The 54025-nt window shown below is 69.4% G+C and carries 67 protein-coding genes and 4 tRNA genes (2 of these 71 running past the window's edge); 65 read left to right on the top strand and 6 right to left on the bottom strand.

Features of this window, described 5'->3' with window-relative positions; genetic code table 11:
• Positions 1 to 779, top strand: the 3' portion of a protein-coding gene (gene htpX, locus AB0H28_RS01920; RefSeq protein WP_358032794.1) for a zinc metalloprotease HtpX. It extends 100 nt beyond the left edge of the window; the window shows 779 of its 879 coding nt (coding positions 101-879); its start codon lies beyond the left edge, outside the window; its stop codon occupies positions 777 to 779.
• 50 nt (positions 780 to 829) lie between these two features.
• On the opposite strand, the gene AB0H28_RS01915 is transcribed toward htpX, so the two are convergent.
• Positions 830 to 2014: a hypothetical protein gene (locus AB0H28_RS01915; RefSeq protein WP_358032791.1), complete on the bottom strand. Its 1185-nt coding sequence runs from the start codon at positions 2012 to 2014 to the stop codon at positions 830 to 832.
• Positions 2015 to 2276: 262 nt separating this feature from the next.
• On the opposite strand from AB0H28_RS01915, the gene AB0H28_RS01910 reads away from it, so the two are divergent.
• Positions 2277 to 3536 (top strand): MFS transporter, encoded by a 1260-nt coding sequence (locus AB0H28_RS01910; RefSeq protein ID WP_358032788.1) that lies wholly within the window; start codon positions 2277 to 2279, stop codon positions 3534 to 3536.
• Positions 3537 to 3559: 23 nt separating this feature from the next.
• On the opposite strand, the gene AB0H28_RS01905 is transcribed toward AB0H28_RS01910, so the two are convergent.
• On the bottom strand, positions 3560 to 4384 hold the full coding sequence (locus AB0H28_RS01905) for a MarR family transcriptional regulator (RefSeq protein WP_358032785.1): 825 nt from the start codon (positions 4382 to 4384) through the stop codon (positions 3560 to 3562).
• A gap of 143 nt (positions 4385 to 4527) precedes the next feature.
• Between AB0H28_RS01905 and AB0H28_RS01900 the strand changes: the two genes are divergently transcribed.
• From AB0H28_RS01900 to AB0H28_RS01890, 3 genes are read left to right on the top strand one after another with little or no spacing between them, the layout of a single operon-like run.
• Positions 4528 to 5190 carry a TMEM175 family protein gene (locus AB0H28_RS01900; RefSeq protein ID WP_358032782.1) on the top strand — a complete coding sequence of 221 codons (663 nt, stop codon included), beginning with the start codon at positions 4528 to 4530 and terminating at the stop codon, positions 5188 to 5190.
• On the top strand, positions 5187 to 5786 hold the full coding sequence (locus AB0H28_RS01895; protein WP_358032779.1) for an NAD(P)-binding domain-containing protein: 600 nt from the start codon (positions 5187 to 5189) through the stop codon (positions 5784 to 5786). Before AB0H28_RS01900 ends, AB0H28_RS01895 begins: the two co-directional genes overlap by 4 nt.
• Positions 5787 to 5805: 19 nt before the next feature.
• The gene (locus AB0H28_RS01890) at positions 5806 to 6576 is read left to right on the top strand and encodes a type 1 glutamine amidotransferase domain-containing protein (RefSeq protein WP_358032777.1); all 771 of its coding nucleotides are present in this window, start codon (positions 5806 to 5808) and stop codon (positions 6574 to 6576) included.
• 190 nt (positions 6577 to 6766) lie between these two features.
• On the opposite strand, the gene AB0H28_RS01885 is transcribed toward AB0H28_RS01890, so the two are convergent.
• On the bottom strand, positions 6767 to 7261 hold the full coding sequence (locus AB0H28_RS01885) for a YajQ family cyclic di-GMP-binding protein (RefSeq protein ID WP_358032774.1): 495 nt from the start codon (positions 7259 to 7261) through the stop codon (positions 6767 to 6769).
• Between the two features lie 147 nt (positions 7262 to 7408).
• On the opposite strand from AB0H28_RS01885, the gene AB0H28_RS01880 reads away from it, so the two are divergent.
• The 3 genes from AB0H28_RS01880 (at position 7409) to AB0H28_RS01870 (ending at position 8391) form a co-directional block, all read left to right on the top strand.
• Positions 7409 to 7492, top strand: a tRNA-Tyr gene (locus AB0H28_RS01880).
• 204 nt (positions 7493 to 7696) lie between these two features.
• Entirely contained in the window at positions 7697 to 8086 is a 390-nt protein-coding gene (locus AB0H28_RS01875; RefSeq protein ID WP_358032772.1) for a type II toxin-antitoxin system RelE/ParE family toxin, read from the top strand.
• Positions 8087 to 8118: 32 nt separating this feature from the next.
• On the top strand, positions 8119 to 8391 hold the full coding sequence (locus AB0H28_RS01870) for a helix-turn-helix transcriptional regulator (RefSeq protein ID WP_358032770.1): 273 nt from the start codon (positions 8119 to 8121) through the stop codon (positions 8389 to 8391).
• Positions 8392 to 8441: 50 nt separating this feature from the next.
• Here AB0H28_RS01870 and AB0H28_RS01865 read toward each other — a convergent pair whose 3' ends face one another.
• Both AB0H28_RS01865 and AB0H28_RS01860 read right to left on the bottom strand, forming a co-directional pair.
• Entirely contained in the window at positions 8442 to 9614 is a 1173-nt protein-coding gene (locus AB0H28_RS01865; protein ID WP_358032767.1) for an Imm21 family immunity protein, read from the bottom strand.
• A gap of 26 nt (positions 9615 to 9640) precedes the next feature.
• Positions 9641 to 10507: a winged helix-turn-helix domain-containing protein gene (locus tag AB0H28_RS01860; protein WP_358032764.1), complete on the bottom strand. Its 867-nt coding sequence runs from the start codon at positions 10505 to 10507 to the stop codon at positions 9641 to 9643.
• Positions 10508 to 10724: 217 nt separating this feature from the next.
• On the opposite strand from AB0H28_RS01860, the gene AB0H28_RS01855 reads away from it, so the two are divergent.
• Positions 10725 to 10904, top strand: a complete 180-nt coding sequence (locus tag AB0H28_RS01855; RefSeq protein WP_358032761.1) for a hypothetical protein — start codon at positions 10725 to 10727, stop codon at positions 10902 to 10904.
• Between the two features lie 93 nt (positions 10905 to 10997).
• Here the strand turns inward: AB0H28_RS01855 and AB0H28_RS01850 are convergent, their stop codons facing one another.
• Complete coding sequence (locus AB0H28_RS01850; RefSeq protein WP_358032759.1) at positions 10998 to 11501, bottom strand: hypothetical protein; 504 nt, start codon at positions 11499 to 11501, stop codon at positions 10998 to 11000.
• A gap of 95 nt (positions 11502 to 11596) precedes the next feature.
• Here AB0H28_RS01850 and AB0H28_RS01845 point away from each other — a divergent pair, with 95 nt between their 5' ends.
• The 56 genes from AB0H28_RS01845 to AB0H28_RS01570 form a co-directional block, all read left to right on the top strand.
• Positions 11597 to 11854, top strand: coding sequence for a hypothetical protein (locus tag AB0H28_RS01845; RefSeq protein ID WP_358032756.1), 258 nt, complete (start codon positions 11597 to 11599; stop codon positions 11852 to 11854).
• A 397-nt stretch (positions 11855 to 12251) separates the two neighbouring features.
• Positions 12252 to 12386, top strand: a complete 135-nt coding sequence (locus AB0H28_RS01840) for a hypothetical protein (protein ID WP_358032753.1) — start codon at positions 12252 to 12254, stop codon at positions 12384 to 12386.
• A 35-nt stretch (positions 12387 to 12421) separates the two neighbouring features.
• Complete coding sequence (locus AB0H28_RS01835) at positions 12422 to 14947, top strand: bifunctional diguanylate cyclase/phosphodiesterase (protein ID WP_358032751.1); 2526 nt, start codon at positions 12422 to 12424, stop codon at positions 14945 to 14947.
• 95 nt (positions 14948 to 15042) lie between these two features.
• Positions 15043 to 15115 (top strand) — tRNA-Thr (locus AB0H28_RS01830).
• A 25-nt stretch (positions 15116 to 15140) separates the two neighbouring features.
• Positions 15141 to 15213: transfer RNA gene (locus tag AB0H28_RS01825), tRNA-Met, on the top strand.
• 131 nt (positions 15214 to 15344) lie between these two features.
• Positions 15345 to 15512, top strand: a complete 168-nt coding sequence (gene rpmG, locus AB0H28_RS01820; protein ID WP_013288652.1) for a 50S ribosomal protein L33 — start codon at positions 15345 to 15347, stop codon at positions 15510 to 15512.
• 120 nt (positions 15513 to 15632) lie between these two features.
• Positions 15633 to 16079 carry a MaoC family dehydratase N-terminal domain-containing protein gene (locus AB0H28_RS01815; protein ID WP_358032749.1) on the top strand — a complete coding sequence of 149 codons (447 nt, stop codon included), beginning with the start codon at positions 15633 to 15635 and terminating at the stop codon, positions 16077 to 16079.
• Between the two features lie 2 nt (positions 16080 to 16081).
• Complete coding sequence (locus AB0H28_RS01810) at positions 16082 to 16474, top strand: MaoC family dehydratase (RefSeq protein ID WP_358032746.1); 393 nt, start codon at positions 16082 to 16084, stop codon at positions 16472 to 16474.
• A gap of 127 nt (positions 16475 to 16601) precedes the next feature.
• Positions 16602 to 16674, top strand: a tRNA-Trp gene (locus tag AB0H28_RS01805).
• 216 nt (positions 16675 to 16890) lie between these two features.
• On the top strand, positions 16891 to 17295 hold the full coding sequence (gene secE, locus AB0H28_RS01800; RefSeq protein WP_091065734.1) for a preprotein translocase subunit SecE: 405 nt from the start codon (positions 16891 to 16893) through the stop codon (positions 17293 to 17295).
• A 35-nt stretch (positions 17296 to 17330) separates the two neighbouring features.
• Positions 17331 to 18053, top strand: coding sequence for a transcription termination/antitermination protein NusG (gene nusG / locus AB0H28_RS01795; RefSeq protein WP_358032744.1), 723 nt, complete (start codon positions 17331 to 17333; stop codon positions 18051 to 18053).
• A gap of 150 nt (positions 18054 to 18203) precedes the next feature.
• Positions 18204 to 18635: a 50S ribosomal protein L11 gene (gene rplK, locus AB0H28_RS01790; RefSeq protein ID WP_091065740.1), complete on the top strand. Its 432-nt coding sequence runs from the start codon at positions 18204 to 18206 to the stop codon at positions 18633 to 18635.
• 83 nt (positions 18636 to 18718) lie between these two features.
• Complete coding sequence (gene rplA / locus AB0H28_RS01785) at positions 18719 to 19435, top strand: 50S ribosomal protein L1 (protein ID WP_358032741.1); 717 nt, start codon at positions 18719 to 18721, stop codon at positions 19433 to 19435.
• Positions 19436 to 19517: 82 nt separating this feature from the next.
• Positions 19518 to 20510, top strand: coding sequence for an ABC transporter ATP-binding protein (locus AB0H28_RS01780; RefSeq protein ID WP_358032738.1), 993 nt, complete (start codon positions 19518 to 19520; stop codon positions 20508 to 20510).
• Positions 20507 to 21196 carry a hypothetical protein gene (locus AB0H28_RS01775; protein ID WP_358032736.1) on the top strand — a complete coding sequence of 230 codons (690 nt, stop codon included), beginning with the start codon at positions 20507 to 20509 and terminating at the stop codon, positions 21194 to 21196. Before AB0H28_RS01780 ends, AB0H28_RS01775 begins: the two co-directional genes overlap by 4 nt.
• A gap of 316 nt (positions 21197 to 21512) precedes the next feature.
• On the top strand, positions 21513 to 22061 hold the full coding sequence (gene rplJ / locus AB0H28_RS01770; protein ID WP_091065754.1) for a 50S ribosomal protein L10: 549 nt from the start codon (positions 21513 to 21515) through the stop codon (positions 22059 to 22061).
• Between the two features lie 54 nt (positions 22062 to 22115).
• Positions 22116 to 22505 (top strand): 50S ribosomal protein L7/L12, encoded by a 390-nt coding sequence (gene rplL / locus AB0H28_RS01765; RefSeq protein WP_358032733.1) that lies wholly within the window; start codon positions 22116 to 22118, stop codon positions 22503 to 22505.
• Between the two features lie 577 nt (positions 22506 to 23082).
• Positions 23083 to 26514: a DNA-directed RNA polymerase subunit beta gene (locus AB0H28_RS01760; protein WP_358032731.1), complete on the top strand. Its 3432-nt coding sequence runs from the start codon at positions 23083 to 23085 to the stop codon at positions 26512 to 26514.
• 80 nt (positions 26515 to 26594) lie between these two features.
• Entirely contained in the window at positions 26595 to 30482 is a 3888-nt protein-coding gene (locus AB0H28_RS01755; protein ID WP_358032728.1) for a DNA-directed RNA polymerase subunit beta', read from the top strand.
• Positions 30483 to 30627: 145 nt separating this feature from the next.
• Positions 30628 to 30999 carry a hypothetical protein gene (locus tag AB0H28_RS01750; protein WP_358032725.1) on the top strand — a complete coding sequence of 124 codons (372 nt, stop codon included), beginning with the start codon at positions 30628 to 30630 and terminating at the stop codon, positions 30997 to 30999.
• Between the two features lie 570 nt (positions 31000 to 31569).
• On the top strand, positions 31570 to 31941 hold the full coding sequence (locus AB0H28_RS01745) for a hypothetical protein (protein WP_358032722.1): 372 nt from the start codon (positions 31570 to 31572) through the stop codon (positions 31939 to 31941).
• Between the two features lie 476 nt (positions 31942 to 32417).
• Entirely contained in the window at positions 32418 to 32792 is a 375-nt protein-coding gene (gene rpsL / locus AB0H28_RS01740) for a 30S ribosomal protein S12 (protein ID WP_007465318.1), read from the top strand.
• 1 nt (position 32793) lies between these two features.
• A complete protein-coding gene (gene rpsG / locus AB0H28_RS01735; RefSeq protein WP_091065767.1) occupies positions 32794 to 33264 on the top strand; it encodes a 30S ribosomal protein S7 in 471 nt (156 codons plus the stop codon).
• Positions 33265 to 33340: 76 nt separating this feature from the next.
• Positions 33341 to 35437 carry an elongation factor G gene (gene fusA / locus AB0H28_RS01730; protein WP_358032720.1) on the top strand — a complete coding sequence of 699 codons (2097 nt, stop codon included), beginning with the start codon at positions 33341 to 33343 and terminating at the stop codon, positions 35435 to 35437.
• A 223-nt stretch (positions 35438 to 35660) separates the two neighbouring features.
• Positions 35661 to 36854 carry an elongation factor Tu gene (gene tuf, locus AB0H28_RS01725; protein WP_091426406.1) on the top strand — a complete coding sequence of 398 codons (1194 nt, stop codon included), beginning with the start codon at positions 35661 to 35663 and terminating at the stop codon, positions 36852 to 36854.
• Between the two features lie 355 nt (positions 36855 to 37209).
• Positions 37210 to 37518 (top strand): 30S ribosomal protein S10, encoded by a 309-nt coding sequence (rpsJ, locus tag AB0H28_RS01720; RefSeq protein WP_007073037.1) that lies wholly within the window; start codon positions 37210 to 37212, stop codon positions 37516 to 37518.
• Between the two features lie 11 nt (positions 37519 to 37529).
• Entirely contained in the window at positions 37530 to 38195 is a 666-nt protein-coding gene (gene rplC, locus AB0H28_RS01715; RefSeq protein WP_358032717.1) for a 50S ribosomal protein L3, read from the top strand.
• A complete protein-coding gene (rplD, locus tag AB0H28_RS01710; protein ID WP_358032714.1) occupies positions 38192 to 38857 on the top strand; it encodes a 50S ribosomal protein L4 in 666 nt (221 codons plus the stop codon). Before rplC ends, rplD begins: the two co-directional genes overlap by 4 nt.
• Positions 38854 to 39156 (top strand): 50S ribosomal protein L23, encoded by a 303-nt coding sequence (gene rplW / locus AB0H28_RS01705; RefSeq protein WP_013288632.1) that lies wholly within the window; start codon positions 38854 to 38856, stop codon positions 39154 to 39156. Before rplD ends, rplW begins: the two co-directional genes overlap by 4 nt.
• Before the next feature lie 12 nt (positions 39157 to 39168).
• On the top strand, positions 39169 to 40008 hold the full coding sequence (gene rplB / locus AB0H28_RS01700; RefSeq protein ID WP_278109425.1) for a 50S ribosomal protein L2: 840 nt from the start codon (positions 39169 to 39171) through the stop codon (positions 40006 to 40008).
• Positions 40009 to 40020: 12 nt separating this feature from the next.
• Complete coding sequence (gene rpsS, locus AB0H28_RS01695; protein ID WP_007073032.1) at positions 40021 to 40302, top strand: 30S ribosomal protein S19; 282 nt, start codon at positions 40021 to 40023, stop codon at positions 40300 to 40302.
• 40 nt (positions 40303 to 40342) lie between these two features.
• Positions 40343 to 40816, top strand: a complete 474-nt coding sequence (gene rplV / locus AB0H28_RS01690; protein ID WP_358032711.1) for a 50S ribosomal protein L22 — start codon at positions 40343 to 40345, stop codon at positions 40814 to 40816.
• Entirely contained in the window at positions 40816 to 41697 is an 882-nt protein-coding gene (rpsC, locus tag AB0H28_RS01685) for a 30S ribosomal protein S3 (protein ID WP_358032708.1), read from the top strand. The genes rplV and rpsC overlap by 1 nt, the downstream gene beginning before the upstream one ends.
• Positions 41698 to 41700: 3 nt before the next feature.
• Positions 41701 to 42126, top strand: a complete 426-nt coding sequence (gene rplP / locus AB0H28_RS01680; RefSeq protein ID WP_007465292.1) for a 50S ribosomal protein L16 — start codon at positions 41701 to 41703, stop codon at positions 42124 to 42126.
• Positions 42126 to 42362, top strand: a complete 237-nt coding sequence (gene rpmC, locus AB0H28_RS01675; RefSeq protein WP_358032705.1) for a 50S ribosomal protein L29 — start codon at positions 42126 to 42128, stop codon at positions 42360 to 42362. Before rplP ends, rpmC begins: the two co-directional genes overlap by 1 nt.
• Positions 42359 to 42637 carry a 30S ribosomal protein S17 gene (gene rpsQ / locus AB0H28_RS01670; RefSeq protein WP_358032702.1) on the top strand — a complete coding sequence of 93 codons (279 nt, stop codon included), beginning with the start codon at positions 42359 to 42361 and terminating at the stop codon, positions 42635 to 42637. Before rpmC ends, rpsQ begins: the two co-directional genes overlap by 4 nt.
• 97 nt (positions 42638 to 42734) lie before the next feature.
• Positions 42735 to 43103: a 50S ribosomal protein L14 gene (rplN, locus tag AB0H28_RS01665; RefSeq protein WP_007465279.1), complete on the top strand. Its 369-nt coding sequence runs from the start codon at positions 42735 to 42737 to the stop codon at positions 43101 to 43103.
• Positions 43100 to 43420, top strand: coding sequence for a 50S ribosomal protein L24 (gene rplX, locus AB0H28_RS01660; protein ID WP_018217055.1), 321 nt, complete (start codon positions 43100 to 43102; stop codon positions 43418 to 43420). The genes rplN and rplX overlap by 4 nt, the downstream gene beginning before the upstream one ends.
• On the top strand, positions 43420 to 43989 hold the full coding sequence (gene rplE, locus AB0H28_RS01655; protein ID WP_091065804.1) for a 50S ribosomal protein L5: 570 nt from the start codon (positions 43420 to 43422) through the stop codon (positions 43987 to 43989). Before rplX ends, rplE begins: the two co-directional genes overlap by 1 nt.
• Position 43990: 1 nt before the next feature.
• Complete coding sequence (locus AB0H28_RS01650) at positions 43991 to 44176, top strand: type Z 30S ribosomal protein S14 (protein ID WP_007073023.1); 186 nt, start codon at positions 43991 to 43993, stop codon at positions 44174 to 44176.
• 98 nt (positions 44177 to 44274) lie between these two features.
• Positions 44275 to 44682 carry a 30S ribosomal protein S8 gene (gene rpsH / locus AB0H28_RS01645; RefSeq protein WP_091594949.1) on the top strand — a complete coding sequence of 136 codons (408 nt, stop codon included), beginning with the start codon at positions 44275 to 44277 and terminating at the stop codon, positions 44680 to 44682.
• Positions 44683 to 44698: 16 nt separating this feature from the next.
• Positions 44699 to 45241 (top strand): 50S ribosomal protein L6, encoded by a 543-nt coding sequence (rplF, locus tag AB0H28_RS01640; RefSeq protein WP_091065811.1) that lies wholly within the window; start codon positions 44699 to 44701, stop codon positions 45239 to 45241.
• Positions 45238 to 45627, top strand: coding sequence for a 50S ribosomal protein L18 (gene rplR / locus AB0H28_RS01635; RefSeq protein ID WP_358032696.1), 390 nt, complete (start codon positions 45238 to 45240; stop codon positions 45625 to 45627). Before rplF ends, rplR begins: the two co-directional genes overlap by 4 nt.
• 33 nt (positions 45628 to 45660) lie before the next feature.
• Positions 45661 to 46275: a 30S ribosomal protein S5 gene (rpsE, locus tag AB0H28_RS01630; RefSeq protein ID WP_013288621.1), complete on the top strand. Its 615-nt coding sequence runs from the start codon at positions 45661 to 45663 to the stop codon at positions 46273 to 46275.
• A complete protein-coding gene (rpmD, locus tag AB0H28_RS01625) occupies positions 46275 to 46457 on the top strand; it encodes a 50S ribosomal protein L30 (RefSeq protein ID WP_091065818.1) in 183 nt (60 codons plus the stop codon). Before rpsE ends, rpmD begins: the two co-directional genes overlap by 1 nt.
• On the top strand, positions 46457 to 46900 hold the full coding sequence (rplO, locus tag AB0H28_RS01620) for a 50S ribosomal protein L15 (protein ID WP_358032694.1): 444 nt from the start codon (positions 46457 to 46459) through the stop codon (positions 46898 to 46900). The genes rpmD and rplO overlap by 1 nt, the downstream gene beginning before the upstream one ends.
• A 234-nt stretch (positions 46901 to 47134) precedes the next feature.
• Positions 47135 to 48460 (top strand): preprotein translocase subunit SecY, encoded by a 1326-nt coding sequence (gene secY, locus AB0H28_RS01615; RefSeq protein WP_358032691.1) that lies wholly within the window; start codon positions 47135 to 47137, stop codon positions 48458 to 48460.
• Positions 48461 to 49114: an adenylate kinase gene (locus tag AB0H28_RS01610; protein WP_358032687.1), complete on the top strand. Its 654-nt coding sequence runs from the start codon at positions 48461 to 48463 to the stop codon at positions 49112 to 49114. It begins immediately after the preceding gene.
• An 88-nt stretch (positions 49115 to 49202) separates the two neighbouring features.
• Entirely contained in the window at positions 49203 to 50054 is an 852-nt protein-coding gene (gene map / locus AB0H28_RS01605) for a type I methionyl aminopeptidase (RefSeq protein WP_358032684.1), read from the top strand.
• A 77-nt stretch (positions 50055 to 50131) separates the two neighbouring features.
• Positions 50132 to 50674 (top strand): DUF1707 domain-containing protein, encoded by a 543-nt coding sequence (locus AB0H28_RS01600; RefSeq protein WP_358032681.1) that lies wholly within the window; start codon positions 50132 to 50134, stop codon positions 50672 to 50674.
• A gap of 239 nt (positions 50675 to 50913) precedes the next feature.
• The gene (infA, locus tag AB0H28_RS01595; RefSeq protein ID WP_007073013.1) at positions 50914 to 51135 is read left to right on the top strand and encodes a translation initiation factor IF-1; all 222 of its coding nucleotides are present in this window, start codon (positions 50914 to 50916) and stop codon (positions 51133 to 51135) included.
• 89 nt (positions 51136 to 51224) lie between these two features.
• Positions 51225 to 51338, top strand: a complete 114-nt coding sequence (gene rpmJ, locus AB0H28_RS01590; RefSeq protein WP_088952025.1) for a 50S ribosomal protein L36 — start codon at positions 51225 to 51227, stop codon at positions 51336 to 51338.
• A gap of 154 nt (positions 51339 to 51492) precedes the next feature.
• Entirely contained in the window at positions 51493 to 51873 is a 381-nt protein-coding gene (rpsM, locus tag AB0H28_RS01585; protein WP_013288614.1) for a 30S ribosomal protein S13, read from the top strand.
• 117 nt (positions 51874 to 51990) lie between these two features.
• Positions 51991 to 52398, top strand: a complete 408-nt coding sequence (gene rpsK / locus AB0H28_RS01580; RefSeq protein ID WP_014440747.1) for a 30S ribosomal protein S11 — start codon at positions 51991 to 51993, stop codon at positions 52396 to 52398.
• Positions 52399 to 52412: 14 nt separating this feature from the next.
• Entirely contained in the window at positions 52413 to 53039 is a 627-nt protein-coding gene (gene rpsD, locus AB0H28_RS01575) for a 30S ribosomal protein S4 (RefSeq protein WP_091065834.1), read from the top strand.
• Between the two features lie 95 nt (positions 53040 to 53134).
• Positions 53135 to 54025, top strand: partial view of a DNA-directed RNA polymerase subunit alpha gene (locus AB0H28_RS01570; protein ID WP_358032677.1) — the 5' portion only. Its footprint extends 132 nt past the window's final position; only the first 891 of its 1023 coding nucleotides appear in the window; the start codon lies at positions 53135 to 53137; its stop codon lies beyond the right edge, outside the window.

Raw genomic sequence — 54025 nt, 5'->3', positions numbered from 1 at the left:
TCGCCGTGGTCGTCTCGTTGCTGATGAACGGCGTCACCTACTTCTTCTCCGACAAGCTCGCGTTGCGCTCGATGAAGGCGCAACCGGTCAGCGAGGCGCAGTTCCCCGAGCTCTACCGCATGGTGCGGGAGCTGTCCACGCAGGCCGGCAAGCCGATGCCCCGCCTCTACGTGAGCCCCACGTCGCAGCCCAACGCGTTCGCCACCGGGCGCAACCCGGAGCACGCGGCGGTGTGCGTCACCCAGGGGATCGTGGAGATCCTCGACTACCGGGAGCTGCGCGGCGTGATCGGGCACGAGCTGTCGCACGTCTACAACCGGGACATCCTGATCTCCAGCGTGGCGGCCGGCCTGGCCGGCATCATCACCATGCTGGCCAACCTGGCCTGGTTCATCCCGCTGGGCTCCGGCGACGACGAGGACGGCCCGAACCCGGCGGTGCTGCTGCTCACCCTGATCCTCGGCCCGATCGCGGCCACCGTGATCCAGTTGGCGATCAGCCGGAGCCGCGAATACCAGGCCGACGCGTCCGGGGCCGAGCTGAGCCGCGACCCGCTCGCCCTGGCCAGCGCGCTCAAGAAGATCCACATGGGGACCCAGGCCCGCCCGCTGGCCCCGCAGGGTCAGCTCGCCAGCACCGCCCACCTGATGATCGACAACCCGTTCAAGCGGGGCGGCGGCATCGCCGCGATGTTCGCCACCCACCCGCCGATGGAGCAGCGGGTGGCCCGGCTGGAGCAGATGGCCCGCAACTCCGGGCCGGTGCAGTTCCAGCGCTGAGCTTCCGTCCGGCCCGCCCGCGTCCGTCCCGGACGCGGGCGGAGCCGTGTTCAGGCCGGCTCGATCAGCCGGTCCGCCCGGGTGGCCAGCACCACGGCGAGCAGCACCAGCCCCGCCGCCAGGTAGGCCGCGGCCGGACCGAACAGGGCGGCGGTGCCGCCGAGGAGGAAGATCCCGACCCCGGAGAACATGATGTTGGAGGCGATCATGGTGGCCTCCACCTGCCCCATCCGTTCCGGGGGCGCCAGTCGCGCGAACGTCGCCTGCGCGCCGATCAGCCATCCCGCGCCCGCGCCGATCAGCGCGTTCGCCGGGGCGAGGGCCCAGACCGGGGCGCCGACCGCCACCAGCAGGCCGGCCAACAGCAGCGCCACCCCGAGCGCGCGGACGGCCATCACCTGGTTGGCGACCCGGGCCAGCCAGCCGCGCCGGCCGACGACGAGCACGAACACTGCGCCGCCGAACGAGGAGGCGGCCAGCAGCACCGGCCGCCAGCTCCCGTCGGCGAGGTCCGGGGCGAGCGTCTCCGGCAGCGCTCCGGACAGCACGGTGGCGAGGGTGAGCAGGGCGACGACGCGCAGCACCGGATGGCCGGCGATGATCCGGATGCCGGCCGTGGCAGGCGGTCGGATACGCCGCCCCTCCTGCCGGCCGACCGGCAGGCCGGCCAGGACCGCCGCCGCGATCAAAAACGACACCAGGTCGATCACGAGCGCCAGCCGGGGCCCGAGCGCCACCGTCATGCTCGCGCCGGCGACCAGGCCGACGACCTGACCGCTCTGGTTGGCGAAGGCGGAGAGCCCGAACAGCGGCAGCCGCAGCGGGGCCGCCACCGCCTCGGCGGCGACCGCCACGTGCACGCTCGAATAGGCGGCTCGGACCGCGCCGAGCAGGCCGGCCGCCACGATCGCCGGCAGCGGCCGGGGAACCGCCGCCGGTACGGCGATCAGCGCCGCCCCGGCCAGCGAGAGCGCGACCAGCGTGGTGCGCCGCGCCGGCACGTCCAGCCAGCCGCTGAACACGGTCGCGACCAGCAGCGCGGGCAGCATCCGGGCGGCGTAGACGGCGGCCGGCCCGAGCACCGAGTCGGTCTGGTCGTACGCGAGCAGCAGCAGGGCGGCCAGCCCGACGAAGTCACCCAGCTCGGAGATGCCCCGGGCGAGCAGCAGCCGGGACGCGACCGGGTGCCGGAAGATCGCCCGGTAGCCGGGGGAGGGCGTCGCGGTGTCGGTCATCGGTGTGACGGGCCTGCTTCCTCGACCACGACCCGCTGCGGCGCCATGACCCTGCCGCTCATCCGACCTCCGATCACGCCGGCGGTCGACCCTGCCGCCGTTGGCATGGAATCAGTTCGATGAGCAACCTACCCCGTGTCGGCAAGCGAGTCAGCCCGGGTACGACGCGGCGATGTGACCGACTCGACGATCCCGCGGATGAGCTGGGGCGTTAGGGTCGAAGGCGGCTTCACTCATTACCTGTCGATCCGGAGGTGCACCCGTGGCCGCACTGCGCCAGTATCTGGGCGTCTGGCGGATTCCCGGCGCGCCGATGCTGCTGATCCTCGGCGTCATCGGCCGGTTGGGGATCGGCATGACGCCGCTGGCGCTGCTGCTCGTGGTCGAGCAGGTGACCGGTCGCTACTCCCTGGCCGCCGTCGCGGGCGGCATCTACGCGCTCTCCGGCGCCGCGCTCAGCCCGGTCGCCGGCCGGATCGCCGACCGGGTCGGCCCCGCCCCGGTGCTGCTGGCCACCGCGTTGACCCACCCACTGGCGCTGCTCGGGCTGCTCGGCGCCAGCGGCTCCGACGTCGTCAACCTCCCGCTGATCTACCTGGCGGCGGGCGTCGCCGGCGCCACCTACCCGCCGCTGACCGCCGCCGTCCGGGGCGCCTGGAACGACCTGACCGCCCCCGCCACCGGCCGGGGTCACCTGCGCAACACCGCACTCGCCGCCGAGACCTCGCTGTTTGAGGTCGTCTTCGTGCTCGGCCCGCTGCTGGTCGCCGGCTTCGTGCTGGTCGCCGACGCCTCCGCCGCGCTTGTCGGCGCCGCCGTGGTCACCCTGGTCGGCACCGGCTCGGTCGCGCTCGGCCGGGTGATGCGCGGCTGGCGCCCGCACGCGCGCGAGCACCACGCCCGGGGTCTCGGCCCGCTGCGGGTCGGTGGATTCCCCGCGCTGCTGCTCTGCGTGGCCAGCCTCGGCATCGCGTTCGGCGCCTCCGGCGTGATCGTCCCGGCCTTCGCCGGGGACACCGGCGCCGACGACCCGCAGAGCCTGGCCGGTGTGCTGCTCGCCGTCTGGGGCGTCGGCAGCGCCGTCGGCGGCTTCTCGTTCGGCGTACGCCGGCCCGCCGCCAACATGGCCCGCCAGTTCGCCTGGCTGCTCGGGGCGGTCGCGGCCAGCTTCGCCGTCTTCGCGGTGATGCCCGGCCCGGTCGCGCTCGGCGTCGCCCTGGTGCTCGGCGGCGCCGCCATCGCGCCCGCGCTCACCCTGGAGAACACGCTTGTCGGGCGCGTCGCCCCGACCGGCATGCTGAACGAGGCGTACACCTGGGTGGTCACCATGTCGGTCGCGGCCAGCGCGGTCGGCGGCGCGGTCGCCGGGCTGATCGTCGACCACGCCGGCGGCGTACCGTGGGCGTTCCTCTTCGCCGGCGCGGCGGTCGGCGTCGGCGCGCTGGTCGCCGCGCTGCCCCGCGGCTCGATCGCCCGCGCGGAGGCCGCCGCGGTCCGCGCCGAGCAGTCCCTCGCCGCCTGAGCTGAGGCGGGGTGCCGCCCGGGTCATCCTGGCGTGAGGCGGGTCCGGTGCTCGTGGGTGCCGCGCAGGTAGCTGATGGTGACGTCGGACGCGCCGGCCAGCGCCTCGGCGAGGGTGACGCACGAGCGTAGTTCGGTGTCGCCGACGCTCGTGAGCAGGTCGCCGGGCCGTAGGCCGGCGGCGTCGGCGCGGCTGTGCGGGGCGACGTCGGTGATCAGCAGACCCGGGGTGTCCGGCAGCCCGACGGCGCTGCGCATCCGCCGGGCGAGGTGGGCCGGTGCGAGGGTCATGCCGAGCGGGCTGGTCGATCGCTGGTGCTCGAAGCCGACCAGCAGCTTGTGCAGCAGGGCGGCCAGGTGCTGCTGCTCGGTCGTGGTGAGCGCGGAGAGCAGCAGCTCCTCGTTGGCGAGGTGGATCGGTGCGATCTCGTCGAACAGGGCCGTCCCGCGTTCGGTGAGCGTGACGACGATGCCCCGGGCGTCCTCCGGGCTGGGCCGGCGGTCGACGATGCCCTTCTTGACGAGACGGGTGAGCCGGACGCTGACGGTGCCGCTGGTCAGGCCGAGCCGGTTCATGAGCACGCTCTGCGGAAGCGTGTAGGGAACGCCGGCGCGGCGCAGGGCGGCGATGACGGTGAAGTCGGCGGACGACAGGTCGAAGCGGGCGAACACGGTCGCCAACTCCTCGTCGAATCGGGTCCGGAGGCGGTTGAGCCGAGTGACGACGGCGATCGGCGTGACCGGGAGGTCGGGGCGCTCGGCGGCCCATTCGGCGAGGATCTCATCGACCGAGTCCGGCACGGCCGGACTGGCGTGCCTTCGGTCGGCGGGCGGACTCTCGCGGGGCATCCGGTCAGCCTAGTTAATCGCTCGAATTCAAGCAATCGCCGTGAGTAACTGGAAGACATTGCTTGCAATCAAGCAAAGTCCTCATGCATAGTGGCCGAGGCGTATGGCGGCGGGCGTATCGCCGCAGCCGGGAGGGGACTGCCGTGAGAGACGGAGCTGTCGGCGACGACCGCGTCGGTGACCAGGGGGCCGAGGAGCCAGCCGGACCGGGTAGCGCACGGGTCGAGGCGTTGAGCGACGCGATCATCGCCATCGCCGCCACGCTGCTGGTCATCGAACTGGCCGTGCCGGCGGCCGGAGCCGACGTGGGGCACGCGCTGCTCGAGGAGGTGCCGGCGTTCCTCGCCTACGGCGTCAGCTTCCTCACCATCTTGATCTTCTGGGTCAACCACCACGCGCTGTTCGGCATCGTCCGGCGAGTGGACCGGCCGCTACTGTTCCTCAACGGCCTGGTGCTGTTGGGTATCAGCTTCATCAGCTATCCCACGGCGACACTCGGACGTGCCCTCCAGGCAGGTGTGCACGACCGGGCCGCCGCCGTCTTCTACGCGGCGGTGCTGTGCGGGACCGCATCAGCGTTCACCGGCATCTGGTGCTACCTCCGGTTCCGGCCGCGCCTGCTGAGCGAAACGGCCCGCGGTGCGGTCCAAGGAGCGCTGCGGCGCAGCCTTGCCGGGCCGGGGGCGTACGCGATCGCCGCCCTGGTGGGCGCGGCGAACGCGGCCTTGGGCCTCGCGCTCTGCGCGCTGGTGGCGGCCTACTTCACGCTGGCCCCCCGGCGGCCCGGCCGTGCAGGTGCGGCGTGAGGCTCGCGGTGATCGGCGCCGGCGGGGTGGGACGGGCCATCGGCACGGCATGGCGGGCGGCCGGGCACGACGTCGTCTTCGGCGTACGCGACATCGACCGCCGCCGGGACCTGCCGGGTGTCGCGACGATCGACCAGGCCACCGCCGGGGCGGCGGCCGTGCTCGTGGCCGTGCCGGGTGCGGCCCTCGCGAACCTGCTCGACACCTACGCCCACAGCCTCGACGGTCACCTGCTCGTCGACGCGACAAACGTCATCGGCGGAACGACACTGCATCAGCTTCCGCTCCTGCTGGCCCGGGTGCCGCGAGCCCGGATCTTCCGTGCCTTCTGCACGGTCGGCGTCGAGGTGATGACCGAACCGGTCATCGACGGTGCCCGCGCCGATCTCGTGTTCTGCGGTCCCGACGGGCCGGACCGGGCCCTGGTGGCGGACCTGGTCACCGACGTCGGTCTCCGACCGATCCACCTGGGCGGGCTCGACGCGGCAGATCTCGTCGACGGGGTCACCCGCCTCTGGTTCGCCCTGGCCTTCCGCCAGGGCCTCGGCCGACACCACGGCATCCGGGTGTTGGCCGATCCCGGACACCCCTCGTGAAAGGAACGGAAGGAACAGCATGAGCCACAAGGATCTCAACCCGGTCAGCGCCGAGCGGCCGAAGCGCGTCGCGATCGTGATCTCGAACCCGGCCGTGTCGACCACGACCGGTTGGCCGGTCGGTTTCTGGTGGAGCGAACTCACCCACCCCTACTTCCACATGACCGAACTCGGCTACCGAGTGGACATCTTCAGCCCGGATGGCGGCAGGTGTGTGGCCGACGCGATGAGCGACCCCGAGGACGCCAGCCGGTGGCAGGCCGAGGACGTGATCAGCAGGGGTTACCGGCACGACTCGGAATTCGTCAAGCTCGTCGAGAACACCCGGCCGGTGAGCGACGTCTCGGTGGACGACTACGACGCGCTCGTCGTCGCCGGCGGCCAGGGTCCGATGTTCACGTTCGAGACGGCCGAGGTCCTGCACCGCACGTTCGCCGAGTTCTACGAGGCGGGAAGAGTGACGGCGGCGCTGTGCCACGGCACGGCGGTCCTGCGGTACGCGCGGCTGTCCAACGGCGAACCGCTGGTGAAGGGCCGGACGGTGACCGGGTTCGCCAACGTCGAGGAGGACGCCGCGGACCAGGCGGTGTGGGACGCCGGCCAGGTGCCACGGGGCACGCACGTCATGCCGTGGCGGATCGAGGACGAACTGCGCCGGCTCGGGGCGAACTTCATCCAGGCCGGCCTCTGGAAGGGTTTCGCGGTCCGGGACGGCAACCTCGTCACCGGCCAGCAGAACTTCAGCGGCACCGAGACCGCCAAGGTGATCATCGAGGCATTGGGTCGGTGACCCGCGGTCGTCCCGCGCGGTGCGTCACCGCGCGGGACGACGGCGACCGCGACCAGGATGGCGGGTCTCCCGTCCTGTCCTCGCGATCGTGGCGTCTTGCCAAGGTCGCCGGCTTCATGCCCGGCGGTTTCCGAGGTGACGGGAACGTCATGGCGAGTACGCCGAGGGTGGCCGCCAGCACGCCCGGCGCTTACCGGTAGTTGTTGAACTGCAGCGCGACGCCGAAGTCCTCGCCCTTGAGCAGTGCGATGACGGCCTGGAGGTCGTCCTTCTTCTTGCCCGTCACGCGGAGCTGGTCGCCCTGGATCTGCGCCTGGACACCCTTCGGGCCCTCGTCGCGGATCTTCTTGCTGATCGCCTTCGCCTTGTCGGTGTCGATGCCCTGGATCACCTTGGCGTCGATCTTGAAAACCTTGCCGGACGCCTTCGGGTCGCCCGCGTCCAGCGACTTCAGCGAGATGTTGCGCTTGACCAGCTTCTCCTTGAAGACATCGAGCGCGGCCCGCACCCGCTCCTCGGTCTCCGCCTGGAGGCTGATCCCCTCCTCGCCCGACCAGGAGATCTCGGCGCCGGTGCCACGGAAGTCGAACCGCTGCGACAGCTCCTTCTCCGCCTGGCGGAGGGCGTTGTCGACCTCCTGACGGTCGACCTTGCTCACGATGTCGAACGACGGGTTCGCTGCCATGCTCATGCTCCTGCTGTCCGGCGATGTGTCCTGATCCGTCCCGCACTGACCAGCGTGGGACTCCCTGACGGTACCCCGTTGCGGAGGGGGCGGGGGCAACCGCTATCCTGGCTTCCGCCGCCGCGTTGCGACGCGGTGGGGTGCCCTGGCGGGTTGCCCGAGCGGCCAATGGGAGCGGACTGTAAATCCGTCGCGAAAGCTTCAGAGGTTCGAATCCTCTACCCGCCACCAGGTGCAGATGCGGCCCCTGACCAGCAGAGATGCTGATCGGGGGCTGCCGTCATTTTCCGGTGACGTCCGCTCGATTCGCCTCCCATGCTCGGCCCTGCTGTGTCGCCTGAACGGGTGTTAGCCGAGCGCTACTCGCGAGCTGGTCGGTCGTTATAGATCCGACAGCCGGTGGGTGTGACCGCATCTATAACGCAGGGGTTGTACGTGAGCTACGATGGGCGCGCAGGTGACTGGCGGATCGACTCGACCAGCGAGGTCGATGACTGGCTGGTTCGCCTGAGCAAGGAAGATCCCGACTCGGCCGACCAGATCGCCGCCGCCATCGACATTCTGGCCAGGGAAGGCCCCGCGTTGGGCCGCCCGCTGGTCGACCGAGTGAAGGGCTCGGACTACAAGAACATGAAGGAGCTCAGGCCAGGTTCCTCGGGTGGCACCGAGATCCGCATTTTGTTCGCCTTCGACCCGACTCGCGCGGCCATCCTGCTGGTGGCCGGGAACAAGGCCGGCAACTGGAAGGGCTGGTACGAGACCAACATCCTCGAAGCTGACCGGCTCTTCGCCGAACACCTACGGACGTTGAAGGGACAACGCTGATGGTGCGTAGTTGGCAGGACACCCGCTCTCGCATGAATCTCGACGAGACGAAGGTTGCGGAACACAAGGAGCGGATGCTCGCTGAGGTCCGTGCGACTCGCCTACGGGAGATGCGTGAACACCGTGGTCTGACCCAGCAGGAGGTTGCTGACCGTATGCACGTCTCGCAGCCGCGAGTGGCTGCGATCGAGAAGGGTGAGGTGCCGGCGACCGAGGTCGGCACCATCGACCGGTACGTCTCCGCTCTCGGCGGCAGGCTGGAGATCGTCGCTGACTTCGATGGCGACCGGTTCGCTCTGAGCTGATCGGGTGCCTGGTCTAAGGACTGGCTATGTGTGGCCTGCTGTCTCACACGTTAGGTAGTCAGCTGGACCAGGACAATGCCCGCTTCACTCGCCGGCTCGGCATAAGCAGTACGGATTCGGTAGGTGCCGGGAGCTACGTCGATGACGAGACGCCGTCCGTGCTCCAACTCATCCCCGGCGAGTGCAGAGTCGAAGAGCTGTGCGCGTCCGCGGGTCGTCCATGTCCCTACCTCCTCCCAGGCGGCTGTCTCCATGGCCTTCGGGATGAGACGGATGACCTGTTCCTCGGAAGCGCCGTGAATCCACCGGACGAAGAGCCGCTTGGCCGAAAGGTAGGTGGTGGATGCGGGCTCGTCGCCCAGCACCAGCGCCTGTCCGTCGCCGATCTCCAGGCTGCCTGCGCGGCCGTCGACCTGGCAAGCCCGGCCGTAGTCGCCCCAAGTGTCCAGGTCACCCGGGTCGAAGTCGTTGGGTACACCTCTCCACTGAGCGAGGACTGACTCCGGCACGACGACGAGTGGTCCGCCGTCTGATTCGACCCACGAGAGCCGGCTCTTCGGCCGCCGCGTTGCCGCCAGGGCAGCCCCCAGGTCGCCCATGTCCGTGATGATCGCGTCGGCGCCGGCGACCGCCAGACGTTGGATCTTGCCAGGCTTGTTGGCGTATCCGATGGCGGCGACGCCGGCGGCATGGGCGGCTTCGATGTCGGTGGGGGAGTCGCCGACCAGGACGGCAGCGGTGGGTCGCACATTCAGTGCCTGGAGTGCCTGCACGACCGGCAGCGGGCTGGGTTTCATCAGGTCCGGGTGATGGCCGCGCCCGATGATGGCGGCGAAGTGGCGCGCGCGGTCGCGGCGAGCGAGGTAGGCGTTGATGGCTGCGGTGGAGTTGTTGCTGACGATGGAGAGGGCTCGCCCGGTGGCGAGACAGGCGCGGACGACGTCGAACGCTCCGATCGTCGTCTCCGCGGTCGCGACTGCCTCGACCTCCGCTGCCTCAAGCGCTGCGCTGACCGTGTCGACAAGCTCGGGTGCGAACGCGGCTGTCCCGCGAAGCAGTTCCAGCGGGTCGTCCTGGTCGCGCAGGTCGTCGGGAAGTTTGACGCCTCGACTGCGGATCAGATGGCGGAGGTTGGCGGCGACGCTGGGCGCGGTCTTTCCTGCGAAGACGCGGCAGACGGGACCGTCGAAGTCGAGAAGGACTACCTCGGCCTGCTCAACCATTCCGATGAGCTGCTCGGTTGGTGGGCTCACTGCTGGTACTCGCGGGCGATCGTGGACCACATGGAGTCGAACCAGGATCGGGCCTGCTCCACGTACTGCGCTGCGTCCGAGGTCTCGTCTTCGCTGATGGCGCGATGGAACAGGATCGCGTCCTTACCCATCGGGTCGAAGATCCCGACATCTTTCCCGTCGATGGTCACCGTGTGCTCCACAACCGGGTAGAAGCCGAAGAAGACCTCTTCGCCGTTGAGGATGTAGAGCTTGAAGGCGGGAGCGGAGCGATGGACACGCACTTCCGCCTTGGCCTCTCCGACGAGGCGGAAGTGCGCGAGTTCACGGACGGCCGCAAGGATGCCTTCGGTGTGCCGATGAGTGATGCGCTTCGCGCGCGCCCGCACCGCTGGATCGTCGGCCCGCGTCTCCGCCGGGCAGGGCAACGCCATCGGCTTGTCGACGTCGGGCAGCAGGATACGGATGGTGACCGACTCCGGGGTGAGACGCCCAGCCCGGATCTTGTCGAGCGGCTCGGTCAGCACGCCGTGCAGCGTCTCCCCGGAGAAGCCGGCGAAGTCGATCGCGACGTGAGGACGGTCGAACGCGGCCTCGATGTGGGGTCGCAGCCCCACCGGGCGCTCGGTCTGTGCTCGGACGAAGGCGCCGCTGCCCTGGCGGGTCACGATCAAACGCTCGTCCCGCAGGATGCGCAGCGCTGACTTCACCGTCTCGCGAGCGACGTCGAAGCGCTCGGCGAGGTCGTGCTGCGACGGTAGCCGCTCGCCCGGCTGGAACTTTCGGGTGCGGATCGCCGCTCGTATGACATTCGCGATCTGCTGCGACGGGGGCCTGGGGTCGTCCCGGTCCAGATCGGCCAGGTCTTCCGGCTCGCTGGTCATGAGCGTCAGAGTAGCGGCTGGCTAGCCAGGTCAGGCGAAGGGCGTTTCGGCGTTGACCTGGCTAGCCAAGCTGGCCTACCTTCCACCTCAGCTGATTTGACTAGCCAAGTTTTCACCGTGACCCGTGGGAGTGCCGGCGGGTCGACCTGGAAGGACGGGCAATGGCGGTCCCGAACACGATCAAGGTTTCTGGCTCCGTTGGGAACGGCGGCGAGTCGTGAGGCCGGAGCAGAGGCTGGACACGCCATTCCTGGTGGCGCTGTCCTGGGCGATCGTCGACTACCACGTGGCGTACACCTGTTCCCGCTGTCGCCCGTACGGCTGGTGTCCTCGGGTCGTGGTGGCGCGGGCCCGCATCCGCGCGTGGCGGCGGCTCCGCGAGCAGTGGCGGAGCTGAGATCCGGCGCGCTGCTCCTGATCAGCAGGGCGGTGAGCGTGCAGTTCGTGACGCGTTCCACTTCCGGTTGATCCGGGTCCTCGACTGGACCACCTACGACGGTTGGCATGGCTGGACGGCTACCGCCACCAGGCGTCCGGCTTCGGCGATCACGTCCGCGTCGACGTCCGCCGTCGTGCCGCCGACGGCTTCCGCGTACTCGTAGGCGTTCTCGAAGGCGACCAGCTCGGCGCCCAGGGGAGTGCCGTCCCAGGTGACGTACAGGTACGCCCAGGCCGTCAGGTCCCGAGGCGCGATCTCCCCGGCGAGCGCCCGGCGGGCCATGAGTCGGACGGCCGCCTCCTCGCCCTCTCGGCTGCACCTCGGGTAGTAGGTGAGGGAGAGTTCCGTCAGGGCGTCTTCGAGCCACCGTCGCACCTCGTCGTTCTCGCTGCCCTTCGCACAGGAGGCGCCGGCGAGGATCCGGAGGGTGGGGCTGTCCACGCCCGCCGTGAGGCAGTCGCAGGCGGCTTCGATCACCTGGGCGGCGGTGCCCGGGCCGGTGCTCCAGAGGACGGCGGCTTCCTGGAGTCGGGTGCGGGCGGCGTCGACGGACATCGCCACATGGTGCGCCGGCGCGCCCGGGCTGTCGCCGCATATCCGGCGGGCGGGACCGGTTTGCGGCGGCGTGGGGTCCGGGTATCCAGCGATGCATGTCATCGTCTGGTCGTCACTCGGTCGACAGGTTCAACACGTTCCTCGACGCCAGCGACGGCCAGCGACTGACCGCGATCGTGCTCGCCCTGGTCGCGGGGCCGCTCGCCAGGCTGTTCTGTGCCTGGCTGGCCACCTCGTTCCTGCGCGGCGCGCACTGGTTGGTGCAGACGCTCGCGTTCGCCGTCGTCGGCCTGCTGGTCGGCGCGGGGTTGCTCGTGCTGCTGACCTGGAGCGGGTCCCGTGCCCGGCATTGACGGTCGCGCCACGGTCGGCGTACGTCAGGTGGTTTTCGCCGTGAGTGAGGGAATCCCCCTGTGGCGCTCATGCCCAATACAGGTATGGTGGTCTATGGCCGGAGCGGACCTCGTCCTGCGGGCGGGTCGCCGGTCAGGTGAGCACGAGCGCTGGCGGGACGGAGTTTTCGGGTGCCTTGATCCCTTCGTGATGAACGTCGGAATCCGCAGTGGACGAAGCCGCCCGGCACCGTCGCACCTGATGAGCTGGCTGCGCGTGGTGGGTCCCTGGGCCGAATGGCGGAACCTGACAGCTACTCGGGCTGCACAGGTCTTCGCTCCTTTTCTGCCCCTGACCGGTGTGGCACGATCGTGGAACCTCCACCATCCCTGTGACACTCTCCCGACAGGAGCAATCATGTCTGGTCGAAGGTTGGGCCGGCTGCTCGGCTCGCTCCTCGTGCTCGCTGCCCTTCTGGCCGGTTCCAGCGTCATCGGCAGCACCGAAGCGCAACTGGGCGACGTCATCTGGGCCGCCGACATCACCCGGTGACCCAAGGACCGCCTCGCGCGGCACAGGGGAGTGGTATGGCCGGCCGGAACCAAGGACGCCGATCGACGGAGCGGGCCTGGCTCATCACCGCACCACTGACGCTCCTCGCGGTGGTCTTCAGCACGGCCATCGGCATCATTTCCGACCAACCCCTCGGGGACTGGGCCTGGGCCCTCGTGCTGCTCGTGGTGATGACGGCGGTCAGCGTCCCCGTCCTCAACTTCATCGTCCGGCGCCAGTCGGTGGCCGTGACGCTGACCGAGGTGCCGTTGGTGGTGGCGCTGTTCTACCTGCCACCACTGACGGTGGTCCTCATCTACACGCTGTCGACGCTGGGCTGGTGCGTCTGGCACCGCTTCACGCCGGCGAAACTGTGGTTCAACGCGGCCAAGGCCGCCGCCGCGACCTCTCTGGCCGGGCTCGTCCTCCTGGCCCTGCCACCGTTGCAGGGCGTCGACCGGCCGGGCACCTGGGCCAGCCTCTTCGTCGCGATCAACACAATCACCCTGGTGAGCCTGCTCTCCGTGGTCGGCGTGCACGTGCTCCTCCAGGGTTGGCAGCCCGGCCGCGAGGCGTTGCGCACGGCCCCCTCCGTCTTCCTCACGTCGTCGATCAACGCCTCGATCGGGCTGCTCATCCTGATCGCGTTGGAGACGACCTGGTGGTCCGCGCTGCTGCTCGCCGCGCTCTTCGTCGCGCTCGGCCAGGTCTACCGCTCCTACTCCCAGTTCTTCCAGCAGCACCGCACGCTGGCCGGCATGTACGACCTGGCCCGCCTGATCACCACAAGCGCCGAGGGCGCCCTGGGTGACGTGCTGCTCGACCGGGTCCGCGCGCTGATGCAGGCGGAATACGCCACGCTCTGGCTGCCGGCCCAGGGGCGGCACCCGGAGGTGCTGCTCACCGCGCGCGTCGACGCGCCCGGGCTGCTGGACGTCGCACCGACCCCGGCGGCGTTCCGGGAGCAGGCGCGCAGCCTGGGCCGCACGTTGACCACCGGCCGGCAGCTCGGCGCCGACACCGCGCTGCGCGGTGTGGCCGACGTCAAGCAGGTCAAGGACGCCATCGTGGTGCCGCTGCGGTCCGGCCAGGCGGTGATCGGGACGCTCGAGGTGGTCAACCGGATCAGCGACGTCGGCCACTTCACGCCGCGTGACCTGCCCGTCTTCGAGACGGTCGCCGCGCACGCCGCGGTCGCGCTGGAAAACTCGCGTCTCGTCGACCGGTTGCGGCACGACGCCGACCACGACGCGCTCACCAAGCTGCCCAACCGGCGGCGGCTCATCTCGGCGGTCGCCGAGGCGATCAAGATCGGCGCGCCGGACGAGGTGGTGGCGCTGCTGCTCTTCGACGTCGACCGGCTGCGTCAGGTCAACGAGTCACTCGGTCACGCGGCCGGCGACAAGGTGCTGGTCGAGGTGGCCGAGCGGCTGCGCGCCTGCGCCCCCTCGTCGGCGCTGGTCGGCCGCGTCGGTGGCGACGAGTTCCTGGTGACGCTGCGGCTGGAGAGCGCCGACGCGGCGCTGGAACTGGCCGCCCAGCTCCGCGAGCAGATCCGCGACGAGATGGTCTTCGACACGCTCACCCTGGACGTGGACACGGCCGTCGGCGTGGCCGTTCACCCGGACCACGGCGGTGACGCGGTGGCCCTGCTCCAGCGGGTCGACCTGGCCGCCACCGCGGCCAAGTCGGTGCCGGGCAGCGTGCAGCTCTACAGTCCGGCGCTGGAGTCCCGCTCGCTGCGCCGGCTCGGCCTCGCCGGCGACCTGGAGCGGGCGCTGGCGGACGGCGACCTGGAGGTCTACTTCCAACCGAAGGTGACGCTGCGGGACCGCCGGCTGGTGGGGGTCGAGTGCCTGGCCCGCTGGGAGCATCCCGCGCACGGCACGGTCGAGCCGGACGACTTCGTGGCGGTGGCCGAGCACACCGGCCAGCTCGGCCGGCTCACCGAGTTCGTGCTGCGGGAGAGCCTGCGGCGCAGCCGCGACTGGAGCCACGGGGAGCAGGCGCTGTCCGTCTCGGTCAACCTCGCCGCCCGTACGCTCACCGACCAATACTTCCCCGCGCTCGTGCACGACCTGCTGGCGGAGTACGGCGTACCCCCGCAGCGACTCACCCTGGAGGTCACCGAGTCGGGGGTGCTGGACGGCACCGAACGTCCCATCCCCACCCTGCGCAGCCTCCGCGACCTCGGTGTCCGTCTCTCGGTGGACGACTTCGGCACCGGCAACTCGTCGCTGGCCCAGTTGCGCCGGCTGCCGGTGCACGAGGTCAAGGTGGACCGGTCGTTCGTGCAGGGGATGGCGACCGACCCGGGCGACCTGGCCATCGTCAACGCGGTGGTGACGCTCTCCCAGCAGTTCGGCCTGACCGTGGTCGCCGAGGGCGTGGAGAGCGAGCTGACCCTGGAGCTGCTCCAGGACATCGGCTGCGAGATCGGCCAGGGCTTCCTGTTCAGCCGGCCGCTGCCGTACGAACGTCTGGAGGCCTGGTTCGGGGCCCAGGTCGACCCCGAGACGATCGTCGCCGGGGAGCTTCCCCGCCTGCGCGTAGTGCCCTGATCAGGGCCGACACGTGTCGGGGGGATCCGATTTCACCTCGGCGACGCGGTCGTGTACTGTTTCCTCTGCGCGACACCCCGAGGGTGATCGAGCAGGCCCCCTTAGCTCAGTCGGCAGAGCGTCTCCATGGTAAGGAGAAGGTCTACGGTTCGATTCCGTAAGGGGGCTCAAAGGGTCCGGCTGGACCCGCCACGGCGGTGTAGCTCAGATGGCAGAGCAAGCGGCTCATAATCGCTGTGTCGCCGGTTCAAGTCCGGCCACCGCTACTCTCGTCCTCCGGGCTCGCCCGGTGGCCGGTGGGAAGGGCGCCACAGGCGCCCACTTTGCATGTCCGCGTCGTCAGCGCGTAGGCTGACACGCCGTAGTTGATATCCGTGAGCGAGGAAGGCACTCCGCCGTGGCGAAGGCGACCGATGTCCGGCCGAAGATCACTTTGGCGTGTGTGGAGTGCAAGGAGCGCAACTACATCACGCGCAAGAACCGTCGTAACGACCCGGACCGCATCGAGCTGAAGAAGTTCTGCCCCCGGGACGGCAAGCACACCGTCCACCGCGAGACCCGCTGACGCACGGCCGGCCCCGCCGGCTCCGCAGCAGCTCCACCGACGCCGATCCGCCCGGTCGACGGCCCGCAGGGCCAGCCGACCGCTCGGATCGGCGTTCGTGTTTCCGTGTAGGTTCGCGGCATGTCCCTGGACCCGTCCTTCGTCGGCCGGACCTATCCGCCGACCGCCCCCTATCAGGTGGGCCGAGAAAAGATCCGTGAGTTCGCCACCGCCATCGGGGCGACCGACCCGGCGCACCACGACCCGGAGGCGGCCCGGGCGCTGGGCCACGCCGACGTGGTGGCGCCGCCGACGTTCCCGGTGGTCGTGACCATGGCGGCCAGCCGGCAGATCGTCGACGACCCGGAGCTGGGCGTCGACTACCGCCGGGTGGTCCACGGCGACCAGCGGTTCGCCTACACCCGGCCGGTGGTGGCCGGGGACGAGCTGGTCTGCGTGAACACCATCGAGGACGTGACCACCCGGAGCGGGCACGGCTTCCTGACCACCCGCACCGACGTGCGCACCACCGCCGGCGAGCCGGTGGTCGCGGTCTGGTCCAAGATCGTCGTACGCAAGGAGGCGTGAGGATGGAACTGCCCGTGCAGACCTACCGGGTGACCCGCGCGGATTTGGTCCGCTACGCCGGCGCCTCGGGCGACTTCAACCCGATCCACTGGAACGACCGGACCGCCACCGCCGTCGGCCTGCCCGGGGTCATCGCCCACGGCATGTTCACCATGGCCCTGGTCGGCCGCGCGGTCGCCGGCTGGGCCGGCGCGCCGGACGCGGTGGTCGACTTCGGCGTCCGCTTCACCCGCCCGGTGGTCGTCCCGGACACCGACGAGGGCACCGAGATCGAGGTCGCCGCGGTGGTCAAGGAGGTCACCGAGGACGGGCTGACCAGGCTCGACATCACCGCCACCTGCCAGGGTGAGAAAGTGCTGTCGCAGGCTCGGGCGCTGATCCGCACCGCTCGCTGAGAAGCGGCCCGACGCGCGAGGGGCGGACCGGTTGGGAAAGTCGTACGACTACCCGTACACTGGTCCGCCGTGGGGCAAGTGACCCCCGCTCGGCACAACGTGTCCGGGTGGAGGTGAGTTGCCGCACAGGGGTGTAGCTCAATTGGCAGAGCAGCGGTCTCCAAAACCGCAGGCTGCAGGTTCAAGTCCTGTCACCCCTGCGCCTCAGGCCTGACCGTTCCCGTGGGTCGCGTCGCCGTTCGCGGTGGCGTCCGGCCCGTGGTGGTGGCACCGGTGGGGTGGTTCCGAGGCGATCGGGGCCCTCCCGGCCGGTCCGCCGGCCGCGGCCCGTCGCGGGACGGTTGGTCCGGCCGGCGTGACCAACACGCCGCGCACGCCGCCCGGCGTGCGACCCCATACCCCGCACGGAGGGCGAAGTGGCCGAGAAGAAGCGGCGCGGCGAGGACGACGGCGACGAGCGTCTGAACGACGACGCGACTGTCGACGGCGTTGCCGACGACGATGTGGCCGACGACGCCGCCGACGCGGACGAGCCGGTCTCCCGAGGCGGCACCGCGACCCGCAAGCGGGCGCACGCCGAGCCGGCCGAGGGCCGGAAGACCCGCAAGGACACCGAGCGGATCGGGCTCTTCGCCCGCATCGCGCGGTTCTTCCGCGAGGTCGTGGCCGAGCTGCGTAAGGTCATCTGGCCGACGCGCAAGGAGCTGCTGACCTACACGGCGGTGGTGGTCACCTTCGTCGCGGTGATGCTGGCGATCGTGGCCGGCCTGGACTACGGCTTCGCCAAGGCGGTGCTGTGGGTCTTCGGCAACCCCAGCTGACCTGCGGACAGCGATACTGACGGAAGTGAGCGAGCGTGCCTGAGTACGACGAGACCGCCGAGACCCCGGACGAGCAGTCCGCGGTGGCGACGGCGGCCAACAACGAGTCGGTCGAGGCCGCCAGCGAGCCGGAGTTCCCGACCACCGAGCCGGAGCCGGACGAAGACTTCGACCCGGTCGCCGAGCTGCGCCAGAAGCTGCGCTACGCGCCCGGCGACTGGTATGTGGTGCACTCGTACGCCGGCTACGAGAACAAGGTCAAGACCAACCTCGAGACCCGGATCACGTCCCTCGACATGGAGGACTACATCTACCAGGTCGAGGTGCCGACCCGGGAAGAGGTCGAGGTCAAGAACGGCAAGCGGTCGCAGGTCCAGGCGAAGGTCTTCCCGGGTTACATCCTGGTCCGGATGGAGCTGACCGCCGAGTCCTACTCCTGCGTCCGGAACACCCCGGGGGTCACCGGCTTCGTCGGTGCCACCGACCGGGCCGACCGGCCGGCGCCGTTGAGCCTCGACGAGGTGCTCAAGTGGCTCGCGCCGGCGGTCGAGACCGAGCAGAAGAAGGCCAAGCCCGAGGTCAAGGTCCTCGACTTCGAGGTCGGCGACTCGGTCACCGTCACCGACGGCGCGTTCGCGTCGCTGCCGGCGACGATCAGCGAGATCAACGCCGACCAGCAGAAGCTCAAGGTGCTGGTGTCGATCTTCGGCCGGGAGACGCCGGTCGAGCTGAACTTCAACCAGGTCGCCAAGATCTGACGTACGCCCGCACCGGCGGTCGGCCTTCGCGGGCCGGCCGCCGGTGTCGCGTGAGACTGCGCTATCCTAGAACGTCGGCTGTCCGCACCGTGCTGACCGTGCGCGCCCGCGGACCGGCCAGAATCCCAGTTTCAAGCCCCAGGAAGAGACATGCCTCCGAAGAAGAAGCTCGTCAAGACGTTCACGCTTCAGCTGCCGGCGGGCCAGGCCACCCCGGCGCCGCCGGTCGGCCCCGCGCTCGGCCAGCACGGCGTGAACATCATGGAGTTCTGCAAGTCCTACAACGCGCAGACCGAGTCCCAGCGGGGCGACGTCGTCCCCGCCGAGATCAGCGTCTACGAGGACCGCACCTTCACCTTCGTGCTGAAGACCCCGCCCGCCGCCCGGCTGCTGATCAAGGCCGCCGGCGTGCAGAAGGGCTCGGGCGTCCCGCACAAGGAGAAGGTCGGCTCGGTGACCCGCGCCCAGCTGCGCGAGATCGCCGAGAAGAAGATGGCGGACCTCAACGCCAACGACATCGACCAGGCCGAGAAGATCATCGCGGGCACCGCCCGGTCGATGGGCCTGACCGTCGCCGACTGATCTCGCTCCACCGCTCCACCCGATCCGTTCGTGGGAGGGCCGCGACCGCGCGCGCCCGCCAGAGACCACAGGAGTCACCAGAAATGCAGCGCAGCAAGAGCTACCGCAAGGCCGCTGAGGTCATCGACCGCTCGAAGCTCTACGCCCCCGCCGAGGCCGTCAAGCTGGCCAAGGAGAACACCAACGTCAAGTTCGACGCCACGGTCGAGGTCGCGATGCGCCTCGGCGTCGACCCCCGCAAGGCGGACCAGATGGTCCGCGGCACGGTCAACCTGCCGCACGGCACCGGCAAGACCGCCCGCGTGATCGTCTTCGCCGCCGGCGCGAAGGCCGAGGAGGCCGCCGCGGCGGGCGCGGACGAGGTGGGCACCGACGAGCTGGTCGCCCGTATCCAGGGCGGTTGGCTCGACTTCGACGCCGCGATCGCCACCCCGGACCAGATGGCCAAGATCGGCCGGATCGCGCGGATCCTGGGCCCGCGCGGCCTGATGCCGAACCCGAAGACCGGCACCGTGACCATGGACGTCACCAAGGCGGTCGCGGACATCAAGGGCGGCAAGATCACCTTCCGGGTGGACAAGCACTCCAACCTGCACCTGATCATCGGCAAGGCTTCGTTCTCCGAGGCCCAGTTGGTCGACAACTACGCCGCCGTGCTGGACGAGGTGCTGCGCGCCAAGCCGTCCGCGGCCAAGGGCACCTACCTCAAGAAGGTCGTCCTGACCACCACCATGGGTCCGGGCGTCCCGGTCGACCCGAAGGTGATCAAGAACCTGCAGGAGGGCTCGACCGAGTCCTGAGCAACCGCACGTTCCCGGCCGGGGCCCCGCCACCACACGTGGCGGGGCCCCGGCTTTCTGTCCGTTGTGGCAGGCTCGGCGCATGCGGCTCGACGGGGTATGGCTCCGCTACCACCGGCACGGCCCGTGGGTGCTGCGTCAGGTCGACGTGGCGATCGGCGCGGGTGAGGTCGCGGTCGTGCTCGGCCGCAACGGGGCGGGTAAGTCCACGCTGCTCCAGCTCGCCGCGGGGGTGTTACGGCCGAGCCGGGGCACGGTGACCGGCCGGCCGGCGGCCGTCGGCTGGGTGCCGGAGCGGTTCGGAGCCGACCAACCGTTCACCGTCGGGGCCTACCTGGCGGCCATGGGCCGCGTCGCCGGCCTGCCCGGGCCCGCCGCCGACCGGGCGGTGCGGCACTGGGTCGAGCGGCTGGGCCTGACCCGGTTCCACGACGTGCGCCTGCCGCAGTTGTCCAAGGGCACCGCCCAAAAGGTCGGCCTGGCGCAGGCGTTGCTGCGACCGCCCGGCCTGCTGGTGCTCGACGAGCCCTGGGAGGGGCTGGACGCGGCGGCTCGCGAGCTGGTCCCCGAGATGATCGGTGAGGTGCTGGCCGGCGGCGGCGCGGTGCTGGTCAGCGACCACCGGGGCGAGACGGTCCGGCTGCCCGGCGCCCGGCAGTGGTCGGTCGTCGACGGCACGCTCGGCGAAACCGCGCCGTCCGAGGGTTCGGCGGTCGCGGTGGTCGAGCTGGCGGTGCCGGCCGTGACCGTCGTCGCCACCGTCGCCCGCCTGCGCGCCGACGGCCACCAGGTCCTCCGGATACGCGACCACGCCGTCCCCACCCCCGCCACGCCGCCGGGCCAGCCCGTCGCGACCCCGCCGGACGCCGAGTCGACTCTCTCGGCTGGCGTGCGGCCCGACGGGGATCAGGCCGCTGGCTCCGATGACCGGTCGCGTGTCTCGACCGGTCCTCCGGATCACCCCGGCGAGGTGTCCTCCGACGGCCCACCCGGCTTGCTCACCGGTGGCGCGGCCGAGGTGGGCGAGGGCGTGGGGTCCGGCCGATCCGGGTCGGCGACGGAGGTGGACCGGTGATCGCGCTGATGCGGATGCGGCTGGCCGCTTTCGTGCGTACCGGGCGGGCGCTGGCGCCGGTGCTGGCCGGTCTGCTCGCTCTCGGCGTCCTCCACGGCGGCGGTCAGGCCCGGCCGGCGGAGGCCTACGGAGTCTCCGCGGTGATCCTCTTCCCGGTGCTGGCCTGGCAGACCAAGATCCTGCTCGACGTCGAGCCCGACGTGCAGCGCCGGCTGGCGCGGGTGGTGGTCGGCCCGGCCCGGGAACAGGCGGCCGGGCTGCTCGCGGCGCTGGTGGCCGGGCTCGCCGTGGTGGCGGTCGCGCTGGCGCTGCCGTGGCCGATCGGAGCGCTCACCGCGGCGGCCGGTCCGGAGGGGCGGCCGGTCGCGGTCGGCGTGGCGCTCGGGCTGTGGGCGCACCTGCTCGCCCTGCCGGCGGCGGTGGCCCTGGGCGCCTTGGCCAGTCGCCCGATCACCCGCAGCGCCGGTTACGGGGCGGCCGTGCTGGCGGTCGGCGCGGTCGGGTTCGTGGTCTTCGGGTTGTCCGATTCGGTGGCGCCGTGGCTGGTTCCGCCGGTGCTGGCGACCGCCCGCGCGGTCACCGGGCCGGTCGCGCTCGGCGCCGGGTTGCTGCTGACCGGCTGGGCCGTGCTCTGGACGGCGGTGGCGCTGACCGGTTACGCCTGGGGCCGGCGCACCCGCGCCTGACCGGCGGGTGACCGGGAGCACCCGGGGGGCGATTTGGTGCGCCGGGCCCGGTCGCGTAGTCTGGTGCGGTAGTTCCACCCACAGACCGCTGGTCACCGTGCCCTGGCACGGTCGAAGGTCCCGCGACGACGGGCGACCCGCGCAGGGCGGCAAGCGAAACTCGGTGTCACGCACGGTCCGCCGACTGTGTCCATGATCCCGGCCCTCGCCCCGTGCGCCCCGCGCCGGGGCTTTTTCGTTGTCGTGGTGCCTCCGCCGCCGTCGCGAGTTCCCTCGTTGCCGGCGTGCCAGCTCCGAGCAACGAGAGAGGAGGGACATGGCGGACAAGCCGATCCGGGCCGACAAGGCCACGGCCGTCGCCGAGCTGACCGAGAGTTTCCGCTCTTCGGGCGCCACCGTGCTGACCGAGTACCGCGGGCTCACGGTTTCGCAGCTCACTCAGCTGCGGCGCACGCTCGGCAAGGAGACCAGCTACACGGTCGCGAAGAACACGCTGGCCAAGCGTGCCGCGGCCGATGCGGGCATCTCCGGCCTCGACGAGCTGTTCACCGGTCCTACCGCGCTGACTTTCGTTTCGGGCGACGTCGTCGAGGCGGCGAAGGGGCTTCGCGACTTCGCGAAGGCCAACCCGAAGCTCGTCATCAAGGGCGGTGTCTTCGAGGGTAAGGCCATTTCCGCGGCCGAGGTCACGAAGCTCGCTGACCTGGAGTCCCGCGAGGTGCTGCTGGCCAAGCTGGCCGGCGCGATGAAGGGCAACCTGAGCAAGGCCGCGGCCCTGTTCCAGGCGCCGCTCTCCAAGGCCGCCCGCGCGGCGGCCGCCCTGGCGGACAAGAAGCGCGAGCAGGAGGGCGCCGAGGCGGCCTGAGGCCCCGCGGCGCACCACGTTCTTAGTTAATTCTTCAAGGAAAGGACGCCAGACATGGCGAAGCTCAGCACCGACGAGCTGCTCGACGCGTTCAAGGAGATGACGCTGATCGAGCTCTCCGAGTTCGTGAAGCAGTTCGAGGAGACCTTCGAGGTCACCGCCGCCGCTCCGGTCGCGGTTGCCGCGGCCGGCGGTGCCGCCGGTGGCGCCGCCGCCCCGGCCGAGGAGGAGAAGGACGAGTTCGACGTCATCCTCGACGCCGACGGTGGCAAGAAGATCCAGGTCATCAAGGTCGTGCGCGAGCTGACCGGCCTGGGCCTCAAGGAGGCCAAGGACCTCGTCGAGGCCGCTCCGAAGGCCATCCTGGAGAAGGCCAACAAGGAGACCGCCGAGAAGGCCAAGGCCAAGCTCGAGGGCGAGGGCGCCAAGGTCACCCTCAAGTGACGTTGGTCTGACCTGACGCGCGTCCGGCTCACGTGAGCCGGGGCACATCGCGTCGCGGCGGGCGGTGATCCGGGGACCGGGTCACCGCCCGCCGTGTTGGTGCCAGCGGCTGACAGCGGCGTGAGCAGGGCGTCCAGGTTCCCTGTTTCGGCCTCTCAGGATGCTCAGTCGGTAGTCCGTCGGGGGGAAAGACACCCCGAGCAGTAACCGGCCCTTGACGCGGCACCGGCAGGGCAGGCACGCTGACATCAGCAAGACCTTCCGCGCTTGCAACGGCCGCCTCTCGGGTATGGGCAACGGCAGCACCACCGCCGCCGCCGCACCACGAGCGGACCGGCAGGAACGTCGCGTTCCGAGCGGCCCGGCGGACCCGGTTTTTCGAGGTCCCGGGGCTTGTTCCGCGACGACCTGCGGGGTGGGCTGGACAGCGGTTAGCCTCTCGGCTACACTGCTAGTTTGCGCTGCCTTCCGACTTGACCCCTGCTCGGAAATGTCCGATTGTGGATACTTCTGGTGGGGTCATTGGAGTGCACGCGTACCAGCCGTTCTGCAGCACCGGTCCTCGGAAGGACGCATCTTGGCAGCTTCCCGCCCTGCGAAGACCAGTCGTACGTCGAGCGCTTTCGCGCCCCGCCGAGTTTCTTTCGGTCGGATCACCGAACACCTCGAGGTCCCCAACCTCCTCGCCATCCAGAACGAGTCGTTCGACTGGCTCGTCGGCAACGAGGCTTGGCAGGGCCGGTCGGCGGACGACCCGCACGCACGCTCGGGTCTCGCGGAAATCCTCGACGAGATCAGTCCCATTGAGGACTTCTCCGGCACCATGTCGCTGTCCTTCTCCGCTCCGCGCTTCGACGAGGTCAAGGCCTCGATCGAGGAGTGCAAGGAGAAGGACCTGACCTACTGCGCGCCACTGTTCGTGACCGCGGAGTTCACCAACAACACCACCGGCGAGATCAAGAGCCAGACGGTGTTCATGGGTGACTTCCCGATGATGACGCCCAAGGGCACCTTCATCATCAACGGCACCGAGCGCGTCGTGGTCAGCCAGCTCGTCCGCTCGCCGGGCGTCTACTTCGACAAGCAGCCGGACAAGACCTCCGACCGCGACCTCTCCAGCGTCAAGGTCATCCCGAGTCGGGGTGCCTGGCTGGAGTTCGACATCGACAAGCGCGACACGGTCGGCGTACGCATCGACCGCAAGCGTCGGCAGGCCGTCACCGTCCTGCTCAAGGCCATCGGGTGGTCCGCGGAGCGCATCCGCGAGAAGTTCGGCTGGTCCGAGCTGATGATGACCACGCTGGAGAAGGACCACATCGCCGGGCAGGACGAGGCGCTGCTCGACATCTACCGCAAGCTCCGCCCTGGCGAGCCGCCGACCCGCGAGAACGCCCAGACCCTGCTCGACAACCTCTTCTTCAACCCGAAGCGGTACGACGTCGCCAAGGTCGGGCGCTACAAGTTCAACAAGAAGCTCGAAGTCGACGTGCCGATGAACACCGGCACGCTGACCGAGGACGACATCGTCGCCACCGTGGAATACCTCTGCCGGCTGCACGCCGGTGAGGAGGGCTACGAGGCCGACGACATCGACCACTTCGGCAACCGTCGCCTGCGTACCGTGGGCGAGCTGATCCAGAACCAGGTCCGGGTGGGTCTCTCCCGGATGGAGCGGGTCGTCCGCGAGCGGATGACCACGCAGGACGTCGAGGCGATCACGCCGCAGACCCTGATCAACATCCGCCCGGTGGTGGCGGCGATCAAGGAGTTCTTCGGCACGTCGCAGCTGTCCCAGTTCATGGACCAGACCAACCCGCTTGCGGGTCTGACCCACCGGCGCCGGCTCAGCGCGCTCGGCCCGGGCGGTCTGTCCCGGGAGCGGGCCGGCTTCGAGGTCCGCGACGTGCACCCGTCCCACTACGGCCGGATGTGCCCGATCGAGACGCCGGAAGGCCCGAACATCGGCCTGATCGGCGCGCTCTCCACCTTCGCCCGGGTCAACCCGTTCGGCTTCATCGAGACGCCGTACCGGAAGGTCATCGACGGTCGGGTCACCGACCAGATCGACTACCTGACCGCGGACGAGGAGGACCGGTTCGTCAAGGCGCAGGCCAACGCGCCGCTGCGGGCGGACGGCACGTTCGCCGAGGACCGCGTCCTGGTCCGCCGTAAGGGCGGCGAGACCGAGGACGTGGCGCCCGGGGCCGTGGACTACATGGACGTGTCGCCGCGGCAGATGACCTCGGTCGCCACCGCGATGATCCCGTTCCTGGAGCACGACGACGCGAACCGCGCGCTCATGGGCGCGAACATGCAGCGTCAGGCGGTGCCGCTGGTCAAGGCCGAGGCCCCGCTGGTCGGCACGGGCATGGAATACCGCGCTGCCGTGGACGCCGGCGACGTGGTCGTGGCCGAGGTCGGCGGTGTGGTCGAGGACCTGTGCGCCGACTACGTCACCGTGCACCAGGACGACGGCCACCGCCGGACCTACCTGCTGCACAAGTTCCGCCGCTCCAACGCCGGCTCCTGCGTCAACCAGAAGCCGGTCGTCTTCGAGGGCGACCGCGTCGAGGCCGGTCAGGTCATCGCCGACGGGCCGTGCACCGACGAGGGCGAGATGGCGCTCGGACGCAACCTGCTGGTCGCGTTCATGTGCTGGGAGGGCCACAACTACGAGGACGCGATCATCCTGTCGCAGCGCCTCGTGCAGCAGGACGTGCTCACCTCGATCCACATCGAGGAGCACGAGGTCGACGCCCGGGACACCAAGCTCGGACCGGAGGAGATCACCCGCGACATCCCGAACGTCAGCGAGGAGATGCTCGCCGACCTCGACGAGCGCGGCATCATCCGGATCGGCGCCGAGGTCGTCCCCGGTGACATCCTGGTCGGCAAGGTCACGCCGAAGGGCGAGACCGAGCTGACCCCCGAGGAGCGGCTGCTCCGCGCGATCTTCGGTGAGAAGGCGCGCGAGGTCCGGGACACCTCGCTGAAGGTGCCGCACGGCGAGACCGGCACGGTCATCGGCGTGCGTACCTTCTCCCGCGAGGACGGCGACGAGCTGCCCCCGGGCGTGAACGAGCTGGTGCGGGTCTACGTGGCCCAGAAGCGCAAGATCCAGGACGGTGACAAGCTCGCGGGCCGCCACGGCAACAAGGGCGTCATCTCCAAGATCCTGCCGATCGAGGACATGCCGTTCCTGGAGGACGGCACCCCGGTCGACATCGTGCTGAACCCGCTCGGTGTGCCGTCCCGGATGAACATCGGTCAGGTCCTGGAGACCCACCTCGGGTGGGTGGCCAAGACCGGCTGGAGCGTCGACGGCGACGACGAGGAGTGGAAGCGCCAGCTCAAGTCGATCAACGCGCACGAGTCCGAGCCGGACACCAACGTGGCCACCCCGGTCTTCGACGGTGCCCGCGAGGAGGAGATCTCCGGCCTGCTGGCGTCGACCCTGCCCAACCGGGACGGCAACCAGCTGATCGGGCGCACCGGCAAGGCGCAGCTGTTCGACGGTCGTTCCGGCGAGCCGCTGCCCGACCCGATCGCGGTCGGCTACGTCTACATCCTGAAGCTCAACCACCTGGTCGACGACAAGATCCACGCCCGGTCGACCGGCCCGTACTCGATGATCACGCAGCAGCCGCTGGGTGGTAAGGCGCAGTTCGGTGGCCAGCGCTTCGGTGAGATGGAGTGCTGGGCCATGCAGGCGTACGGCGCCGCCTACGCCCTGCAGGAGCTGCTGACCATCAAGTCCGACGACGTCCTCGGCCGGGTCAAGGTCTACGAGGCGATCGTCAAGGGCGAGAACATCCCCGAGCCGGGCATCCCGGAGTCGTTCAAGGTGCTGCTCAAGGAGCTGCAGTCGCTGTGCCTCAACGTCGAGGTGCTCTCCAGCGACGGTGTGGCCCTGGAGATGCGCGAGACCGACGACGAGGTGTTCCGGGCGGCGGAGGAGCTGGGCATCGACCTGTCCCGGCGCGAGCCGAGCTCGGTCGAAGAGGTCTGAGGCGGTGATTCGGGGGCCGGCTCGCCGGCCCCCGATCCCGCCCGTTAGCTAGCAGTACAGACGACGACATAGGGGACACAGTGCTCGACGTCAACTTCTTCGACGAGCTGCGCATCGGTCTCGCCACCGCCGACGACATCCGTCAGTGGTCCCACGGCGAGGTCAAGAAGCCCGAGACCATCAACTACCGCACCCTCAAGCCGGAGAAGGACGGGCTCTTCTGCGAGAAGATCTTCGGTCCGCAACGGGACTGGGAGTGCTACTGCGGTAAGTACAAGCGGGTCCGTTTCAAGGGCATCATCTGCGAGCGCTGCGGCGTCGAGGTGACCCGCTCCAAGGTTCGCCGGGAGCGGATGGGTCACATCGAGCTGGCCGCTCCGGTGACCCACATCTGGTACTTCAAGGGCGTGCCGAGCCGGCTGGGCTACCTGCTGGACCTCGCCCCGAAGGACCTCGAAAAGATCATCTATTTCGCCTCGTACGTCGTGACGAGCGTGGACGCCGAAGCGCGTCACCGCGACCTCTCGACAATCGAGAACGAGATCCTGGCCGAGAAGCGGCAGGCCGAGAACAGCCGCGACTCGGAGATTGAGAAGCGGGCCGCCAAGCTGGAGGGCGACCTGGCCGAGCTGGAGGCCGAGGGCGCGAAGGCGGACGTCCGGCGCAAGGTCAAGGAGGGCGGAGAGCGCGAGATGCGCCAGATCCGCGACCGGGCCCAGCGCGAGATCGACCGCCTCGACGAGGTCCTCGACACCTTCCGCAAGCTGGAGCCGAAGCAGCTGGTCACCGACGAGCTGCTCTACCGCGAGCTGCGCGACCGCTTCGGTGAGTACTTCACCGGCAGCATGGGCGCCGAGGCCATCAAGGCGCTGGTCCAGAACATGGACCTCACCGCCGAGGCGGAGAACCTGCGCGAGACGATCCGCTCCGGCAAGGGCCAGCGGAAGATCCGCGCGCTCAAGCGGCTGAAGGTCGTCGCGGCGTTCCAGAACACCCGCAACTCGCCGCTCGGCATGGTGCTGGACTGCGTCCCGGTCATCCCGCCGGACCTGCGCCCGATGGTGCAGCTCGACGGTGGCCGCTTCGCGACCTCCGACCTGAACGACCTCTACCGGCGGGTGATCAACCGGAACAACCGCCTCAAGCGGCTGATCGACCTCGGCGCGCCCGAGATCATCGTCAACAACGAGAAGCGGATGCTCCAGGAGGCCGTCGACGCGCTGTTCGACAACGGCCGTCGTGGTCGTCCGGTCACCGGCCCGGGCAACCGGCCGTTGAAGTCGCTCTCCGACATGCTCAAGGGCAAGCAGGGCCGGTTCCGCCAGAACCTGCTGGGCAAGCGCGTCGACTACTCCGGCCGTTCGGTCATCGTGGTCGGCCCGAAGCTCAAGCTGCACCAGTGCGGCCTGCCCAAGCAGATGGCGCTGGAGCTGTTCAAGCCGTTCGTGATGAAGCGGCTGGTCGACCTCAACCACGCGCAGAACATCAAGTCCGCCAAGCGGATGGTCGAGCGGCAGCGGCCGGTCGTGTGGGACGTGCTGGAAGAGGTCATCGGCGAGCACCCGGTCCTGCTGAACCGGGCGCCGACCCTGCACCGGCTGGGCATCCAGGCGTTCGAGCCGCAGCTCGTCGAGGGCAAGGCCATCCAGATCCACCCGCTGGTCTGCACCGCGTTCAACGCCGACTTCGACGGTGACCAGATGGCGGTCCACGTGCCGCTGTCCGCCGAGGCCCAGGCCGAGGCGCGGATCCTGATGCTGTCGTCGAACAACATCCTCAAGCCGGCCGACGGCAAGCCGGTCACCATGCCCACCCAGGACATGGTCATCGGTCTCTACCACCTGACCCACCTCACTCCGGGGGGCCAGGGCGAGGGCCGGGCGTTCAGCTCGGACGCCGAGGCGCGGATGGCGTACGACAACGGGGAGCTGCACCTGCAGACCCCGGTCAAGATCCGGCTGCACGACGTGGTCGGTGTCGACAACGGCGCCGGCGCGCAGCCGTGGACCGCGCCCGAGGGCTGGGTCGAGGGCGAGCCGGTGACGGTGGAGACCACCCTCGGCCGGGTCCTGTTCAACGAGACGCTGCCCCCGGGCTACCGCTTCGTGAACTACGAGATCCGCAAGGGTCAGCTCTCCGCGATCGTCAACGACCTCGCCGAGCGCTTCCCGAAGGTGGCCCTGGCGGCCACCCTGGACGGGCTCAAGGAGGCCGGTTTCCACTGGGCCACCTGGTCCGGCGTCACCATCGGCATGGAGGACGTCATCGCTCCGCCGCGCAAGCGGGAAATCCTGGAGCGGTACGAGAAGGAAGCCGACCGGATCGACAAGCAGTACCAGCGTGGTCTGATGACCGCCGAGGAGCGTCGCGGCGAGCTCATCGAGATCTGGACCAAGGCGACGAACGAGGTCGCCAAGGAGATGGACACCGCGCTGCCGCAGGAGAACCCGCTGTGGAAGATGATCAACTCGGGTGCCCGCGGTAACCTGCTCCAGCTCCGGCAGATCGCGGCGATCCGTGGTCTGGTGGCCAACCCGAAGGGCGAGATCATCCCGCGGCCGATCAAGGCCAGCTACCGGGAGGGTCTCTCCGTGCTGGAATACTTCATCTCCACGCACGGCGCCCGGAAGGGCCTCGCGGACACCGCCCTGCGTACCGCCGACTCGGGTTACCTGACCCGGCGTCTGGTGGACGTCTCGCAGGACGTCATCATCCGCGAGGAGGACTGCGGCACCGACCGGGCCATCCCGATGCAGATCGGTGAGCACCTGGACGGCAAGCTGGTCGTGCACGAGCACGCCGAGACCAGCGTGCACGCCCGGACGCTCGCCGACGACATCAAGGGGCCGGACGGCACCGTGGTGGCCCACCGTGGCCAGGACATCAACTCCATCGGGGTCGACGCGATCGTGGCGGCCGGGGTGGAGACGGTGCGGGTGCGCAGCGTGCTCACCTGCGAGTCGAAGCTGGGCGTCTGCGGTGCGTGCTACGGCCGTTCGCTGCCGACCGGCAAGACCGTGGACGTCGGCGAGGCGGTCGGCATCATCGCCGCCCAGTCGATCGGTGAGCCGGGCACGCAGCTGACCATGCGTACCTTCCACACGGGTGGTGTCGCGGGTGAGGACATCACCCAGGGTCTGCCCCGCGTCCAGGAGATCTTCGAGGCCCGGGTGCCGAAGGGTAAGGCGCCCATCGCCGACACCCCCGGCCGGATCCGGATCGAGGACGGCGAGCGGTCCCGCAAGATCGTGGTCATCCCGGACGACGGCAGCGACGAGATCGTCTACGACAAGATCTCGAAGCGGGTCCGGCTCCGGGCGCACGACGGCGACCACGTCGAGGTCGGCGAGAAGCTCACCGAGGGCACCATCGACCCGCACGAGCTGCTGCGCATCCTCGGCCCGCGCGCGGTCCAGGTCCACCTGACCCAGGAGGTCCAGGAGGTCTACCGCTCGCAGGGTGTGCTCATCCACGACAAGCACATCGAGATCATCATCCGCCAGATGCTCAAGCGGGTGACGGTCATCGACTCCGGCTCGACCGAGTTCCTGCCGGGCGTGCTCGTCGACCGGGCGCTGTTCGAGTCGGAGAACCGCCGGCTCGTCGGCGAGGGTGGCGAGCCCGCCGCCGGTCGTCCGGTGCTGATGGGTATCACCAAGGCCTCGCTGGCCACGGATTCCTGGCTGTCGGCGGCCTCCTTCCAGGAGACCACCCGGGTGCTGACGGACGCGGCGATCCACGCCCGCAGCGACTCGCTGATCGGCCTCAAGGAGAACGTGATCATCGGTAAGCTCATCCCGGCCGGTACGGGCATCAGCAAGTACCGCAACGTCCGGGTCGAGCCGACCGAGGAGGCGAAGGCCAAGGTCTACTCGATGACCGGCTACCCGGAGACCGACTACGGCTTCGGGCCGGCCAGCGGCCAGGCGGTGCCGCTGGACGACTTCGACTTCGGGTCGTACCGCTAAACGCACGGACGACGAGGCCCCCGGCACGTGCCGGGGGCCTCGTCGCGTCCGGGCCCGTTGATCCACACCAGTACGCCGAGGTGGCGCGATCGGCACCTCCCGGACACCCCCACCTCGGCGAGCTGGTGCGGGCAGAATGGAGGACATGACGACCGTGCCGGGGCAGCAGGTGCCCGCCGTGCCGCAGGTGCACCGCCATCCGCACGATCCCGAGCCGGTCCGCTCCACGAAGGCCCGCGCCGTCTTCGCCCTCGGCCTGATCGGGGCGCTGACCGGCTTCTTCGTCGGCGGGGTGGTGCCCGCCACGCTCGCGCTCACCCTGGCCCGGCAGGCCCGCCGGGAGGCGTACGTCTCGGGGGGCTACCTCACCGGCGCCGACTGGCTGCGCCGCGGTGAGCGGTTGGCCTGGATCGGCCTGGTGCTGGCCGCCGTAGCGGTGGTGGCCGCGGTGGTGATCGGGGTGGTCCGACACGCGGACGCCTCGTTCCGGCACGACTTCGCCCCGAACATCGACTGACCCGGCGGGGGAGCGGGCACCGCGCCCGCCCACCCGAGGGTGACCCACGGCGGTAGCCTGGCCGGTGTCCGCCGCGTGGCGGGTGAGCCATGTGGACAGGAGGACGCCGTGACGGAACCGGCCCCGCCGGAAGGCGACCCGACCCGCCCAGGGGCCGGGCCGGATCCCGCCGCGCCGTACTCGCCCGGCTCGGGATCCGTCGGGCCCTATCCGTCCGGGTCGGGACCGGCCGGGCCGTACTCGCCCGGCTCGGGATCCGTCGGGCCCTATCCGTCCGGGTCGGGACCGGCCGGGCCGTACCCGTCCGGCTCGGGACCCGCCGGGCCGGACCCGTTCGCTCCGCACGGTCCGGGGCCCGGGGGACCGTATCCGCCAGGCTCGGCGTACCACCCGGGGCCGGCCGGGCCCGGCGGGCCGGGGCCGGCGTTCGGGGCGTACCCGGGAAGTGGGCCGGCCCACGGCGGCGGGTGGGGGACGTCGGGGAACGCGCCCGGCGGCTGGGGGCCGGTCGGGCCGGCGTTCCCGCCGCCCCCGCGGGAGGCGCCCCGGCCGCCGAAGCGGGTCGACGCGGTGCCGGGCACCCCGTTCGGAGTGGTCCACCTCGACGTGCCGCCGGTCACATCGGGCCTGGCCGTCGGCTCGCTGGTCACCGGGATCGCCTCGATCCTGGTGTCGCTGCTGGTGTTCTGCTTCGGTGTGGCCGGTCCGGACTACGGTGGCGCCTGGGCGGCTGGCGCCTTCACCGTGCTCGGCGCGCTCGCCGGGGTCGGGGCGATAGTGGCCTGGTTGTTCGCCCGCCGGCAGATCCGGCGTCCGGCGCCACCGCCGGCGGTCCGGTTCACCGGCGGTGGGCTGGCGGTGGCCGGGCTGAGCTGCGGCGCGGTGGGGCTGGTGCTGAGCGTGTCCGGCCTCGTCGTCGCCCTGGTGGTGCAGATCACGTGAGCCCGATCGGGGCCTCGACCGGTTGGGGGCGGTATGCCCGGTCCGGGCGGAGTGGGGCCGCCGGGTCCCGCGCCGGACGAGCCGGTACACTTGACGGCGTAGGTGCCCATCGAGGGCGCGCCGGCGACCCGGAAGCCGGCCGGCGGGGCCGCTGAGCGGTCCTCCCGAGCCGATCCGTTTTGACCGGCGCGGCTGTGATAGGTAATCTTTCCCCTTGCGCCCGGGCCCGCCCGGGCAATGCGTGCGTGCGCTGGAGCCGGTCAGCCGGTGATCGCGCGGTCGCACCACCAAGACCAAAGATCCGGTACGACGCGCGAGCGGCGCCACCGGGCCGTGACTCGGGCGACACGCCCGACCGCGGGTGCTGGGGCCTCCGCCAGGTGGCCCCGGCTGGAATGTAGGAGAGCCGTCCATCAGGCCGGCTAGAGCAGACGGCGCGGTCGCCTCGCAGCGGCCGAAGGGAGCGGAGAAACCCGGTGCCCACCATTCAGCAGCTGGTCCGGAAGGGCCGACAGGCCAAGACGACCAAGACCAAGACCCCGGCGCTCAAGGGGTCTCCCCAGCGGCGCGGCGTGTGCACCCGCGTGTACACCACCACCCCGAAGAAGCCGAACTCGGCGCTGCGCAAGGTCGCTCGTGTCAAGCTCAGCAGCCAGATCGAGGTGACCGCCTACATCCCGGGCGTCGGCCACAACCTCCAGGAGCACTCGATCGTGCTCGTGCGTGGCGGCCGTGTGAAGGACCTCCCCGGCGTGCGGTACAAGATCGTGCGCGGCTCGCTGGACACCCAGGGTGTCCGCAACCGCAAGCAGGCTCGCAGCCGTTACGGCGCGAAGAAGGAGAAGAGCTGACATGCCGCGTAAGGGACCCGCTCCGCGGAATCCGCTGGTCGCTGACCCGGTGTACAACTCGCCGCTGGTCACCCAGCTGGTGAACAAGATCCTGCTGCGCGGCAAGCGTCAGCTCGCCGAGCGCATCGTGTACGCCGCCCTGGAGGGCTGCCGCGAGAAGTCCGGCACCGACCCGGTCGTCACGCTCAAGCGCGCGATGGACAACGTGAAGCCGACGCTGGAGGTGCGCAGCCGCCGGGTCGGTGGCGCCACCTACCAGGTTCCGGTCGAGGTCCGGCCGGCCCGCGCGACCACGCTCGGTCTGCGCTGGCTGGTGACCTACTCCCGGGCCCGGCGCGAGAAGACCATGATCGAGCGGCTGATGAACGAGCTGCTCGACGCGAGCAACGGCCTCGGTGCCGCCGTCAAGCGGCGCGAGGACACGCACAAGATGGCCGAGTCCAACAAGGCCTTCGCGCACTACCGCTGGTAACACCTGAGGTTCCGGCGTCCACGAGGCGCCGGAACCACCACCAGTTGTGTCGAGACGACGATAAGTAGGGATTGAAGTGGCCGCCGCAGACGCGCTCGCCAACGTACGCAACATCGGCATCATGGCGCACATCGATGCCGGTAAGACCACGACCACCGAGCGAATCCTCTTCTACACCGGCATCACGTACAAGATCGGCGAGGTCCACGAGGGCGCCGCCGTCATGGACTGGATGGAGCAGGAGCAGGAGCGCGGTATCACCATCACTTCCGCCGCCACGAAGTGCGAGTGGAAGGGCCACACGATCCAGATCATCGACACGCCCGGTCACGTCGACTTCACGGTCGAGGTGGAGCGGTCGCTGCGTGTTCTGGACGGTGCGGTCGCGGTGTACGACGGCGTGGCCGGGGTGGAGCCCCAGACGGAGAACGTCTGGCGCCAGGCGGACAAGTACAACGTCCCCCGGATGTGCTTCGTCAACAAGCTCGACCGGACCGGCGCCGACTTCTTCCGCTGCGTGCAGATGATGATCGACCGGCTCAACGCCACCCCGCTCGTGCTCCAGATCCCGATCGGCCTCGAGGGCGACCACATCGGCGTCGTCGACCTGATCGGCATGCGCGCCCTCACCTGGCGCGGGGAGACCCAGAAGGGTGAGGACTACGCGATCGAGGAGATCCCGGCCGACCTGGCCGACTCCGCGGCCGAGTGGCGCGAGAAGCTGATGGAGACGCTTGCCGACGTCGACGACTCGGTGATGGAGAAGTACCTGGAGGGCGAGGAGATCTCCGCCGAGGAGATCAAGGCCGCCATCCGGCGCTCCACCATCGCGGGCAAGGCGAACCCGGTGCTCTGCGGTTCGGCGTTCAAGAACAAGGGCGTGCAGCCCATGCTCGACGCCGTGATCGACTTCCTGCCTTCGCCGCTCGACGTTCCGGCGATCGAGGGTACGGCCACCGACGGTGAGACGCCGATGCTGCGCAAGCCGTCGACGTCCGAGCCGTTCTCCGGCCTGGCGTTCAAGATCCAGACCGACAAGCACCTCGGCAAGCTCACCTACGTCCGGGTCTACTCCGGCGTGGTCGAGTCCGGGTCCCAGGTGGTCAACTCCACCAAGGACCGCAAGGAGCGCATCGGCAAGATCTACCAGATGCACGCCAACAAGCGGGAGGAGCGCAGCTCCGCCAAGGCCGGCGACATCATCGCGGTCCAGGGTCTGAAGCAGACCACCACCGGTGACACCCTGTGCGACCCGGCGAACCCGGTCATCCTCGAGTCGATGACCTTCCCGGAGCCGGTCATCGAGGTGGCCATCGAGCCGAAGACCAAGGCCGACCAGGAGAAGCTCAGCACCGCCATCCAGCGGCTGGCCGAGGAGGACCCGACCTTCCGCGTCAAGCTGGACGACCAGACCGGTCAGACGGTCATCTCCGGCATGGGCGAGCTGCACCTGGACATCCTGGTCGACCGGATGCGCCGCGAGTTCAACGTCGAGGCGAACATCGGCAAGCCGCAGGTGGCGTACCGTGAGACCATCCGCCGCAAGGTGGACAAGGTCGAGTACACCCACAAGAAGCAGACCGGTGGCTCCGGCCAGTACGCCCGCGTGATCGTGAGTCTCGAGCCGCTGCCCATGGGCAACGACTCGCCGACCTACGAGTTTGCGAACGCCGTCACCGGTGGCCGCATCCCCCGGGAGTTCATCCCGTCGGTGGACGCGGGCGCCCAGGACGCCATGCAGTACGGCATCCTCGCCGGCTTCCCGCTGGTGGGTCTCAAGCTGACGCTGCTGGACGGCCAGTACCACGAGGTCGACTCGTCCGAGATGGCGTTCAAGATCGCCGGTTCGATGGTGATGAAGGAGGCGGCCCGCAAGGCCGACCCCGCACTGCTCGAGCCGATGATGGCCGTTGAGGTCACCACTCCTGAGGAGAACATGGGTGACGTCATCGGCGACCTCAACTCCCGTCGCGGCATCATCCAGGCGATGGAGGAGCGCAGCGGCGCTCGCGTCGTCCGGGCTCTGGTGCCGCTGTCGGAGATGTTCGGCTACGTCGGCGACCTGCGGTCGAAGACCCAGGGCCGGGCTAGCTACAGCATGCAGTTCGACTCCTACGCCGAAGTGCCGCAGAGCGTGGCGAAGGAGATCATCGCCAAGGCGACGGGTGAGTGACGCTCACCCCGAGCTGACCCGGTGATCCGGGGCCGGTCGCGGGAGGGATCTCCCGCCCGCGGCCACCTCGGTCGGGTTGTGTGAATCCGGGCCTGTAGGCTTCATCGCCGCAGAACCCACAAAGGCTCTCCGGCCGTCAGGCCGGAAAGGCTGTCGACAGAGTCCTACGCGCCGACCGGCGCACCGGGGCGAACGAACCAAGAAAGTCCACAGGAGGACACCAGTGGCGAAGGCGAAGTTCGAGCGGACTAAGCCGCACGTCAACATCGGCACCATTGGTCACATCGACCACGGTAAGACGACGCTGACGGCGGCCATCACCAAGGTCCTGCACGACCAGTACCCGGACCTGAACCCGTACACGCCGTTCGACGAGATCGACAAGGCGCCGGAGGAGAAGGCCCGCGGCATCACGATCTCCATCGCGCACGTCGAGTACCAGACCGAGGCGCGTCACTACGCGCACGTCGACTGCCCCGGTCACGCCGACTACATCAAGAACATGATCACCGGTGCCGCGCAGATGGACGGCGCGATCCTGGTGGTGGCGGCGACCGACGGCCCGATGCCGCAGACCCGCGAGCACGTGCTGCTGGCCCGTCAGGTCGGTGTGCCGTACATCGTCGTGGCGCTCAACAAGAGCGACATGGTCGACGACGAGGAGCTGCTGGAGCTCGTCGAGCTCGAGGTCCGCGAGCTGCTCTCGTCGCAGGAGTACCCGGGTGACGACCTGCCGGTCGTCCAGGTCTCCGCGCTGAAGGCGCTCGAGGGCGACCCGGTCTGGACCGAGAAGCTGCTCGAGCTGATGAGCGCGGTCGACACCGCGATCCCGCAGCCGGAGCGCGAGACCGAGAAGCCGTTCCTCATGCCCGTCGAGGACGTCTTCACGATCACCGGTCGCGGTACGGTCGTCACCGGCCGTGTCGAGCGTGGCGTGCTGCTCCCGAACGAGGACGTCGAGGTCGTCGGCATCCGCGAGAAGGGCTTCAAGACCAAGGTCACCGCGATCGAGATGTTCCGGAAGACCCTGGACGACGCCCGCGCAGGCGAGAACGTCGGCCTGCTGCTGCGTGGCACCAAGCGCGAGGACGTCGAGCGCGGCATGGTGGTCATCAAGCCGGGCACCACGACCCCGCACACGGAGTTCGAGGCGACGGTCTACATCCTCTCCAAGGAGGAGGGTGGCCGCCACACCCCGTTCTTCCAGAACTACCGTCCGCAGTTCTACTTCCGGACCACGGACGTCACCGGCGTCGTCACGCTGCCCGAGGGCACCGAGATGGTCATGCCGGGCGACAACACCTCGATGTCGGTGAAGCTGATCCAGCCCATCGCCATGGAGGACAACCTCAAGTTCGCGATTCGCGAGGGTGGTCGTACGGTCGGCGCGGGTCGCGTCACCAAGATCATCAAGTGAGCTGGGTAACCCCGATTAGCGTCGCCGCCGGTCGTGCGGCATACTAGTCAGGTTGCGTAACGACAGTAGGTCGACCGCGTCCGGTTGAGGCTGGACCTCCGGCAGGCAGACTGTCAACGCGTGGGGTGGTTGATCGCCATCGGCGGTCAACCACCCTCGCGCGGCGTCCAGGTCGCGTTCCCGCGATCGGCGCCATGACCCACCGCGCGGTCAGAGAATCGCTCCGGAGCCCCGGGGCGGAGCCTGGTCCACGGGCGCGACACGCCCGACCGCGGGGGTCGGCGAAGTGGGGCCTGCACCAGCCGGTACAGGTGCCCGCAAGACAGCGGCATCGAGAGAAGGAACAGAAGCCACCATGGCGGGACAGAAGATCCGCATCCGGCTCAAGGCCTATGACCACGAGGTCGTCGACTCGTCGGCTCGGAAGATCGTCGAGACGGTGACGCGTACCGGGGCGCAGGTCGCTGGCCCGGTGCCGCTGCCCACGGAGATCAACCGTTTCTGCGTCATCCGCTCGCCGCACAAGTACAAGGACTCGCGCGAGCACTTCGAGATGCGCACGCACAAGCGTCTGATCGACATCATCGACCCGACCCCGAAGACGGTCGACTCGCTCATGCGCCTCGACCTGCCGGCTGGCGTCGACATCGAGATCAAGCTGTAGGGATCGATCAAATGGACAGGCAAGTCAAGGGGATCCTGGGCGCCAAGCTCGGCATGACCCAGGTCTGGGACAACAACAAGGTCGTCCCCGTGACCGTGGTCGAGGCCGGCCCGTGCGTCGTGAGCCAGGTCCGTAGCGCCGACAAGGACGGCTACTCCGCCGTTCAGCTCGCCTACGGCGCCATCGACCCGCGCAAGGTCAAGAAGCCGGTCGCCGGGCACTACGCCAAGGCCGACGTCGCGCCGCGCCGGCACATCGTCGAGCTGCGCACGTCCGACGCCGCGGACTACACGCCGGGCCAGGAGGTCACGGTCGAGGAGTTCCCGGCCGGCGCCGTGATCGACGTGACCGGCAAGACCAAGGGCAAGGGCTACGCCGGCCCGATGAAGCGGCACGGCTTCCACGGTCTGCGCGCCAGCCACGGCGTCGAGCGCAAGCACCGCTCGCCCGGCTCGATCGGCGCCTGCGCCACTCCGGGTCGCGTCTTCAAGGGCACCCGGATGGCGGGCCGGATGGGTGGCGTGCGCTACACCGTCCAGAACCTGACCGTCCAGGCGGTCGACACCGAGAACAACCTCCTGCTCGTCCGCGGTGCCATCCCCGGCCCGAAGGGCGCGCTGGTCCTGGTCCGCACCGCGGCCAAGGCGAAGGTGAAGAAGGGCGGTGTGGCCAAGTGACCACCGTTGACGTCCGCAACGTCGAAGGCGGCAAGAGCGGCTCCGTCGAGCTGCCGGCCGACATCTTCGACGTGCAGGCGAACATCGCGCTGATGCACCAGGTAGTGGTGGCTCAGCTCGCGGCGGCCCGGCAGGGCACGCACAAGACCAAGAGCCGCGGCGAGGTCTCCGGCGGTGGCCGGAAGCCCTACAAGCAGAAGGGCACCGGCCGGGCCCGCCAGGGCTCGACCCGCGCGCCGCAGTTCGCCGGCGGTGGCGTCGTCCACGGCCCGGTGCCGCGCGACTACAGCCAGCGGACCCCGAAGAAGATGAAGGCCGCCGCCCTGCGTGGCGCCCTCTCCGACCGGGCCCGCGCGGGCCAGGTGCACGTCGTCGAGGCGTTCGTCTCGGGCGAGCAGCCGTCCACCAAGGCGGCGCTGGCCACGCTGACGAAGCTGACCCAGGCCCGCCGGGTGCTGGTCGTGCTGAGCAGCACCGACGAGCTGAACTGGGTGTCGCTGCGGAACCTGCGCAACGCGCGGGACAGTCGGGTGCACCTGATCGAGGCCGGCCAGCTCAACACCTACGACGTGCTGGTGGCCGACGACGTGGTCTTCACCAAGGAGGCCCTGGACGAGTTCCTGGGCGTGCCAGCCGAGACCACCGAGGAGGGTGGCAAGTGAGCACGATCGCCGATCCGCGTGACGTCATCGTCGCGCCGGTCGTCTCGGAGAAGAGCTACAGCGAGCTGAACCGGAACTGGTACACCTTCCTGGTGCACCCGGACGCGAACAAGACCGAGATCAAGATCGCTATCCAGCAGATCTTCAACGTCCGCGTCCTGACGGTCAACACGCTCAACCGCGAGGGCAAGCGCAAGCGGACCCGCACCGGGTTCGGCAAGCGCAAGGACACCAAGCGCGCGATGGTGAAGCTGGCTGACGGTGACCGTATCGAGGCCTTCGGCGGCCCGGTCAGCTGAGGGGTGTAGACAATGGCTATCCGTAAGTACAAGCCGACGACGCCGGGCCGGCGCGGTTCCAGCGTCGCCGACTTCGCCGAGATCACCCGGTCCACGCCGGAGAAGTCGCTGCTGGCTCCGCTGCCGAAGAAGGGCGGACGCAACGCCCACGGCCGGATCACCACGCGGCACCACGGTGGCGGGCACAAGCGGCAGTACCGTCTGATCGACTTCAAGCGGGTCGACAAGGACGGCGTGCCGGCGAAGGTCGCGCACATCGAGTACGACCCGAACCGCACCGCGCGCATCGCGCTGCTGCACTACGCCGATGGCGAGAAGCGCTACATCCTCGCGCCGAAGGACCTGAAGCAGGGCGACCGCGTCGAGTCCGGTCCGGGCGCCGACATCAAGCCGGGCAACAACCTGCCGCTGCGCAACATCCCGGTCGGTACCACGGTGCACAACGTGGAGCTGCGTCCGGGCGGCGGCGCCAAGCTGGCCCGCTCGGCCGGCGTCGGCATCCAGCTGCTCGGCCGTGAGGGCGCCTACGCGACCCTGCGTATGCCGTCCGGCGAGATCCGGCGGGTCGACGTGCGCTGCCGCGCCAGCGTCGGCGAGATCGGCAACGCCGACCAGTCGAACATCAACTGGGGCAAGGCCGGCCGCATGCGCTGGAAGGGCAAGCGCCCCACGGTCCGTGGTGTCGCCATGAACCCGGTCGACCACCCGCACGGTGGTGGTGAGGGTAAGACCTCCGGTGGTCGCCACCCGGTCAACCCGCAGGGTAAGCCCGAGGGCCGCACCCGTCGTAAGGGCCAGCCGAGCGACCGGCTGATCGTCCGCCGCCGCTACGCCACGCGTAAGCGCGGCTGAGGGAGATAAGACATGCCTCGCAGCCTGAAGAAGGGCCCGTTCGTCGACGACCACCTGCTCAAGAAGGTGGAGACGCAGAACGACAAGGGCTCGAAGAACGTGATCAAGACCTGGTCGCGGCGCTCGACGATCATCCCGGAGATGCTGGGTCACACGATCGCCGTGCACGACGGACGCAAGCACGTCCCGGTCTTCGTGACCGAGGCCATGGTCGGGCACAAGCTCGGCGAGTTCGCGCTGACCCGCACGTTCAAGGGTCACGAGAAGGACGACCGGAAGAGCCGCCGGCGCTGACGCCGCGGGCATACGGATAGAGGAACAAGGGGTTACAGCGATGCCAGGAAAGGGCGACGCTCCGGTGCTTCCGGGCGCGCGGGCGGTTGCGCGGCACGTGCGCATCTCGCCGATGAAGGCGCGCCGGGTGGTCAACCTCGTCCGCGGCCTGCCCGCGAAGGAGGCGCTCACGGTGCTGCAGTTCGCGCCGCAGGCTGCGAGCGAGCAGGTATACAAGGTGCTCGCGAGCGCGATCGCCAACGCGGAGAACAACGAGCGGCTGGACCCCGACGCGCTGCTCGTCAGCGAGGCGTTCGTCGACGAGGGCCCGACGATGAAGCGGTTCCGGCCGCGGGCGCAGGGCCGGGCCTACCGGATCCGCAAGCGGACCTGCCACATCACCGTGGCGGTCGAGGCGGTGGCTCCGGCCGCGCCGAAGAAGTCGGCCAAGAAGGCCCAGGCGCAGCCGAAGGCCGAGGCAACGAGCCAGGCCGGGGCGGCTGAGGGGCAGAGCACGACGGAGGGTGCCGAGTAATGGGTCAGAAGGTTCACCCCACTGGGTTCCGGCTCGGCATCTCGACCGACTGGAAGTCCCGCTGGTTCGCGGACAAGCTCTACAAGGACTACATCGGCGAGGATGTCAAGATCCGCCGGATGATGTCCAAGGGCCTGGAGCGTGCCGGCATCTCCAAGGTCGACATCGAGCGCACCCGGGACCGGGTCCGCGTGGACATCCACACCGCCCGGCCGGGCATCGTCATCGGCCGTAAGGGTGCGGAGGCCGACCGGATCCGCGGCGAGCTGGAGAAGCTCACCGGCAAGCAGGTCCAGCTGAACATCATCGAGGTGAAGAGCCCGGAGGCGGACGCGCAGCTCGTCGCCCAGGGCGTCGCCGAGCAGCTGTCCAGCCGGGTCAGCTTCCGTCGGGCCATGCGTAAGTCGATGCAGTCCGCGATGAAGAACCCCGCCTGCAAGGGCATCCGGGTTCAGGTCTCGGGCCGTCTCGGCGGCGCCGAGATGAGCCGGACCGAGTTCTACCGCGAGGGCCGCGTCCCGCTGCACACGCTGCGGGCCAACATCGAGTACGGCTTCTTCGAGGCCCGTACCACCTTCGGCCGGATCGGCGTGAAGGTCTGGATCTACAAGGGCGACGCCGTGCCGGGCCGCGAGGCCCCGGCCGAGGCCGCCCCGTCGCGTGGCCCGCGCCGTGACCGTGGCGACCGGCCGGACCGGCCGCGCCGTGGCCGGTCGGGTTCGTCGGGTACGACCGCCGGCGGCACCGAGGCCGGCCGGGCTGCCGCGACCACCATCGCGCAGCAGGCGGAGACGCCGGCCGGTGAGCCGGTCGACAGCAGCGCTGTCGCCGCAGCCGCCTCGGCTCCGGCCCAGCCGGCAGAACAGCAGCAGGAGGGCTGACAGATGCTGATGCCGCGCAAGCCCCCGAAGGGCTTCCGCAAGCCGCACCACCCGGACCGCAGTGGCGCGTCCAAGGGTGGTAACCGGGTGGTGTTCGGCGAGTTCGGGATCCAGGCTCTCGAGCCGGCGTACGTGACGAACCGCCAGATCGAGTCGGCGCGTATCGCGATGACCCGCCACATCAAGCGTGGCGGCAAGGTCTGGATCACGATCTTCCCGGACCAGGCCCTCACCAAGAAGCCGGCCGAGACCCGGATGGGTTCCGGTAAGGGTTCGCCCGAGTGGTGGGTCGCCAACGTGAAGCCGGGGCGGGTCCTCTTCGAGATGTCCTTCCCCAACGAGCAGATCGCGCGAGAGGCGATGCGTCGCGCGATCCACAAGCTCCCGATGAAGTGCCGCATTGTTACGCGCGAAGTGGGTGAATCCTGATGGCAGCGGGCGTCAAGGCCGCCGAGCTGCGTGAGCTCTCCGAGGAGGAGCTGGTCACGAAGCTGCGCGAGGCGAAGGCGGAGCTGTTCAACCTCCGCGTGCAGGGCGCGACCGGGCAGCTGGACAACAACCGGCGGTTGCAGGTCATCCGTCGGGAGATCGCCCGGATCTACACGATCATGCGTGAGCGTGAGTTGGGTCTCTCGACCGCGCCGACTGAGGTGACTGCATCATGAGTGACGAGAACACCACCGCCACCGTGCGGGCCCGCCGTAAGGTCCGTGAGGGCCTCGTGGTGAGCGACAAGATGGAAAAGACCGTCGTGGTCGAGGTCGAGGACCGGGTCAAGCACGCGCTGTACGGCAAGATCATGCGCCGTACGAGCAAGCTGAAGGTGCACGACGAGCAGAACTCGGCCGGCATCGGCGACCGGGTCCTGATCATGGAGACCCGGCCGCTCTCCGCCACCAAGCGGTGGCGGCTCGTGGAGATCCTCGAGAAGGCCAAGTAGCGAAGGCTCGAGCTCGGCCGGGATCGGTCGGGCGCAGGTTCCGCCAGGCTCCGGCCGCCCCCGGCGGCCGGAGAACCGGCAGACATAGGAGATAGACGTGATTCAGCAGGAGTCGCGACTGCGCGTCGCCGACAACACGGGTGCCCGGGAGATCCTGTGCATCCGGGTTCTCGGTGGCTCCGGTCGGCGCTACGCGAGCATCGGCGACGTCATCGTGGCCACGGTCAAGGACGCGATCCCCGGTGCCGGTGTGAAGAAGGGCGACGTCGTCAAGGCGGTCGTCGTTCGGACCGCCAAGGAGAGGCGGCGGCCGGACGGGTCGTACATCCGCTTCGACGAGAACGCCGCCGTCATCATCAAGGACGGCGGGGACCCGCGCGGTACCCGCATCTTCGGCCCGGTGGGTCGGGAGCTGCGGGACAAGCGGTTCATGAAGATCATCTCTCTCGCGCCGGAGGTGTTGTGACCGTGAAGGTCAAGAAGGGCGACACGGTCGTCGTCATCGCCGGCAAGGACAAGGGTGCCAAGGGCAAGGTCATCGCGGCCTACCCGCGGCAGGACAAGGTCCTGGTCGAGGGCGTGAACCGGGTCAAGAAGCACACTCGCATCAGCACCACCCAGCGTGGCGCCAAGACCGGTGGCATCGTCACCCAGGAGGCCCCGATCCACGTCTCGAACGTGATGGTCGTGGACTCCGACGGCAAGCCGACCCGCGTCGGCTACCGGATCGACGACAACGGCCAGAAGGTCCGCATCGCGCGTAGCACCGGTAAGGACCTGTGATGACCACGGCTACCGAAACGAAGACCCTGCCGCGTCTCAAGGAGCGGTACCGCAACGAGGTCGTGGCGAAGCTGCAGGAGCAGTACGCCTACGGCAACCCCATGCAGGTGCCCGGTCTGGTCAAGATCGTCGTCAACATGGGTGTCGGCGAGGCCGCTCGGGACGCCAAGCTGATCGACGGCGCCGTCCGCGACCTGGCCACCATCACCGGCCAGAAGCCGCTGGTCCGGCGGGCCACCAAGTCCATCGCGCAGTTCAAGCTGCGCGAGGGCATGCCGATCGGCGCGAAGGTCACCCTGCGCGGCGACCGGATGTGGGAGTTCCTGGACCGGCTGCTGTCCATCGCGCTGCCGCGTATCCGTGACTTCCGCGGTCTGGACGGGCGCAAGCTCGACGGGCACGGCAACTACACGTTCGGCCTGACCGAGCAGTCGGTGTTCCACGAGATCGACCAGGACAAGATCGATCGCCAGCGGGGCATGGACATCACGGTGGTCACGACCGCCACGACCGACGACGAGGGCCGGGCGCTGCTCAAGCTCCTGGGCTTCCCGTTCAAGGAGAACTGAGATGGCCAAGAAGGCGCTGATCCTCAAGGCGGCCGCGAAGCCGAAGTTCTCGGTTCGCGCGTACACCCGCTGCCAGCGGTGCGGGCGTCCGAAGGCGGTCTACCGCAAGTTCGGTCTCTGCCGGGTGTGCATCCGGGAGATGGCCCACCGCGGTGAGCTGCCCGGCGTGTCCAAGGCTTCCTGGTAATAGCCCGGCGCGCTCCGGCGCGTCAGCTGAACTGTCTCTTCGCCGTAGGCCCCGGGCCTGGCCCGGGGAACCCCGGCGAGAAAGGTTGACGAGTTTTCATGACGATGACCGACCCGATCGCAGACATGCTCACGCGTCTGCGTAACGCCAACCAGGCGTACCACGACCGGGTGACGATGCCCTACTCGAAGATCAAGGCGAACATCGCCGAGGTCCTCAAGGCCGAGGGTTACATCGCCACATGGTCGGTCGAGGACCCCGAGGAGGGTGCCGTCGGCAAGCGACTGGTCGTCGAGCTGAAGTACGGCCAGAACCGCGAGCGGAGCCTGGCCGGCATCAAGCGCGTGTCCAAGCCCGGTCTCCGGGTGTACGCCAAGTCGGACGGGCTCCCGCGGGTGCTCGGCGGGCTGGGTGTGGCGATCATTTCGACGTCCCAGGGGCTGCTCACCGACCGGCAGGCCCGCAAGCGGAGCGTTGGCGGGGAAGTCCTCGCCTTCGTCTGGTAACGGGAGACAGGTAGAAATGTCGCGTATTGGACGTAAGTCGATCCCGGTGCCCTCCGGCGTCGACATCACGATCGACGGCCAGACCGTCAAGGTCAAGGGCCCCAAGGGCGAGCTGAGCCACGTGCTGGCCGAGCCGATCACGGCGGAGCGCAGCGACAACGGCGAGCTGCTCGTCAACCGGCCCAACGACGAGCGCAAGGCCAAGGAACTGCACGGCCTGAGCCGTACCCTGGTGGCGAACATGATCGTCGGGGTGACCGAGGGCTACCGCAAGAGCCTGGAGATCGCCGGCACCGGTTACCGCGTGACCGCCAAGGGCAAGGACCTGGAGTTCGCACTCGGGTTCTCGCACCCGGTCGTGGTGCAGGCGCCGGACGGCATCACCTTCACGGTCGAGCGGCCCACGCTGTTCCACGTGGCCGGCATCGACAAGCAGCAGGTCGGCGAGGTTGCCGCCAACATCCGGAAGATCCGCCCGCCGGAGCCCTACAAGGGCAAGGGCGTGAAGTACCAGGGTGAAGTGATTCGCCGCAAGGCCGGAAAGGCAGGTAAGAAGTGAGCGCCACGCTGCTCAAGCGCCGCCGCGGCGTTGCCGCCAAGCGTGCCGTCGGGCGTGCGCGTCGGCACTTCCGGGTCCGCAAGAACGTCAGCGGCACCGGCGCGCGTCCCCGCCTCGTCGTCACCCGCTCCCTGCGGCACATGGTCGCCCAGGTCGTGGACGACACCAAGGGTCACACCCTGGCGTCGGCCTCGACCATGGACGCCTCGCTGCGCGGCGCCGAGGGCGACAAGAGCGCCCTGGCCGGTAAGGTCGGCGCCCTGCTCGCCGAGCGGGCCAAGGCCGCCGGCGTCTCGAAGGTCGTCTTCGACCGCGGTGGCAACCGGTACGCGGGGCGGGTCGCCGCGCTTGCCGACGCCGCCCGCGAAGCCGGCCTCGAGTTCTAGAAACCCCGTCACGAGAGAGAAGGAAGGCTGCTGATGCCAGGTCAACAGCGCCGTGGCGGCGGGTCCGGTGGCAACGAGGGTGGTCGCCGCGACAACCGCCGTGAGGGCGGCCGCGGAAACGCGCCCGTCGAGAAGACCCCGCACCTCGAGCGGGTCGTCGCGATCAACCGCGTCGCCAAGGTCGTGAAGGGTGGTCGTCGCTTCAGCTTCACCGCCCTCGTGATCGTGGGCGACGGCGACGGCACCGTCGGCGTGGGCTACGGAAAGGCCAAGGAGGTGCCCGCGGCGATCGCCAAGGGTGTCGAGGAGGCCAAGAAGCACTTCTTCAAGGTGCCGCGGATCGGTCAGTCGATCCCGCACCCGGTCACGGGCGAGGACGCCGCCGGTGTGGTGCTGCTCAAGCCGGCCTCCGCCGGTACGGGTGTCATCGCCGGTGGTCCGGTGCGTGCCGTGCTGGAGTGCGCGGGCATCCACGACGTGCTCTCCAAGAGCCTCGGCTCGTCCAACCCGATCAACATCGTGCACGCCACCGTGGCGGCCCTGAAGGGGCTGGAGTCCCCCGAGCAGGTCGCGGCGCGTCGTGGCCTGCCGGTGGAGGACGTCGCGCCGGCCGCCATGCTGGCGTCGCGTGCGGGGGTGGCGTCCTGATGGCACGTCTGAAGGTCACCCAGGTCCGGTCCGGGATCGGGCGCAAGCAGAACCAGCGTGACTCGCTGCGTTCGCTCGGGCTCAAGCGGATCAACGACGTGGTGGTCAAGGAGGACCGGCCGGAGATCCGCGGCATGATCTTCACGGTCAACCACCTCGTGAAGGTCGAGGAGGTCGAGTAATGACGATCAAGGTGCACCACCTGCGCCCGGCGCCCGGAGCCAAGACCGCGAAGACCCGTGTGGGTCGCGGTGAGGGTTCGAAGGGCAAGACCGCCGGTCGCGGTACCAAGGGTTCGAAGGCCCGGAAGAACATCTCGGCGGCGTTCGAGGGTGGGCAGATGCCCATCCACATGCGGCTGCCGAAGATGAAGGGCTTCAAGAACAAGTTCAAGGTCGTGTTCCAGGTGGTCAACCTGGACCGCCTGGCGGAGCTGTTCCCGAACGGCGGCCAGGTCGGCCCGGTCGAGCTGGTCGAGTCCGGCGCGGTCCGCAAGGGCCACCCGGTCAAGGTGCTCGGCACCGGCGACCTCGGCGGTGTCTCCCTCCAGGTGTCGGCGCACGCGTTCAGCGCGTCGGCCAAGGAGAAGATCACCGCGGCCGGCGGCTCGGTCACCGAGCTGTAAGGCATTTCGTGGCGCCCGCTCAGTTGTTCACGACTGGGCGGGCGCCATGGTCTACCGGCCACGTGTGCGCCGGGTAACATCGGATTCGGTTTATGTAGCCGGGCACATCTGCCCGGACCGGGATCGGACTGTTAGAGTCCGTTGCCAGCCATGGATACCGGGCACTGGGCCCGGCACCCACCCCGCCCCGCCAGGGATCGTCACCGGCGGCCCGCGTCGCGCAGGAGGAAGAAGTTGCTGTCCGCCTTTCTCAGTGCGTTCCGTACGCCTGACCTGCGCAAGAAGCTGCTGTTCACAGTAGGCATCATCGCGGTCTACCGGCTGGGCGCCACGCTGCCCAGCCCGGGCGTCTCGTACGGCAACGTGCAGAAGTGCCTCGACACCATCCAGGGCAGCACCGGCGTGCTCAACCTGCTGGATCTCTTCTCCGGCGGCGCCCTGCTCCAGCTCTCGGTCTTCGCGCTGGGCATCATGCCCTACATCACCGCGTCGATCATCCTGCAGCTGCTGACGGTGGTGATCCCGCGCCTGGAGCAGCTCCGCAAGGAGGGCCAGGCCGGTCAGGCGAAGATCACCCAGTACACCCGCTACCTGACGCTGGGCCTGGGCATCCTCCAGTCCTCGGCGTTCGTGGCGCTGGCCCGCTCCGGGCAGCTGTTCAACAACCAGTGCGACCAGTTCCCGATCGTGCCCAAGGGCACCGGCATCCCGGACTGGCTGACGCTCACCATCCTGGTGATGACCATGACCGCGGGCACCGGCGTGGTGATGTGGCTCGGCGAGCTGATCACCGACCGGGGCGTCGGCAACGGCATGTCCGTGCTGATCTTCACCTCGATCGCGGCCCGGCTCCCCAGCGAGGGCTGGAAGATCAAGACCACCAAGGGCTGGGGGATGTTCCTCCTCGTCATCGCCCTGGTGCTGCTGGTCATCACCGCCGTCACCTTCATCGAGCAGGCGCAGCGCCGGATCCCGGTCCAGTACGCGAAGCGCATGATCGGCCGGCGGATGTACGGCGGCACGTCCACCTACATCCCGCTCAAGGTGAACCAGGCCGGCGTCATCCCGGTCATCTTCGCCTCGTCGCTGCTCTACCTGCCGACGCTCGCGCTCCAGTTCTTCGACCAGAACGACCCGGGCAAGGTCCAGGCCTGGATCCAGAACCACATCGTGAAGGCGAGCGCGCCGGAGCACATCGCGATCTACTTCCTGCTGATCATCTTCTTCACCTACTTCTACGTGTCGATCACGTTCAACCCGACCGAGGTCGCGGACAACATGAAGAAGTACGGCGGCTTCGTGCCGGGCATCCGCCCCGGCAAGCCGACCGCCGAGTACCTCGACTTCATCCTCAGCCGGATCACCCTGCCGGGCGCGCTCTACCTGGGCATCGTCGCGATCCTGCCGAACTTCTTCTTCATCTGGCTGGACAACCAGCAGTTCCAGAACTTCCCGTTCGGCGGCACCGCTGTGCTCATCATGGTCGGCGTCGGTCTGGAGACCGTGAAGCAGATCGAGAGCCAACTCATGCAGCGGAACTACGAAGGGTTCCTGCGGTAGATGCGACTCGTTCTGGTTGGCCCGCCGGGCGCGGGCAAGGGCACACAGGCGGAGTTCATCGCCGCGCACCTCTCGGTGCCGAAGATCTCCACCGGTGACATCTTCCGGGCGAACGTCACCCAGGGCACGCCGCTGGGGGTCGAGGCCAAGCGCTACATGGACGCCGGCAAGCTGGTCCCGGACGACGTCACCATCAACATGGTCCGGGGCCGGCTCGCCGAGCCGGACGCCGGCGAGGGGTTCCTGCTCGACGGCTTCCCGCGGACCACGCCGCAGGCCGCCGAGCTGGACAAGCTCCTCGCCGACCTGGGCGGCGCGCTGGACCTGGTGCTGGAGTTGGTGGTCGACGACGACGAGGTGATCCGGCGGCTGTCCGGCCGGCGCACCTGCCGTGGTTGCGGCAAGATCTGGCACGTCGAGTTCGACGCGACCACCCGGGACGGCATCTGTGACCGCTGCGGCGCCGAGCTGTTCCAGCGCGACGACGACAAGCCGGAGACCATCGCCGCCCGACTCCGGGAATACTCGGAGAAGACCGCGCCGCTCGTCGACTACTACGGCGCGCAGGGCAAGCTGGTGGGCATCGACGCGACCGGGCCGGTGGAGGACGTCACCGTCCGCGCCATCGACGCGTTGCGTTCCTACGGCGGCTGACGTCCCGCCGCCGCCCGGCGGATAGAGTGGGAACAGCGGGGTACGCGCGACGTACCCCGCTGTTCGTGTAACGAAAGGTGATGCCGTCATGCGCCGTCCGCAGCTGGACATCCAGCTGAAGACCCCCGAGCAGATCGAGCTGATGCGGGCCGCCGGTCTGGTGGTCGCCCGCGCGCTGCATCGGATGCGGGAGGCGGTCGCGCCCGGCGTGACGACGGCCGACCTGGACGCGATCGCCGAGGCCACCATCCGGGAAGCCGGCGCCGTCCCCTCGTTCAAGGGCTACCACGGTTTCCCGGCGTCGATCTGCTCCTCGGTCAACGAGCAGGTGGTGCACGCCATCCCGTCGCCGAAGCAGGTGCTGCGCTCCGGTGACCTGATCTCGATCGACTGCGGCGCGGTGCTCAACGGGTGGCACGGTGACGCGGCGGTCACGGTGGCGGTGGGGGAGGTCGACCCGGCGCTGCTGCGGATGGCCGAGGTCGCCGAGGACGCGATGTGGGCCGGCATCGCCGCCGCGGCCCGGGGCGTCGCCTCCGGTCGGGGCCGGCTTACCGACATCTCGCACGCGGTGGAGACCGCGGTCCGCAAGGGCGGTCGGTACGGCATCGTGGACGGCTACGGCGGCCACGGCATCGGCACCGAGATGCACCAGGACCCGCACGTGCTCAACCACGGCCGCCCCGGCAAGGGGCCGCGCCTGGTGCCCGGCCTGGCGCTCGCCATCGAGCCGATGATCACGGCTGGCTCCCCGCGTACCGTCGAACTGGCCGACGGCTGGACGGTGGTGACGCGGGACCGCTCGATGGCGGTGCACGTCGAGCACTCGATGGCGTTGCTGGACGACGGCGTCTGGGTGCTGACCGCGGTCGACGGCGGCCGGGCCCGCCTGGGTGACCTGGTGACCTCCCGCCAGCCCGCGGACTCCCCAGCGCGCTGACCGTCCGGTAGCCGGCGGTCCCGAGGCGGACCGGGCGGGTTTCCCTCGGGTGGCGGATCGGTGGCATCCTTGCCGTCATGGACGGGCAGCGGGAGATGCGGGCGGCCGACCGTGATCGGGAGGCCACGGCCGAACGGCTCCGGGTGGCGCTGGAGGAGGGCCGGCTCGGCCTGCACGAGTACGACGAGCGGTTGGCCCGCGCGTACGGCGCCCGCACCTACGCCGAGTTGGACGAGGTGGTGGTGGACCTGCCAGGTCCGGCGACCGCCGAGCGGTCGGCCGTGGTGCCTGCCGCGCCGGCCCCGGTCGCCCCGCCGCCAGCCGCCGCGCCCCGCGACGCCGCCGAGGCCGGGGCAGCCGCGGGGGTCGGGGCGACCGCGGCACCGGGGTCGCCGGACGAGCCGGACACCCGTTCGCGGCTGCTCGGTCTCTGGACGCCGTGGCTGCGGGTCGCCGCGCTGCTGCTGCCGATCTGGCTGATCACCGTGATCACCACCGGGCACGCCGCCGGCGTCTGGCCGCTGTGGGTACTGGGGCCGTGGGGCGGGCTGGTGCTGATGCAGTCGGTGGGGCTGATCGGCGTGGATCACGGCCGGACGCGGCGCAACCGCCGGCGCTGAGCTGTGCCGCTGGTCACAGCGGGTGCGGAAATCCACCGTCCGGGGCGGCCGGTTTGGCGAGCGTGCGCGGGCGGGCGTACACTTTCAGATCGGCGCACAGCGTCCACTCCGCCATGCCCACCCTGCGCTTCGGTGGGAGTCGGAGCCGCAGCTGGCGCGAGCTTCCTGATCTTGGTCGGTTGGCTCGTGTAAGACGTTGTGGGCCGTCCGGAGCAACCGACGTCAGGACAGCGGAGTACATGCCGAAAAAAGACGGAGCCATCGAGATCGAGGGTCGGGTCATCGAGCCCCTGCCGAACGCCATGTTCCGGGTGGAGCTCGCGAACGGCCACAAGGTGCTCGCGCACATCAGCGGCAAGATGCGGCAGCACTACATCCGCATCCTGCCGGAGGACCGGGTCGTCGTCGAACTCTCGCCGTACGACCTGACCCGCGGGCGCATCGTCTACCGCTACAAGTAAGCCTGACGACGGCCGGGACGTCCCCGTGTCCGTCTTCGACGTCCGGGTCGCGCTTGCGCGCTCCGGGCCAGATGGGAAGTAAGGCAACCGTGAAGGTCAAGCCGAGCGTCAAGAGGATCTGCCAGAAGTGCCGGGTTATCCGCCGGCACGGCCGGGTCATGGTCATCTGCAGCGACCCGCGCCACAAGCAGCGCCAGGGCTGACGCCCCACATCACCAAGCTCGTCCCAGCCGCGGACGGGTGCGCTCACCGCGTACCCCTCGTGGTTGACCCCCGGTCGGAGGCCGGGGCCCGCTCGGGCAGCGGGGTGGGACGGGTCCACACCTCCGCCACAATCATTGAGGAGTACGCCCGCACATGGCACGTCTAGTCGGCGTGGATCTCCCCCGCGAGAAGCGGATGGAGATCGCGCTCACCTACATCTTCGGGGTCGGTCGCACCCGCGCCCTGGAGACGCTCGCCGCGACCGGCATCTCGCCGGACAAGCGCGTTCGGGACCTCACGGACGAGGAGCTGGTCGAGCTCCGGAACCACATCGAGGGCAACTACAAGGTTGAGGGTGACCTGCGCCGCGAGGTCGCCGCTGACATCCGCCGCAAGGTCGAGATCGGCTGCTACGCCGGCATCCGGCACCGCCGCGGTCTGCCCGTGCGTGGTCAGCGCACCAAGACCAACGCGCGGACCCGGAAGGGCCCGAAGCGGACCGTGGCCGGCAAGAAGAAGCCCGGCAAGAAGTAATTCTCTAACCGGAATTCTGGTCGTTCTCCGCCGAGGTAGGCCGGGCCCCAACCGGAACCGGTGTCTACGAAATCAACAAGGCGAGAAGCCAGAACCCATTCAGGAGCGCACAGACTTATGCCACCGAAGGCTCGTGCCGGAGCCGCCGTCAAGAAGGTCCGGCGCAAGGAACGCAAGAACGTCGCCCACGGGCAGGCGCACATCAAGAGCACCTTCAACAACACCATCGTGTCCATCACGGACCCGACCGGTGCGGTCATCTCCTGGGCCTCCTCCGGCCAGGTGGGCTTCAAGGGCTCCCGCAAGTCGACCCCGTTCGCCGCGCAGCTGGCCGCCGAGGCCGCCGCGCGTCGGGCCATGGAACACGGCATGCGCAAGGTCGACGTGTTCGTCAAGGGCCCCGGCTCCGGCCGGGAGACCGCCATCCGTTCGCTGCAGGCCGCCGGCCTCGAGGTCGGGCAGATCTCCGACGTCACGCCGCAGCCGCACAACGGGTGCCGTCCGCCGAAGCGTCGCCGGGTCTGAGAGGTTAGAGAGAGATGGCTCGTTACACCGGTGCTGACTGCCGCCGTTGCCGGCGGGAGAAGATGAAGCTGTTCCTCAAGGGCAGCAAGTGCGATGGCCCGAAGTGCCCGTTCGAGTCCCGGCCGTTCCCGCCCGGGCAGCACGGCCGCGGCCGCACCAAGGAGACGGAGTACCTGCTCCAGCTCCGGGAGAAGCAGAAGGCCCGTCGTGTCTACGGCGTGCTGGAGAAGCAGTTCCGTGGCTACTACGAAGAGGCCGTGGGCAAGAAGGCCAAGACCGGTGAGGTTCTGCTGCAGATCCTCGAGTCGCGGCTGGACAACGTGGTCTACCGGGCCGGCTACGCCAAGTCCCGAGACATGGCCCGTCAGCTGGTCAAGCACGGTCACTTCACGGTGAACGGCAAGAAGGTCGACATCCCGTCGTACCGCGTCAAGGAGCACGACATCGTCGAGGTCCGGGGCAAGAGCAAGGAGCTCACCCCGTTCATCGTCGCGCAGGCCGAGGCCGGCTCCAAGACCGTTCCGGCGTGGCTCGAGGCCATCCCCAGCCAGATGAAGGTTCTCGTGCACTCGCTCCCGGCCCGCCAGGTGATCGACACCCAGGTCCAGGAGCAGTTGATCGTCGAGCTCTACTCCAAGTAGGGGCTCGTTGCGGTGGCCCGCCCCGCGGGGCGGGCCACCGGAACAGTTGTGTCGTGGGCGTCAAATAGCGGGCGCCCCGGAAGAGAAGAGAAAAGATGCTCATCAGCCAGCGACCGTCTCTCTCCGAAGAGTCGGTCAACGAGACCCGGTCGAAGTTCACCATCGAGCCGCTGGAGCCCGGCTTCGGCTACACGCTCGGCAACTCGTTGCGGCGTACGCTGCTGTCGTCCATCCCCGGTGCGGCGGTCACCTCGATCAAGATCGACGGTGTCCTGCACGAGTTCACCACGATCCCCGGGGTCAAGGAGGACGTGGTCGAGCTCGTCATGAACATCAAGGAGCTGTGCGTCAGCTCCGAGCACGACGAGCCGGTCAGCATGTACCTGCGCAAGCAGGGCCCGGGCGACGTGACCGCCGGTGACATCCAGCCCCCGGCCGGTGTCTCGGTGCACAACCCGGACCTGAAGCTCGCCACCCTCAACGGCAAGGGCCGGCTCGACATGGAGCTGACCGTCGAGCGGGGCCGGGGCTACGTCACGGCGGCGCAGAACAAGCAGGCGGGTGCCGAGATCGGCCGGATCCCGGTCGACTCGATCTACTCGCCGGTGCTCAAGGTGACGTACCGCGTCGAGGCGACCCGGGTCGAGCAGCGGACCGACTTCGACCGGCTGATCATCGACGTCGAGACCAAGCCGTCGATGGGCCCGCGCACCGCGCTGGCCTCCGCCGGCTCGACGCTGGTGGAGCTGTTCGGTCTCGCCCGTGAGCTGGACGAGACCGCCGAGGGCATCGACATCGGGCCGTCCCCGCAGGACGCCCAGCTGGCGGCCGACCTGGCGCTGCCGATCGAGGAGCTGGACCTGACCGTCCGCTCCTACAACTGCCTCAAGCGCGAGGGCATCAACTCCGTTGGTGAGCTGATCGGGCGTACCGAGGCCGACCTTCTCGACATTCGCAACTTCGGTCAGAAGTCGATCGACGAGGTC

The organism is Micromonospora sp. NPDC050980, assembly GCF_040653835.1.
In the GTDB taxonomy this organism is placed as follows: Bacteria; Actinomycetota; Actinomycetes; order Mycobacteriales; family Micromonosporaceae; genus Micromonospora.
This window is presented reverse-complemented; position numbering and strand designations above follow the sequence as displayed.

What these genes read in the sequence shown, in the direction of transcription:
- AB0H28_RS01905 (WP_358032785.1), bottom strand. Translation starts at nt 4,384, where the DNA reads ATGCCCCGCGAGAGTCCGCCCGCCGACCGAAGGCACGCCAGTCCGGCC.
- infA (WP_007073013.1), top strand. Translation starts at nt 50,914, where the DNA reads ATGCCGAAAAAAGACGGAGCCATCGAGATCGAGGGTCGGGTCATCGAG.
- rpsH (WP_091594949.1), top strand. Translation starts at nt 44,275, where the DNA reads ATGACGATGACCGACCCGATCGCAGACATGCTCACGCGTCTGCGTAAC.
- rpmC (WP_358032705.1), top strand. Translation starts at nt 42,126, where the DNA reads ATGGCAGCGGGCGTCAAGGCCGCCGAGCTGCGTGAGCTCTCCGAGGAG.
- rplV (WP_358032711.1), top strand. Translation starts at nt 40,343, where the DNA reads ATGCCAGGAAAGGGCGACGCTCCGGTGCTTCCGGGCGCGCGGGCGGTT.
- rpsS (WP_007073032.1), top strand. Translation starts at nt 40,021, where the DNA reads ATGCCTCGCAGCCTGAAGAAGGGCCCGTTCGTCGACGACCACCTGCTC.
- AB0H28_RS01810 (WP_358032746.1), top strand. Translation starts at nt 16,082, where the DNA reads ATGGAACTGCCCGTGCAGACCTACCGGGTGACCCGCGCGGATTTGGTC.
- rpsD (WP_091065834.1), top strand. Translation starts at nt 52,413, where the DNA reads ATGGCTCGTTACACCGGTGCTGACTGCCGCCGTTGCCGGCGGGAGAAG.
- AB0H28_RS01610 (WP_358032687.1), top strand. Translation starts at nt 48,461, where the DNA reads ATGCGACTCGTTCTGGTTGGCCCGCCGGGCGCGGGCAAGGGCACACAG.
- rplJ (WP_091065754.1), top strand. Translation starts at nt 21,513, where the DNA reads ATGGCGGACAAGCCGATCCGGGCCGACAAGGCCACGGCCGTCGCCGAG.
- rpsJ (WP_007073037.1), top strand. Translation starts at nt 37,210, where the DNA reads ATGGCGGGACAGAAGATCCGCATCCGGCTCAAGGCCTATGACCACGAG.
- rpsK (WP_014440747.1), top strand. Translation starts at nt 51,991, where the DNA reads ATGCCACCGAAGGCTCGTGCCGGAGCCGCCGTCAAGAAGGTCCGGCGC.
- rplA (WP_358032741.1), top strand. Translation starts at nt 18,719, where the DNA reads ATGCAGCGCAGCAAGAGCTACCGCAAGGCCGCTGAGGTCATCGACCGC.
- rpsC (WP_358032708.1), top strand. Translation starts at nt 40,816, where the DNA reads ATGGGTCAGAAGGTTCACCCCACTGGGTTCCGGCTCGGCATCTCGACC.
- rpsM (WP_013288614.1), top strand. Translation starts at nt 51,493, where the DNA reads ATGGCACGTCTAGTCGGCGTGGATCTCCCCCGCGAGAAGCGGATGGAG.
- rpsQ (WP_358032702.1), top strand. Translation starts at nt 42,359, where the DNA reads ATGAGTGACGAGAACACCACCGCCACCGTGCGGGCCCGCCGTAAGGTC.
- AB0H28_RS01840 (WP_358032753.1), top strand. Translation starts at nt 12,252, where the DNA reads ATGTCTGGTCGAAGGTTGGGCCGGCTGCTCGGCTCGCTCCTCGTGCTC.
- rplE (WP_091065804.1), top strand. Translation starts at nt 43,420, where the DNA reads ATGACCACGGCTACCGAAACGAAGACCCTGCCGCGTCTCAAGGAGCGG.
- rplC (WP_358032717.1), top strand. Translation starts at nt 37,530, where the DNA reads ATGGACAGGCAAGTCAAGGGGATCCTGGGCGCCAAGCTCGGCATGACC.
- AB0H28_RS01835 (WP_358032751.1), top strand. Translation starts at nt 12,422, where the DNA reads ATGGCCGGCCGGAACCAAGGACGCCGATCGACGGAGCGGGCCTGGCTC.
- rplK (WP_091065740.1), top strand. Translation starts at nt 18,204, where the DNA reads ATGCCTCCGAAGAAGAAGCTCGTCAAGACGTTCACGCTTCAGCTGCCG.
- map (WP_358032684.1), top strand. Translation starts at nt 49,203, where the DNA reads ATGCGCCGTCCGCAGCTGGACATCCAGCTGAAGACCCCCGAGCAGATC.
- AB0H28_RS01815 (WP_358032749.1), top strand. Translation starts at nt 15,633, where the DNA reads ATGTCCCTGGACCCGTCCTTCGTCGGCCGGACCTATCCGCCGACCGCC.
- AB0H28_RS01865 (WP_358032767.1), bottom strand. Translation starts at nt 9,614, where the DNA reads ATGGTTGAGCAGGCCGAGGTAGTCCTTCTCGACTTCGACGGTCCCGTC.
- rplP (WP_007465292.1), top strand. Translation starts at nt 41,701, where the DNA reads ATGCTGATGCCGCGCAAGCCCCCGAAGGGCTTCCGCAAGCCGCACCAC.
- AB0H28_RS01860 (WP_358032764.1), bottom strand. Translation starts at nt 10,507, where the DNA reads ATGACCAGCGAGCCGGAAGACCTGGCCGATCTGGACCGGGACGACCCC.
- rpsE (WP_013288621.1), top strand. Translation starts at nt 45,661, where the DNA reads ATGCCAGGTCAACAGCGCCGTGGCGGCGGGTCCGGTGGCAACGAGGGT.
- rplB (WP_278109425.1), top strand. Translation starts at nt 39,169, where the DNA reads ATGGCTATCCGTAAGTACAAGCCGACGACGCCGGGCCGGCGCGGTTCC.
- rplF (WP_091065811.1), top strand. Translation starts at nt 44,699, where the DNA reads ATGTCGCGTATTGGACGTAAGTCGATCCCGGTGCCCTCCGGCGTCGAC.
- AB0H28_RS01845 (WP_358032756.1), top strand. Translation starts at nt 11,597, where the DNA reads ATGTCATCGTCTGGTCGTCACTCGGTCGACAGGTTCAACACGTTCCTC.
- AB0H28_RS01890 (WP_358032777.1), top strand. Translation starts at nt 5,806, where the DNA reads ATGAGCCACAAGGATCTCAACCCGGTCAGCGCCGAGCGGCCGAAGCGC.
- rpsG (WP_091065767.1), top strand. Translation starts at nt 32,794, where the DNA reads ATGCCGCGTAAGGGACCCGCTCCGCGGAATCCGCTGGTCGCTGACCCG.
- AB0H28_RS01750 (WP_358032725.1), top strand. Translation starts at nt 30,628, where the DNA reads ATGACGACCGTGCCGGGGCAGCAGGTGCCCGCCGTGCCGCAGGTGCAC.
- rplO (WP_358032694.1), top strand. Translation starts at nt 46,457, where the DNA reads ATGACGATCAAGGTGCACCACCTGCGCCCGGCGCCCGGAGCCAAGACC.
- AB0H28_RS01850 (WP_358032759.1), bottom strand. Translation starts at nt 11,501, where the DNA reads ATGTCCGTCGACGCCGCCCGCACCCGACTCCAGGAAGCCGCCGTCCTC.
- AB0H28_RS01885 (WP_358032774.1), bottom strand. Translation starts at nt 7,261, where the DNA reads ATGGCAGCGAACCCGTCGTTCGACATCGTGAGCAAGGTCGACCGTCAG.
- rpmD (WP_091065818.1), top strand. Translation starts at nt 46,275, where the DNA reads ATGGCACGTCTGAAGGTCACCCAGGTCCGGTCCGGGATCGGGCGCAAG.
- AB0H28_RS01600 (WP_358032681.1), top strand. Translation starts at nt 50,132, where the DNA reads ATGGACGGGCAGCGGGAGATGCGGGCGGCCGACCGTGATCGGGAGGCC.
- AB0H28_RS01650 (WP_007073023.1), top strand. Translation starts at nt 43,991, where the DNA reads ATGGCCAAGAAGGCGCTGATCCTCAAGGCGGCCGCGAAGCCGAAGTTC.
- AB0H28_RS01870 (WP_358032770.1), top strand. Translation starts at nt 8,119, where the DNA reads ATGAATCTCGACGAGACGAAGGTTGCGGAACACAAGGAGCGGATGCTC.
- AB0H28_RS01915 (WP_358032791.1), bottom strand. Translation starts at nt 2,014, where the DNA reads ATGACCGACACCGCGACGCCCTCCCCCGGCTACCGGGCGATCTTCCGG.
- rplL (WP_358032733.1), top strand. Translation starts at nt 22,116, where the DNA reads ATGGCGAAGCTCAGCACCGACGAGCTGCTCGACGCGTTCAAGGAGATG.
- AB0H28_RS01780 (WP_358032738.1), top strand. Translation starts at nt 19,518, where the DNA reads ATGCGGCTCGACGGGGTATGGCTCCGCTACCACCGGCACGGCCCGTGG.